45 protein-coding genes are annotated in these 44,801 nt (G+C 59.9%); 23 read left to right on the forward strand and 22 right to left on the reverse strand.

Translation table 11 applies throughout. The annotated features are described in order from the left end of the window. Positions 1-308 precede the first annotated feature (308 nt). Genes HCF10_RS29595 through HCF10_RS29605 form a run of 3 tightly spaced genes read left to right on the forward strand, consistent with a single transcriptional unit; the run spans position 309 to position 2,301 of the window. Positions 309-1,430, forward strand: a complete 1,122-nt coding sequence (locus HCF10_RS29595) for a beta-ketoacyl-ACP synthase III (RefSeq protein ID WP_131698652.1) — start codon at positions 309-311, stop codon at positions 1,428-1,430. Between the two features lie 17 nt (positions 1,431-1,447). Then, positions 1,448-2,062: an RNA polymerase sigma factor gene (locus HCF10_RS29600; protein ID WP_167656961.1), complete on the forward strand. Its 615-nt coding sequence runs from the start codon at positions 1,448-1,450 to the stop codon at positions 2,060-2,062. Further along, positions 2,056-2,301, forward strand: a complete 246-nt coding sequence (locus HCF10_RS29605) for an anti-sigma factor family protein (RefSeq protein ID WP_131698650.1) — start codon at positions 2,056-2,058, stop codon at positions 2,299-2,301. Before HCF10_RS29600 ends, HCF10_RS29605 begins: the two co-directional genes overlap by 7 nt. A 106-nt stretch (positions 2,302-2,407) precedes the next feature. Here HCF10_RS29605 and HCF10_RS29610 read toward each other — a convergent pair whose 3' ends face one another. Continuing rightward, positions 2,408-3,751: a putative porin gene (locus HCF10_RS29610; RefSeq protein ID WP_131698649.1), complete on the reverse strand. Its 1,344-nt coding sequence runs from the start codon at positions 3,749-3,751 to the stop codon at positions 2,408-2,410. A gap of 283 nt (positions 3,752-4,034) precedes the next feature. On the opposite strand from HCF10_RS29610, the gene HCF10_RS29615 reads away from it, so the two are divergent. Beyond that, on the forward strand, positions 4,035-5,159 hold the full coding sequence (locus HCF10_RS29615) for a GNAT family N-acetyltransferase (protein ID WP_167656962.1): 1,125 nt from the start codon (positions 4,035-4,037) through the stop codon (positions 5,157-5,159). Positions 5,160-5,218: 59 nt separating this feature from the next. Here the strand turns inward: HCF10_RS29615 and aqpZ are convergent, their stop codons facing one another. The 5 genes from aqpZ to HCF10_RS29640 form a co-directional block, all read right to left on the reverse strand. Further along, positions 5,219-5,920, reverse strand: a complete 702-nt coding sequence (gene aqpZ, locus HCF10_RS29620) for an aquaporin Z (RefSeq protein ID WP_145337000.1) — start codon at positions 5,918-5,920, stop codon at positions 5,219-5,221. Positions 5,921-6,145: 225 nt separating this feature from the next. Next, complete coding sequence (locus HCF10_RS29625) at positions 6,146-7,978, reverse strand: ABC transporter ATP-binding protein (RefSeq protein ID WP_167656963.1); 1,833 nt, start codon at positions 7,976-7,978, stop codon at positions 6,146-6,148. 82 nt (positions 7,979-8,060) lie between these two features. Next, on the reverse strand, positions 8,061-8,624 hold the full coding sequence (locus HCF10_RS29630; protein ID WP_032879982.1) for a peptidylprolyl isomerase: 564 nt from the start codon (positions 8,622-8,624) through the stop codon (positions 8,061-8,063). A gap of 3 nt (positions 8,625-8,627) precedes the next feature. Then, on the reverse strand, positions 8,628-9,431 hold the full coding sequence (locus HCF10_RS29635) for an alpha/beta fold hydrolase (RefSeq protein WP_167656964.1): 804 nt from the start codon (positions 9,429-9,431) through the stop codon (positions 8,628-8,630). Positions 9,432-9,445: 14 nt separating this feature from the next. Continuing rightward, complete coding sequence (locus HCF10_RS29640; RefSeq protein ID WP_065946860.1) at positions 9,446-10,369, reverse strand: LysR family transcriptional regulator; 924 nt, start codon at positions 10,367-10,369, stop codon at positions 9,446-9,448. A gap of 49 nt (positions 10,370-10,418) precedes the next feature. Here HCF10_RS29640 and HCF10_RS29645 point away from each other — a divergent pair, with 49 nt between their 5' ends. From HCF10_RS29645 to HCF10_RS29660, 4 genes are all read left to right on the forward strand, one after another. Beyond that, a complete protein-coding gene (locus tag HCF10_RS29645) occupies positions 10,419-10,733 on the forward strand; it encodes a 3-phosphoglycerate kinase (protein WP_131698643.1) in 315 nt (104 codons plus the stop codon). A gap of 151 nt (positions 10,734-10,884) precedes the next feature. Continuing rightward, on the forward strand, positions 10,885-11,484 hold the full coding sequence (locus HCF10_RS29650) for an FMN-dependent NADH-azoreductase (protein WP_167656965.1): 600 nt from the start codon (positions 10,885-10,887) through the stop codon (positions 11,482-11,484). Positions 11,485-11,687: 203 nt separating this feature from the next. Beyond that, entirely contained in the window at positions 11,688-12,563 is an 876-nt protein-coding gene (locus tag HCF10_RS29655) for a carboxylate/amino acid/amine transporter (RefSeq protein ID WP_131698641.1), read from the forward strand. Between the two features lie 68 nt (positions 12,564-12,631). Beyond that, positions 12,632-13,048 carry an Lrp/AsnC family transcriptional regulator gene (locus tag HCF10_RS29660; protein ID WP_027603763.1) on the forward strand — a complete coding sequence of 139 codons (417 nt, stop codon included), beginning with the start codon at positions 12,632-12,634 and terminating at the stop codon, positions 13,046-13,048. Between the two features lie 38 nt (positions 13,049-13,086). On the opposite strand, the gene HCF10_RS29665 is transcribed toward HCF10_RS29660, so the two are convergent. From HCF10_RS29665 to HCF10_RS29690, 6 genes are all read right to left on the reverse strand, one after another. Further along, the gene (locus HCF10_RS29665) at positions 13,087-13,764 is read right to left on the reverse strand and encodes a phenylalanine--tRNA ligase beta subunit-related protein (protein WP_167656966.1); all 678 of its coding nucleotides are present in this window, start codon (positions 13,762-13,764) and stop codon (positions 13,087-13,089) included. Between the two features lie 4 nt (positions 13,765-13,768). Beyond that, complete coding sequence (locus tag HCF10_RS29670) at positions 13,769-14,995, reverse strand: ATP-grasp domain-containing protein (RefSeq protein WP_205885925.1); 1,227 nt, start codon at positions 14,993-14,995, stop codon at positions 13,769-13,771. Between the two features lie 3 nt (positions 14,996-14,998). Next, on the reverse strand, positions 14,999-16,180 hold the full coding sequence (locus HCF10_RS29675; RefSeq protein WP_167656967.1) for an MFS transporter: 1,182 nt from the start codon (positions 16,178-16,180) through the stop codon (positions 14,999-15,001). A gap of 8 nt (positions 16,181-16,188) precedes the next feature. Next, entirely contained in the window at positions 16,189-16,503 is a 315-nt protein-coding gene (locus tag HCF10_RS29680) for a Rieske 2Fe-2S domain-containing protein (protein WP_131698638.1), read from the reverse strand. A 12-nt stretch (positions 16,504-16,515) separates the two neighbouring features. Further along, the gene (locus HCF10_RS29685; protein WP_237683204.1) at positions 16,516-17,664 is read right to left on the reverse strand and encodes an iron-containing redox enzyme family protein; all 1,149 of its coding nucleotides are present in this window, start codon (positions 17,662-17,664) and stop codon (positions 16,516-16,518) included. 551 nt (positions 17,665-18,215) lie between these two features. Beyond that, a complete protein-coding gene (locus HCF10_RS29690; RefSeq protein ID WP_131698637.1) occupies positions 18,216-19,505 on the reverse strand; it encodes a mechanosensitive ion channel family protein in 1,290 nt (429 codons plus the stop codon). A 193-nt stretch (positions 19,506-19,698) separates the two neighbouring features. Here HCF10_RS29690 and HCF10_RS29695 point away from each other — a divergent pair, with 193 nt between their 5' ends. After that, on the forward strand, positions 19,699-21,045 hold the full coding sequence (locus HCF10_RS29695) for a DEAD/DEAH box helicase (protein ID WP_090400172.1): 1,347 nt from the start codon (positions 19,699-19,701) through the stop codon (positions 21,043-21,045). Positions 21,046-21,094: 49 nt separating this feature from the next. Here the strand turns inward: HCF10_RS29695 and HCF10_RS29700 are convergent, their stop codons facing one another. Further along, entirely contained in the window at positions 21,095-21,370 is a 276-nt protein-coding gene (locus HCF10_RS29700; RefSeq protein ID WP_131698636.1) for a hypothetical protein, read from the reverse strand. A gap of 154 nt (positions 21,371-21,524) precedes the next feature. Here HCF10_RS29700 and HCF10_RS29705 point away from each other — a divergent pair, with 154 nt between their 5' ends. Beyond that, complete coding sequence (locus HCF10_RS29705) at positions 21,525-21,914, forward strand: transcriptional regulator (protein WP_167656968.1); 390 nt, start codon at positions 21,525-21,527, stop codon at positions 21,912-21,914. 16 nt (positions 21,915-21,930) lie between these two features. Here HCF10_RS29705 and HCF10_RS29710 read toward each other — a convergent pair whose 3' ends face one another. From HCF10_RS29710 to HCF10_RS29720, 3 genes are all read right to left on the reverse strand, one after another. After that, positions 21,931-22,797, reverse strand: a complete 867-nt coding sequence (locus HCF10_RS29710; RefSeq protein ID WP_167656969.1) for a DUF6279 family lipoprotein — start codon at positions 22,795-22,797, stop codon at positions 21,931-21,933. Positions 22,798-22,863: 66 nt separating this feature from the next. Further along, positions 22,864-23,586 carry a TorF family putative porin gene (locus HCF10_RS29715; RefSeq protein WP_131698633.1) on the reverse strand — a complete coding sequence of 241 codons (723 nt, stop codon included), beginning with the start codon at positions 23,584-23,586 and terminating at the stop codon, positions 22,864-22,866. A 206-nt stretch (positions 23,587-23,792) separates the two neighbouring features. Next, positions 23,793-23,972: a hypothetical protein gene (locus HCF10_RS29720; RefSeq protein ID WP_003193095.1), complete on the reverse strand. Its 180-nt coding sequence runs from the start codon at positions 23,970-23,972 to the stop codon at positions 23,793-23,795. 322 nt (positions 23,973-24,294) lie between these two features. Here HCF10_RS29720 and HCF10_RS29725 point away from each other — a divergent pair, with 322 nt between their 5' ends. From HCF10_RS29725 to HCF10_RS29735, 3 genes are all read left to right on the forward strand, one after another. Then, complete coding sequence (locus HCF10_RS29725; RefSeq protein ID WP_053133042.1) at positions 24,295-25,131, forward strand: CvfB family protein; 837 nt, start codon at positions 24,295-24,297, stop codon at positions 25,129-25,131. 112 nt (positions 25,132-25,243) lie between these two features. Beyond that, positions 25,244-25,642, forward strand: coding sequence for a DUF2177 family protein (locus HCF10_RS29730; protein WP_167656970.1), 399 nt, complete (start codon positions 25,244-25,246; stop codon positions 25,640-25,642). Between the two features lie 198 nt (positions 25,643-25,840). Beyond that, the gene (locus HCF10_RS29735; protein WP_131698630.1) at positions 25,841-27,283 is read left to right on the forward strand and encodes an NCS1 family nucleobase:cation symporter-1; all 1,443 of its coding nucleotides are present in this window, start codon (positions 25,841-25,843) and stop codon (positions 27,281-27,283) included. On the opposite strand, the gene HCF10_RS29740 is transcribed toward HCF10_RS29735, so the two are convergent. Beyond that, on the reverse strand, positions 27,195-28,403 hold the full coding sequence (locus tag HCF10_RS29740; RefSeq protein ID WP_167656971.1) for an MFS transporter: 1,209 nt from the start codon (positions 28,401-28,403) through the stop codon (positions 27,195-27,197). The genes HCF10_RS29735 and HCF10_RS29740 overlap by 89 nt on opposite strands. A 103-nt stretch (positions 28,404-28,506) precedes the next feature. Here HCF10_RS29740 and ptrR point away from each other — a divergent pair, with 103 nt between their 5' ends. The 3 genes from ptrR to HCF10_RS29750 all read left to right on the forward strand — a co-directional run bounded on the left by ptrR (position 28,507) and on the right by HCF10_RS29750 (position 31,746). Next, positions 28,507-29,400: a putrescine utilization regulator PtrR gene (ptrR, locus tag HCF10_RS29745; protein WP_131698628.1), complete on the forward strand. Its 894-nt coding sequence runs from the start codon at positions 28,507-28,509 to the stop codon at positions 29,398-29,400. 143 nt (positions 29,401-29,543) lie between these two features. Then, positions 29,544-29,666 (forward strand): PA1414 family protein, encoded by a 123-nt coding sequence (locus HCF10_RS31740; RefSeq protein ID WP_003193089.1) that lies wholly within the window; start codon positions 29,544-29,546, stop codon positions 29,664-29,666. Between the two features lie 475 nt (positions 29,667-30,141). After that, entirely contained in the window at positions 30,142-31,746 is a 1,605-nt protein-coding gene (locus tag HCF10_RS29750) for an NAD(P)-dependent oxidoreductase (protein ID WP_167656972.1), read from the forward strand. Positions 31,747-31,811: 65 nt separating this feature from the next. Here the strand turns inward: HCF10_RS29750 and HCF10_RS29755 are convergent, their stop codons facing one another. Genes HCF10_RS29755 through speB form a run of 4 tightly spaced genes read right to left on the reverse strand, consistent with a single transcriptional unit; the run spans position 31,812 to position 36,127 of the window. Then, a complete protein-coding gene (locus HCF10_RS29755) occupies positions 31,812-33,194 on the reverse strand; it encodes a sodium:solute symporter (RefSeq protein WP_167656973.1) in 1,383 nt (460 codons plus the stop codon). Positions 33,195-33,218: 24 nt separating this feature from the next. Next, on the reverse strand, positions 33,219-34,733 hold the full coding sequence (locus HCF10_RS29760) for a purine-cytosine permease family protein (RefSeq protein WP_131698625.1): 1,515 nt from the start codon (positions 34,731-34,733) through the stop codon (positions 33,219-33,221). A gap of 21 nt (positions 34,734-34,754) precedes the next feature. Then, on the reverse strand, positions 34,755-35,177 hold the full coding sequence (locus tag HCF10_RS29765) for a YybH family protein (RefSeq protein ID WP_145336990.1): 423 nt from the start codon (positions 35,175-35,177) through the stop codon (positions 34,755-34,757). After that, positions 35,177-36,127, reverse strand: a complete 951-nt coding sequence (speB, locus tag HCF10_RS29770) for an agmatinase (RefSeq protein ID WP_027603787.1) — start codon at positions 36,125-36,127, stop codon at positions 35,177-35,179. Before speB ends, HCF10_RS29765 begins: the two co-directional genes overlap by 1 nt. 149 nt (positions 36,128-36,276) lie before the next feature. Here speB and HCF10_RS29775 point away from each other — a divergent pair, with 149 nt between their 5' ends. The 7 genes from HCF10_RS29775 (at position 36,277) to HCF10_RS29805 (ending at position 44,172) form a co-directional block, all read left to right on the forward strand. After that, the gene (locus HCF10_RS29775) at positions 36,277-37,170 is read left to right on the forward strand and encodes a LysR family transcriptional regulator (protein ID WP_131698623.1); all 894 of its coding nucleotides are present in this window, start codon (positions 36,277-36,279) and stop codon (positions 37,168-37,170) included. 6 nt (positions 37,171-37,176) lie between these two features. Beyond that, entirely contained in the window at positions 37,177-37,782 is a 606-nt protein-coding gene (locus tag HCF10_RS29780) for a tRNA-uridine aminocarboxypropyltransferase (RefSeq protein ID WP_145336989.1), read from the forward strand. 231 nt (positions 37,783-38,013) lie between these two features. Beyond that, positions 38,014-38,916 carry a cysteine synthase CysM gene (gene cysM / locus HCF10_RS29785; RefSeq protein ID WP_015885254.1) on the forward strand — a complete coding sequence of 301 codons (903 nt, stop codon included), beginning with the start codon at positions 38,014-38,016 and terminating at the stop codon, positions 38,914-38,916. Further along, on the forward strand, positions 38,916-40,268 hold the full coding sequence (gene rlmD / locus HCF10_RS29790; RefSeq protein ID WP_131698621.1) for a 23S rRNA (uracil(1939)-C(5))-methyltransferase RlmD: 1,353 nt from the start codon (positions 38,916-38,918) through the stop codon (positions 40,266-40,268). The genes cysM and rlmD overlap by 1 nt, the downstream gene beginning before the upstream one ends. 123 nt (positions 40,269-40,391) lie before the next feature. Beyond that, positions 40,392-42,635 carry a GTP diphosphokinase gene (relA, locus tag HCF10_RS29795; RefSeq protein ID WP_027603791.1) on the forward strand — a complete coding sequence of 748 codons (2,244 nt, stop codon included), beginning with the start codon at positions 40,392-40,394 and terminating at the stop codon, positions 42,633-42,635. Between the two features lie 132 nt (positions 42,636-42,767). Then, positions 42,768-43,601 (forward strand): nucleoside triphosphate pyrophosphohydrolase, encoded by an 834-nt coding sequence (gene mazG, locus HCF10_RS29800; RefSeq protein WP_167656974.1) that lies wholly within the window; start codon positions 42,768-42,770, stop codon positions 43,599-43,601. Between the two features lie 25 nt (positions 43,602-43,626). Next, a complete protein-coding gene (locus HCF10_RS29805; RefSeq protein ID WP_167656975.1) occupies positions 43,627-44,172 on the forward strand; it encodes a DUF2058 domain-containing protein in 546 nt (181 codons plus the stop codon). A 152-nt stretch (positions 44,173-44,324) separates the two neighbouring features. Here the strand turns inward: HCF10_RS29805 and HCF10_RS29810 are convergent, their stop codons facing one another. Beyond that, complete coding sequence (locus HCF10_RS29810) at positions 44,325-44,513, reverse strand: hypothetical protein (protein ID WP_131698619.1); 189 nt, start codon at positions 44,511-44,513, stop codon at positions 44,325-44,327. Positions 44,514-44,801 lie beyond the last annotated feature (288 nt).

Consider the following 44,801-nt stretch of genomic DNA (forward strand, 5'->3'; position numbering starts at 1 on the left):
CCCGATAGCGGTGTGTCAGACAAAGATTCTGTGTCTGACACACCGCTATCGGGGGCAAGCCCCCTCCCACATTGAAACTTGATGGCGTTTTGATCAGGGTGTTTGTCCGGCATATGGCGCCAAACCCCAGGGTTTGTGGCAAACTTCGCGGTTATAAATGCCGGGATCGTCGTGATGGGCTGGTGTGTAGCCACGGCGCGATGGAATAAAGCGATGCCAGTTTGATGTCCGCTGGGCGGAATAGAACTACTTACGGTTTGGTACGTCGGTACCAATATCATCTGCCTGACAGATTTAGAGGAACGATCGTGCATAACGTCGTCATCAGCGGCACTGGCCTTTACACCCCTGCCAACAGCATCAGCAACGAAGAACTGGTGCAGTCTTTCAATGCTTACGTGCATCAGTTCAATTCGGACAACGCCGCCGCCATCGAGCGCGGTGAAGTCCAGGCGCTGACGGAGTCGAGCGCTGCATTCATCGAAAAAGCCTCGGGCATCAAGAGCCGCTTTGTGATGGACAAGGACGGCATCCTCGACCCGCAGCGCATGGCGCCGCGCCTGCCTGAGCGCAGCAATGACGAGTGGTCGGTGCTTTGCCAGATGGCCATCGGTGCCGCCGAACAGGCCCTGCAGCGCGCCGGCAAGACCGCTGCCGACATCGACGGCGTGATCGTCGCCTGTTCCAACCTGCAACGTGCTTACCCGGCCATCGCCATCGAAGTCCAGGAAGCCCTGGGCATCGCAGGCTTCGGTTTCGACATGAACGTGGCGTGTTCCTCGGCGACCTTCGGCATCCAGAACGCCGCCAACAGCATCCAGCTGGGCCAGGCCCGGGCGATCCTGATGGTCAACCCGGAAGTCTGCACCGGCCACTTGAACTTCCGCGACCGTGACAGTCACTTTATCTTCGGCGACGCCGCCACGGCCGTGGTCCTCGAGCGCGCCGACCTGGCGACCTCCGAGCATCAGTTCGACGTGGTGAGCACCAAGCTGCTGACCAAGTTCTCCAATAACATCCGCAACAACTTCGGCTTTCTCAACCGCGCGGCGGAAGAGGGCATCGGTGCGCCCGACAAACTGTTCGTGCAGGAAGGCCGCAAAGTCTTCCGCGACGTGTGCCCGATGGTCGCCGAGCTGATCGGCGTGCACCTGGAAGAGAACCAGTTGAACGTGGCCGATGTGAAGCGCTTCTGGCTGCACCAGGCCAACCTGAGCATGAACCACCTGATTGTGAAGAAACTGCTGGGCCGCGAAGCCACGGTGGAAGAAGCCCCGGTGATCCTCGATACTTACGCCAATACCAGCTCGGCGGGTTCGGTGATTGCGTTTCACACCTACCAGGACGATCTGCCCAAGGGCGCCGTCGCGGTACTCAGTTCGTTTGGCGCAGGCTATTCGATCGGTAGCGTGATCCTGCGTAAGCGTTAAGACAATCGAGGTCTTGAATGGCAGCAGCGGACGACGCGCACCTGCTTGAACGACTGCTCAAGGGCGAGCAACGGGCCTACAAGGAATTGGTCACCACGTACCAAAGCGCAATGCGGGCGGTGGCGTATGCCATCGCCGGCCAGCGCCATGCCGACGAAGTGGTGCAGGACGCCTGGCTGTCGGTGGTGCGCAACCTGGCCAAGTTCGAAGGGCGTTCCAGTCTCAAGACCTGGCTGCTGACCATCACCGCCAACACTGCCAAGGGGCGCTATAAGCAGAATCGCCGGGAAGTGTTGCTCGACGATTTGCCTTCGCCCCACGGTACCATCGGCGATGACCGATTCTCCCCCGATGATGGCCACTGGGCCGTCGCCCCGTATGCCTGGCACCAGGACACCCCGGAAGCCTTACTGACCGAGGATGAGCTGCGCGAGTGCCTGGAGCACACGTTGCTGAGTTTGTCCGAACTGCAAAGCAGCGTGCTGGTGCTGCGTGAACGGCAGGGGCTGGAGCTGGAGGAGATCTGTAATCTTCTGACGCTCTCACTCTCCAATGTCCGCGTGCTGTTGCATCGAGCACGGCTTAAAGTCTTCGCCACGGTGGAGCATTTTGAGGAAACGGGCGAATGTTGACCTGTAAAGAACAAGTGGCACGTTCCAGTGACTATCTCGATGGGCAATTGACCTTTCGTGAACGTCTGCTGGTGCGTCATCACTTGATGTTCTGCCCGAACTGCCGACGGTTTATCCGCCAGATGCGCCTGATGCAGGCGACGTTGCGGATTTTGCCGGACGACCCGGTAAAGGATGTGGATGCCTTGGCGCAGCGGCTGGCTGCCGAGCGGCTCAAGGATCAGAAAGGCGGGGAATAAGCAGGCTCGCGTGGATGGATCGGACGGATGATGGGGATCGATCCACCCATGCGAGACTGTTGCAGCCACCTCGGGCGTCCTTGCCCGGGGTTTTGAACACTTCTCTTTAGAACTTGGCTTCTGCATCCAGCTGGAAGGTGTTGGCTTTGGCGCTACCGTTCACGAGCGTACGGCTGTAGGTGTCGGTCTTGGTCAGGAAGTAGGTCGCGCCGACGGCGAAGTTCTTGTCGATGTCATAGCCGACTTTGAACTTGTGACCACGGGAACCGGTGAAGCCGCCGCCGAAGTCCGAATCGGTGAAGGCACCCACCACGGCGTTTTTCTGCACGTCGCGGTAGTTGTAGTCCAGGTTGAAACCGAACACCTGGGACTTGGCACCCAGCAACCAGGCAGTGTCCGCATCGTCGACAGCGTCGTTGTTTTTCACATACTGACCGTACAACGACAGGGGGACCGCCAGGCCGCCGATATCGACTTGACCGAAGCCTTCATACAGGCGGAACTCGCCGTTGGGGGTGTTACCGTTGGTTGCCAGCACGTTCGGGGTACTGCTGCCGGAGGCACGGCTGTCTTCATCGTTCTGGTAGGCGTAGACGCTGCCGCCCAGGGTCATTCTCAGGTTGTCGGTCACCGAAAAACGAGTCCCCAACTGGCCGGTGGTCAGGCGCAGGTCATGGCGGTACTGCACGCCGTCACCGTCCACGTTGTCCTTGAGGTTGTAGTTGCCCAGGCTACCGAACAGCTCGGCGTTGCCGCCCAGCGGATACTTGTAGGTGACTGCCAGGCCTTCCGGGTTGATGTCGCTATCCCAGATCACATCGCCCATGTTGACCCAGGGCTGCAGCATTTTGCCGCCAATGATGTGCAGGTTTTTGATCTGGTCGGGGTGGTAGTCGATGTAGCCGAGGTCCAGCCAGATCGATTTTTTATCGAAGTAGCCGTCCAGGTCCTGGTTGGTGGAGCGCGCATCGCTACCGCCGCCGGTGGCGATACGAATACCGGTGTCCACCTGTCGGTTGATTTCGGTGTAGGCGCCGAGGCGCGCGCGGATCCGTTCGCGGTCCTTGTCACGGCCGGTGACGCCAGCGCGGGTGACGCCATTTTCGCCTTCGACCTTGATGGTCTCGTGACGCATGCGCACATCACCCTTGAACTGAGTCTTGGCGGCCCAGGCCAGCTTCTGGTCGAAGCTGCTCAGCTCGTTGGTTTTCTTCGCGGTGGCCGCGATCTGTTCGTTGGTCTCTTGTTGAGCTTGCCGTGCGATCTGCTGTTCTTTCTGGTCTTTGGCCAACTCGTTTTGCAGTTCGGTGTACTGCGAAGCGGTGATCTGGCCGTTGGCCTTGAGCATGTCGAGCAATTTAGCGTCGACTGCAGCGCTGGCCGGAACGCTCAGGGCCAGTAACAGGCCACCGCACAGGACCGCCGCAGTTTTAGTGGAAGCAAGACGCATATCAATCTCCGAAAGTGAGGAGGGATGGCAAACCATCCAGGACACGACCGACCGATGACGGACGGAAAAATAACCACCTGCTAGAACCAGGCGCTCTAAAAACAGGCGTCAGTATCACGATCGTTTATGACGGCGCAGTGGCGAAGTGATGTCATGTAGATGACAAATTATTTAAGAATGGAACTATTGATTTAGAGCCTTGTCGGGCGATTTGGGGGTGTGCCCGGACCGGCGATAAGCGATACTCGCGAGGCTTTCACGCCCTGAAGTAGTGAGGATGCCGATGCCGCTGCAACGCCTGCTGAGCCTGTCCGAAATAGCCCCGGATACCTGGGATGCCCTGGTGCCGCAGGCCCAACCGTTCGTGAGGCATGCCTTCCTGAGCTCGCTGGAAGACAGCGGGAGCGTCGGACCGCATTCGGGCTGGCAACCTGAGCATTTGTTGCACTGGGAGGGTGATCGACTGGTGGCGGCATTGCCCTGTTATCGCAAGTGGCATTCCTATGGTGAGTATGTGTTCGACCATGGTTGGGCGGATGCCTGTGAGCGCGCCGGCATCGACTATTACCCCAAGCTGTTGACGGCCGTGCCGTTCAGCCCGGTCAGCGGTCCTCGCCTGTTGGCTGCCAGCGCCGACGATGGTTTCGAACTGCTGAAGAGCCTGCCGGGCTACCTGGAAATCGAAGGGCTCTCCAGCGCCCATATCAACTTCACCGACGGCTTGGCCGATGACGCGTTAGCCCAGCAGCCGGGCTGGTTGCAGCGCCTGGGTTGCCAGTTTCATTGGCAGAACCGCGGTTACCGTGACTTCCAGGATTTCCTCGACGCCCTCAGTTCCCGCAAGCGCAAACAGATGCGCAAGGAACGCGAACAGGTGGCGGGGCAGGGCATCGACTTCGAATGGTTGCAGGGCCACGAGCTGAGCGAGGTGCAGTGGGATTTTGTCTACGCCTGCTACGCCAATACCTATGCGGTACGCCGCCAGTCACCGTACCTGACCCGTGAATTTTTCAGCCTGCTGGCCGAGCGCATGCCCGAGGCGATCCGTGTGGTGCTGGCCAAGCAAGGCACACGCCCGGTGGCCATGGCCTTCAGCCTGATCGGTGGCGACAGCTTCTACGGCCGTTACTGGGGCTGCCTGGCGGAGTTCGACCGGCTGCATTTCGAAACCTGCTTCTACCAGGGCATGGATTACGCCATCGCCCATGGCTTGCAACGCTTCGACGCCGGTGCCCAGGGTGAGCACAAATTGATTCGCGGGTTTGAACCGGTGATCACCCGGTCCTGGCACTACCTGCGTCATCCCGGGTTGAAGAATGCCGTGGAGGATTTCCTCGAGCGCGAGCGGGTGGGGATTGCGGCGTATGCCGAAGAGGCGAGGGCGGCACTGCCTTATCGACACGTATAAGCCGCCCTCCGTAGATACCGTCTTATCCAACACCGCACAAATCCGTAGGGGGTTGCGTTTCAGGCCGGCTCCTCCTTGCCCAGCCATCGATAGACAACACCGCCCACCACCGCACCGAGGATCGGCGCGAGCCAGAACATCCACAACTGCTGGATCGCCCACCCGCCCACGATCAATGCCGGGCCGGTACTGCGGGCCGGGTTGACCGAGGTGTTGGTCACGGGGATGGAGATCAGGTGGATCAAGGTGAGGGCCAGGCCAATGGCGATGGGCGCGAGGCCCTTCGGGGCACGGTGGTCGGTGGCGCCCAGGATGATCAGCACGAACATGGCTGTCATCACCAGCTCACAGACCAACCCCGCTGCCATTGAATAGCCGCCCGGCGAATGCTCGCCATAGCCATTGGAGGCCAGCCCACCGGCCAGTTCAAAGCCCGGCCTGCCGCTGGCGATGAAGTACAACAATGCGGCGGCGACTACCCCGCCGATCACTTGGGCCACGATGTACGCCGGTAACTCCCTGGCCGGAAACCTCCCGCCCACCACCAGCCCCACCGATACCGCCGGGTTGAGGTGACAACCGCTGATGTGCCCGATAGCCACCGCCATGGTCAGCACCGTGAGCCCGAACGCCAGGGCCACGCCCAACAATCCGATCCCGACGGCGGGAAACGCGGCGGCCAACACCGCACTCCCGCAACCGCCCAACACCAGCCAAAACGTACCTAACCCCTCTGTGACTGAACGCTTGAACAAAGACATGCAACACGTCCTTGATAGATCGCTCTACCCAATCAGTAAATCAGTGATGCTCCCTGCAGATTTACTTCAGCGCCCGTCTGGGCACTGCACTGAGTACAGCACGGTTTTTACACAAATCCAGGCCACCAATGTGGGAGGGGGCTTGCCCCCGATGGCGGAGTGTCAGTCGCAAAATTGGGTGACTGACCCACCGATATCGGGAGCAAGCCCCCTCCCACATTTGCTTCAGTCGATGCCGACAAACCCCCCGGTCTGGTGCTGCCACAACCGCGCATACAACCCGCCATGGGCCAGCAGTTCGGCATGGCTGCCCGTCTCGGCAATCTGGCCTTTCTCCAGCACCACCAGGCGGTCCATCCGCGCGATGGTCGACAACCGGTGCGCAATCGCAATCACCGTCTTGCCTTGCATCAGGGTTTCCAGGCTTTCCTGGATCGCCGCTTCCACTTCCGAGTCCAGCGCCGAAGTGGCTTCGTCCATGATCAGGATCGGCGCGTCCTTGAGCAGTACACGGGCGATAGCGATACGTTGACGCTGCCCACCGGAGAGTTTCACCCCGCGTTCGCCCACGTGGGCGTCCAGCCCGGTGCGGCCTTCCGAGTCCGACAGCAGCGGGATGAACTCGTCGGCACGCGCCTTGTGCACGGCCGCCCAGAGTTGTTCGTCGGTGGCGTCCGGCTTGCCGTACAGCAGGTTGTCGCGGATCGAGCGGTGCAGCAGCGAGGTGTCCTGGGTGATCATGCCGATCTGTTCACGCAGGGTTTCCTGGGCCACCTCGGCGATGTTCTGGCCGTCGATCAGGATACGTCCGCCTTGCAGGTCGTAGAGGCGCAGCAGCAGGTTGACCAGGGTCGACTTGCCCGCGCCGGACGGGCCGATCAGGCCGATCTTTTCACCGGCCTGGATGTTCAGGTTCAGGCCGCCAATGATCCCGCTCTTCTTGCCGTAGTGGAAATCCACCTGCTCGAAGCGTACTTCGCCATGGGGCACTGTCAGGCGCGGGGCATTGTCGCGGTCGACCACGGCCAGGGGTTGGGCGATGGTCTTGAGGCCGTCCTGCACGATGCCGATATTTTCGAAAATACCGTTGACCACCCACATGATCCAGCCGGACATGTTGACGATGCGAATCACCAGGCCGGTCGCCAAGGCGATGGCGCCTATGGAAATCAGCGACTGCGTCCACAGCCACAAGGCGAGGCCGGTGGTGGTGACGATCAGCAGGCCGTTGAGGACGGTGATGACCGCATCCATGCTGGTCAGTACACGGGCCGCCAGCTGGGTTTTTTCGGTTTGCTCAATGATCGCTTCCTTGGCGTATTCCTGCTCATTCTGCGTATGGGCGAACAGCTTCAAGGTGGTGATGTTGGTGTAGCCGTCGACGATGCGCCCCATGAGTTTGGAACGTGCTTCGGAAGAAATGACCGAACGCTCCTTGACCCGCGGCACGAAGTAACGCAATGCCAGGCAGTAACAGATGATCCAGGTGATCAACGGAATCATCAGTCGCCAATCGGCCTCGGCAAACAGCACCAGGGAGGTGATGGCGTAGATCGATACATGCCAGATCGCCTCCGCCGTTGCCACCGCAGAGTCACGCAAGGAGTTGCCGGTTTGCATGATGCGCTGGGCAATGCGCCCGGCGAAATCGTTCTGGAAGAAATTCAGGCTCTGCTTGAGCACGTAGCTGTGGTTCTGCCAGCGAATCAGGCTGGTCATGCCGGGGTTGATGGTCTGGTGCACCAGCAGGTCATGCAGGCCATTGAAAATCGGGCGCAGCAGCAAGGCGACCACGGCCATCCAGATCAGCTCGGTGCTGTGGATCTGGAAGAAGTCAGCGGGCGGTGTGCCCTGGGCCAGGTCGATGATACGGCTCAGGTAGCTGAACAGCGCGACTTCGATCAGCGCACCGACCAGGCCCACCACCAGCAGTGCGGCAAAACAGGGCCACACCTGGCGCAGGTAGTAGAGGTAGAAGGGCAGGACTTTGTCGGGAGGGGCGGCGCTGGGTGCGTCGCGGAAAATATCGATCAGTTGTTCAAAACGACGATAGAGCATTAGGGTTGACGCCCGCCTGGCGGGCTCTCCTTTCAAATGCGCGCGCAGCCTTGTGGGCCGCGCGCGGAGCTACCTGCAGACCTCAGTCGATGCGCTTGGCCGACTTGATCAGGACAGGATCGATTGGCACGTTCTGCATGCCTTGTTTGGTGGTGGTCTGGGAGTTGACGATGATGTCGACCACATCCATGCCCTTGACCACTTTGGCGAACACGGCATAACCGGCATCGCGACCTGGGTCGAGGAAGGCGTTGTCAGCCACGTTGATGAAGAACTGGCTGGTGGCCGAGTTCGGGTCATTGGTGCGTGCCATGGACAGGGTGCCACGTACGTTATGCAGGCCGTTGCTGGCTTCGTTCTTGATCGGCGCTTCGGTCGGCTTTTGCGACATCTGCTGGGTGAACCCGCCACCCTGGACCATGAAGCCCGGGATCACGCGGTGGAAAATCGTGTTGGTGTAGAAGCCTTTGTCGACATAGGCCAGGAAGTTCTTGGTACTGATCGGCGCCTTGACCGGGTCCAGTTCGATTTCAATGTCGCCGTTGGTGGTGGAGATCAATACGTGTGGCGCCTTGGCAGGCTCGGCGGCCATCAGGTTGGCAGCGAACAGAACGGAACCGGCAAAGAAGGCGATTTTTTTCAGCATGGGTCAGTGATCCTGGGTAGTGGTTTCGACTGTCTTTAGAAAATCGAGCAGGGTGGTATTAAAGACTTCGGGTTGGTCCAAGGGCGTGGCATGGCGGGAATCTTCAATCACCACCAGTCGCGCATCGGGCAGCAGTTTTACATAGTTTTCTTTCTGGGCCACGGGGGTGTAGTCGTGGTCGGCGCTGATGACCAGGGTTGGACAGGTAATCCTTGAAAGTCGTTCCTGTACGCCCCAGCCCACAATCGCATCGAAGCTGGCGAGATAAGCACGTTTGTCGTTTTTTGCCCAGCGTTCGGCCATCTTGCGGCGCAGGTCGGCCTGATCCGGCTTGGGGAAGAGGCGGTCACCGAGTGCCTTGCCGATGGTGTTCAGGCTGAGCACACGGGCGAGCGTCCAGCGCTTGGCCCACCACCCGTATTCCTGGGCTGTGCGCACCTTCACCTGCGGCGCGCTGTTGACGATGCACAGGCTCTTGACCCGGCCAGGTTCGTCAACCGCCAGTTGGAACGCGATCATGCCGCCCATGGACAAGCCCACCACATGGGCAGGCGGCAGGTCCAGGTGTTCGATCAGCGCAATCAGGTCGTAGGTGAACCCTTCGATGCTGTAGCGCTCCCTTGGTTTGTCGGAGCGCCCATGGCCGCGCACATCCACCACGATCAGGCGGTAGTGCAGAGCCAGTACCGGCACCTGCAGCTCCCAATCCTGGCTGCTGGAGCCCAGGCCGTGGATCAGGATCAGCGGCGTGCCGTGGCCATATTCCTCGTAGTGCAGGCTGCAGCCTTCATGGTCGAACCAGGCCATGCATGAACTCCGTTTCAGGCTTGCTGGGGGGCGGCGAAAGGCGCGTCCAGGGGGGCGGTGTCAAAGGTGCGCAGCAGCTCCACGAGGATCTGCGTTGCCGGCCCCAAGGGTTTGTCCTTGTTTGAATACAGGTAGAACGTAGGGTGGCGGCTGCCGCCCTGTTCCAAGGGTAGCTGCTTGAGCACACCTTCGGCGAGTTCGCGCTCGATCATGTGTCGTGGCAGCCAGGCAAAGCCCAGGCCGCTGCCGACAAAGGCGGCGGCGGTGGCGAGACTGCCGACGGTCCAGCGTTGTTCGGCGCCGAGCCAGCCCACATCCCGGGGTTGCTGGCGGCCGGAGTCGCGGATCACCACCTGCATCTGGCTTTCCAGGTCCTGGAAGCTCAGCTCGCGGTTCATGCGGTGCAAGGCGTGCTCGGGGTGGGCCACGGCGACGAACTCCACGTCGCTCATTTCGGTGCCCAGGTAGCCGGGGATGCTGAAGCCGCAAATCGCCAGGTCGGCCACGCCTTCCATCAACAGCTCTTCGACGCCGGACAGCACCTCTTCACGCAAACGCACCCGGCAACCACGGCTCTGCGGCATGAACGCGGTGAGCGCGCGCACCAGGCGCGCGTTGGGGTAGGCCGCATCGACGACCAACCGCACTTCGGCTTCCCAGCCCTGTTCCATGTGGTGGGCGAGGTCTTCCAGCTGGCTGGCGTTTTTCACCAGTTGCCGGGAGCGGCGCAGCAGCACTTCACCGGCGTCGGTGAGTACCGCCTTGCGCCCGTCGATGCGCAGCAGCGGCACGCCGAGTTGGTCTTGCATACGGGCCACGGTGTAGCTCACCGAGGACTGCGAACGGTGCAGCGCTTCCGCTGCCTGGGCGAAGCCGCCGTGGTCGACGACGGCTTGCAGCGTGCGCCATTGATCGAGGGTAACGCGGGGCGCTTTCAAGATGTGTTCCTCTTGTCCTAAGCTGGCGGTCCCTATTGGAGACTGCCGAATGAGAAAATTCTGTTGTGTGTTGCTGACGTTGCTGCCGATGAGCGCGTTTGCCTACCCCATCGACGTGACGAAAAAGATCGACGGCGTGAGCATCGATTACACCGCCTCCGACGTGGACGGCGATATCAGCTCGATCCAGCTGAATAACTACGGCACCCAGGACGCCGTGTGTTCGGTAACGTTCACCAACGGTCCGGAATCTCCACGTCGCCGCACGGTTTCGGTGCCGGCGGGAAAAAGCACCAACACCACGGTCAAGTTCAACCGCGCCATTATCAAGATGCGTATCGCGTTGGCCTGCACGCCAAAATAAAGCGGCAGCGGAGCATGTCCACAGGAATACTCCGCTTATAAACAAATTTATAGATGGGTTATAGCAGTTTTTTGCGCTTTTTTATCGAATTGGCTCTGTCTAATCTCCACTCCATCGACTTACAGCAATTACAGATGGAGCCTACGAAGCCATGTCCAATGTCCTGATCATCGAAAGCAGTGCCCGCCAGCAGGATTCGATCTCCCGTCAACTGACCCAGCAGTTCATCAGCCAATGGCAGGCCGCCCACCCGACGGATCGGATCACTGTGCGTGACGTGGCGCTCAACCCGATTCCGCACCTGGACGCCAACCTGCTCGGCGGCTGGATGAAACCGGCGGATCAGCGCAAAGGTAACGAACAGGCCTCCCTCGACCGCTCCAACGAATTGACCGACGAACTGCTGGTCGCCGACGTGCTGGTGATGGCTGCGCCGATGTACAACTTCGCCATCCCCAGCACCCTCAAGGCCTGGCTGGATCACGTGTTACGGGCGGGTGTGACCTTCAAGTACACCCCCACCGGACCGCAAGGTTTGTTGAACGGCAAGCGTGCCATTGTGTTGACCGCTCGCGGCGGTATTCACACCGGCGCCACTTCCGATCACCAGGAACCCTACCTGCGCCAGGTCATGGCTTTTATCGGCATCCACGACGTCACGTTCATTCACGCCGAAGGGGTGAACCTGAGTGGCGACTTTCAGGAAAAGGGCATCAACCACGCCAAGGCGCTGTTGGCCCAGGTCGCTTGATCCTTTAATCGTCAGATAATCGCACGGTGTTTATCTAGTGCCACGCAAACCCTTCAAGTACGCGTAACGAACCTCCCTTTGCACTTGTTGCTCCTGAGTGCTCCTGCCCGACTGCCGCTTTAGCGAGGTCGGGTTTTTTTTGCCTCGAGTTTCTTCAATCGCCGAAAACCTTTAATGTCCCGCCCATTCGATGCGAGGCGTACATGGGCTATCTACTGGTTGTCACCCTGATTCAGGCATTTTCCTTCAGCTTGATCGGCGAATACCTCGCCGGTCACGTCGACAGCTACTTCGCGGTGCTGGTGCGTGTAGTGCTGGCCGGGCTGGTATTTATCCCGCTGACCCGCTGGCGCTCGGTCGAACCTGCCTTTATGCGCGGCCTGCTGGTGATCGGCGCGCTGCAGTTTGGCGTGACCTATGTGTGCCTGTACCTGAGCTTTCGTGTACTCACGGTGCCGGAGGTGCTGCTGTTCACGATCCTCACGCCGTTGCACGTGACCCTGATCGAAGACGCACTCAACCGGCGCTTCAACCCGTGGGCACTGGTTGCTGCTCTGGTGGCAGTAGCGGGGGCGGCGGTGATTCGCTTCGACCAGATCACCTCGCACTTCCTGATGGGTTTCTTGCTGCTGCAACTGGCTAACTTCACCTACGCCGCGGGGCAAGTGATGTACAAGCACCTGGTGGCACGCTACCCGAGCAACCTGCCGCACTACCGGCGCTTCGGTTACTTCTACCTCGGCGCGTTACTGGTGGTGCTGCCGGCATTCCTGTTGTTCGGCAAGGCTGACTTCTTGCCGCAAGCGCCACTGCAATGGGGTGTCCTGCTGTTCCTCGGGCTGGTCAGCACTGCCCTGGGCATTTACTGGTGGAACAAGGGCGCCTGCCTGGTGCATGGCGGAACCCTGGCGGTGATGAACAACCTGCATGTGCCGGTAGGATTGTTGCTGAACCTGCTGATCTGGAACCAGCATGAGCCGCTGGGCCGCCTGGCCTTGGGTGGTTTGGTGATTCTGGGGGCGGTGTGGATAAGTCGATTGGGCGTAAAGCCCGCGCCTGGCGTACAGTCTGCGACGTAATGGGCCATGGGCATGCGTGAGCGGCAATGAAAGTCTGCTATCGAAAAGAACAGTGTGGGGGCGGCAGAGTGGACAAGATTGATGAACTGATCATTGCAGCCTTGAAGGATGACTCCCGAGTCAGCCTTGCGCAATTGGCGCGGCAAGTTCACAAGTCTCGAACCGCCGTGGAGTCGCGCGTTCAAAAGCTGATTGAAAAAGGCATCATCCTGGGCTTCACCATCAACGTCGCGGAGGGCGATGAGACCCTGCAAGCGGCGTTCTTGATGCTGACGCTCAATGGCAGCAATTGCCATCTGGTGTTTCCGAAGATCCAGCAGTTCAGCCAGGTGGTGCATGCCTATTCACTGTTTGGCGACGTGGACATGATGCTCGACGTTCGGTACAGGAGCTTTGAAGAACTGATGGTCTTCAAGGACAGCCTGCTGAAGATCGAGCATGTGAAAGAAGTCGTGGTCAATCCCGTGCTGAAGGCCTGGCGTTAGGCGCCGGCCACAATAGCCCTATCTGCTGGACCTATGCTTCAGGCGTGATCGCGAACGGTTTCAAGAAAATGATGGCTCAGGTTCGGCATTTTCTGACGCAGGGTGTCCACGAGTTCTTCGATGACCGCCTGGTTGAATTGGAACGATGTGTCGTCATGCCCCAGGATCACCACCAACAACCTCGACGAGTCTTTCGTCAGCCGGAAGTCATGGGCATCGGCATCCACCTTGCCGATGCTCGCCAACGGCACATCACCGCAGGTATAGACGATATCGCCAACGGGAATCGTGATGGCCTTCTTGGCGAACAGTGGGCGTAGCACCCTCGGCTTATCCGAGCGCATCACGTAGATGTCGTCCTTCTGATGATAGGTGTGCACGCCAATGCTGACCCCATGCCGGATCGCGACCGCGTTATAGGCGTCGACGATGTTGTTGATGGGATACACGCCTTTGGCGATGAAGCGTCGCAGCAGCTTTTCGTTGGCACTGACGGTATTTTCATAGCCGAGTTTTTTGAGCTGCCTGGCAAACCCTTCGTACACGACGTTCGAGCCCAGCTCGTTAAGGCGCGAGGCCACGTGGTTCAGGTTACTTTGCAGTACCCCGACGAAGCTCTGGTCATCCGAGACGGTGATGTCTTCGATAACGGCGGCGCACGCATTATTGATGCCCAGCTCACAGGCTGACTTTCTGATGATCAAACGACTTTTCATAACCTTAGCCCCACAGTGTTTTTCGCAGGTTGACGGTACTGACGTCCAGTTGCTGCGCCGAAGGACTTTGCAGCCAGAACAGCCCCGGACAGGTGGCGAAGTCGATCGTGACCGGCGTGGTATCGCCGGCGCTGATGAAATAACGGTGCCCGCAATAGGCCTCGTCTGCCTGGGCGCTTTGTATGGCCTGGGGTGAGGGAAGATCGAAGGTATGGCGTTCATCGGAGCAGAAGAAACCGATCCGGCCATGGCTGATCTGGCTGACCGCATCGGCCTGGGGGCGTGGGTGGCCGAGGTAGCTGTCGATCGACAGTGACAGCAAGTCGGGGTGATACACCTGCTGGAACAGCAGGGGCGCGATGCCCCCGTGCAAGCGACCGCCGGCCTCGATCATCACCGGCCCGGCCTCAGACCAGATGATTTCCATGTGAATCGGCCCCACCCGCACGCCCAGGGCCGCTGCCGCCTGGCGGGCGTAATCGGTCAGCGGTTGCAGTTCTGCAGCCCGAGGGTCGAGGGTGTCGAGGCTTTCGTAGACAAACATGCTGCCGTTCTTCTGGATCTTGGTGTACTTGCAGACGCTGGCAACGATGTAGGTGCCGTCAAAGGCGACCATATCCACCACGTACTCCGGTCCCGCGATGAACGACTGCACGATAAAACCGAGGTTGACTTCGCCCAGGTCGTTTTTCTGCTGCCAGGCCGCGTTTTTCAAGGCGGTCTCCACTTCGCGCTTGCCCCGGGCAAACACCACCCCTTCGGTGGCGGCCGAGTTCAGCGGCTTGACCACATAGGTGGCCGCCTCGTCGAGCTTGGCCAGCACTTCACCGATGCGGCTCGGTGAGCTCAGCAGGTGCGAATCGATGTGAGCCAACTGGTATTTTTTCAGCGCCTGCTGCATGGAGAACTTGTTGCGCCGCAGGTCGCTGGTGATACGGCTGTTGCCTGGGATATCGAGCAGCTCCGTCAGGTAGTCCGTGAGGTAGATCGCGGTTTCGCAACCGGCGATCACGGCGCTCGGTGACAAGGTTTCCAGGGTGATCAACAGGCTCTCTTCCCAGGCATACACCTCATGGAAGTTTTCTGTGATCAGGTCGTTGGTGAAGTGTTCAGGCAAGGCGCGTGTGGAGATCACGGCGATGCACCGTATGCCCTGCGCATTGAGCAAGGGCGCGTAGAGTTTGCCCGTGGAGAACGGGTCAACGATCAGTACGGTTTTCACGTCGTGCATTCCTTATTCCGTGGTGGCGGTGGGCGCGGCGGCCGGGGTCAGGTTCCACGCCAGTACGGCGGTGGCCAACAGGCCGGCGGAGACGACCATCAACAGGCGGGCGCCTTCGAGTCCGAGAAATCCGGAGGTGGTGAAGAACGTCAGGATCATAGGTGCCGAGCCACTGACCAGCAGGTAGTAGAGCGAACTTTTGGCCGCGATCACGTCAGCTACCCGGGCGTTGGGCGCCGACTCGATCAGGGTTTTACGCAACTGGATCCGCAGGCTGTTGATGCAAAAACCCAGCAGGAAGGCCGCGGCCATCATCACGTAGAGGTTCTGGAAGTAGACGATTGCCACGTCCGCCAGTATCACCAGCGCGATGGCCCCGTAGCTGTTGAGCTTGATGCGCGGCAACACGGCGGCGCTGAAGGCGCCCAGGCCTGCCAGGCCACTGGCGACGCCAAACAGGGTGGCATTCCACTCATTGAGCTTTTGAAAAACGATGGGCACCAGGCTGTTGAACGCGCCGATATGGAAACCGATCATGCTCAACACGATGATCAGGATGTAGAGGTTGCGCGGCAGGTCCAGCGGACGCGCAGTGGAGGGCCCTGTGGCCTGTTCGGCGGCGTGCTCGTTGGGGTGGTCCGCCACCAGGAGGATGGCCGCGAGCGAGAGAATCGCCGCCAGGCTGATGATCTGCAGCGTCTGGTTGACCGAAAACACATCCACGATCAACCCGCCCAGGAGCGCACCGCCGAAGGCACCGATCTGTATGGAGGTTTGCATCAACCGCGCGCAGGTATCGCTGTCGGTGAGGCCGGCCAGCACCAGCTTGGTATTTTTCGATTCCAGGGTGCTGATGGTGAAGTAGTCGGTGACGCCCACCACGAACGCGATGGCCAGGAAGCCGATCGGTAGCAGGGCAGCCTCGGTAAACGACAGCCCCAGTACCGCGGCGAAGGCCGCCAGGCGAATGTACAGCAGCCGTTTCAGGCTGAGTTCAATGGTAAAGAACTTGCCGATGTACTGCTCGCATAAATACGGCACTACAGTCGCCACGCACAAGGTGGCGCCGACCAGGAATGTTGAGCCGGTGGTCTCCAGGCCGAACCAGACCATCGCGATGACAATCGCCATGTCGAGGCCGGTGAAGAGGGTCACGATTGAATAGAACGCGGTCAGTGTCGATTTAGTATTCATGGGCTTCATCAGTCGTAACGGGAGATTTTAAGCAGCGGCACACAGCGCTCGGTGTCGCCGACGACGGTGCTTATCTGGTTTCTGACGCGCACAGTGGGCAGCGCCTTCTTTTCCAGGTTGCAGACCTTGTAGGCGTTGTCGTGCCAGGGACAGATCACACTTTGGCCGTCGCCTGTCACTTCGCCCATATGCAGCGGGCCGCCACGATGGGGGCACGCGGTGGGCAGCAATTGCGTCGAATACGCATGACGCTTGAGAAAGTAGGTTCTTTCCTCCACGGCCACATAGTTGGCGTGGTTGAGATTCAGGCTGATGGCTTTCATTGGGTTGCCCACTCAGATGGCGGTGACGGTGTACGTGCAGGACGGGCTGGTGATGCGGGTGCCATGCAGCATTCCCTTGGGAATCACCACGCCTTCGCCGGCCTTGAGGCGCACCGTCAGTTCGGGGCTGGCGACAAACTCCAGCTCGCCTGATTCGACCCAGAACAGTTCGTCATTCGGGTGGGTATGCAGCACCGACAACTCGTGTTCAGGCTCGGTAATCCTCAGGTCCACGGGTTTGTGGCCCTGGAGCGCCGCTGCCTGTGCCCGATGCTCATCGAACGCGTCATGCCATTTGATATGGGCATACAACTCTTCGTCGGCGATGTCCTGAAGCAGCCTGAACTCTTCAAAGCCGCGAATAAGGTCGGGGATGATCTTGGTGCCGAACTGCTTGATCATGGGAATGATCAGGCGCTGGAGGGCCATTCTTCCGTGGTGCACATCGATGTGGGCATGCTCATCGAAATAGTCCGTGGAGACGCTGCCGTTGAAGATGGTCTTGATCGCGCGTGACTGGTGCTTGGTCGTCAGGGCCAATGTGGCTTCGGTGTAGTACATGGCGCCGATATAGCGGAACAGCTCGCCATGGTTGGCCGATACGTAGTGGAAGTAGTTGGTCAGCGACAGCGACGCCGGGGTATAGAACTGCCAGTAATGGTGCACGTGATGGGACATGCCCATGTCCTGGAGCATGTCTTCAAAAATAGTGCTGTGTTTCTTTTTGTCGACGCCGTAGCCGTACTCGTCGATCAGGATCTTGAATAATTCGCTGGTGTAGACGCCGCTGTTACCCAGCACGTTGCGGGCCATGGCCGACGCTTCACTGAGGAAGTCTCCTGCGCATTGCGTCATGAAAAACCTGGCGGCACGTTCGGGGTGGCGGCTGGTGGTCAGCACTTCATGGAGTTTGGATTCGGACTGGGCGACGTCATCCAATACTTTATCGGTGTGGGCGATAAAAGAGTCCAGGCACCAAGGCCCGTTGATATGCACTTCTTCCTTGAGCCAGTTGTACAGGTAGTGTTCCAGCAACGGGCGGATCTTTTTGCCACTGGCCGCATGCTGCGGATCATAGAAGCGCTTGAACGCCTTGAAGTCCAGTTCCAATGGCGGCTTGGGCAAGAAGACCAGGTCTTGCTCGTAGATATTCAATAACAACCGTTGCGCCAATAGATGCTGACTGTTTGAAAGCTGGTCGCTGGTCAAGCAGGTGGTGATGATTGAATCGGTTACGTCCTGCGGCCGCGAAGGTCGCTGGTAGGGGCTTTGGGTATAAAAGTCGCAGGGTTGAGCAAAGGCGCCAGCACCACAATATTGGGTCAATGCTTCGGCATTCGAGCTTAATACAAAGTCTGCTGCATTATCGGAAAGCTGAGTTGTCCATAACATGAGGTTGGCCTTCTGCTGGCGTTGTTTGATGGCCAGATGCTAAGGCGTTGGTTTTTTTTAAAACAGATTAGAAATAGTGCGCGCAAGTAGTGAAATTCACTAAAGGTATAGGAAGAATTTTCTTTATGGGGTAAGTCGGTTGAATAATCGGCAGCAGCGGCTACACATAGTTGCCAGCTTTTATTGTGGGGGGGGCGTCAGCGGTGGCTCAAGTTGCACGTGAACTTGCCGCCTTATCAGTGGTGTATTGGATCAATACCGTTCCAACGCTTCTAGCACCTTCCGGCGAGGCGCTTGCCAGCCCCTCGCCGGTATTGTTGTCAGTACTCCGGGGTTTCCGCGGTTCGGGTATTGTGTGCCAGCGCCAGTATCCCGGTGCGCAGATCGGTGCCGCTGGGTTGCTGGTACAGGTTCAGTCCGAACTCCGGCAATACGGCCAGCAGGTAGTCGAAGATATCCCCCTGGATCCGCTCGTAATCGGCCCATACGGTGGTGCGTGTGAAGCAGTAGATCTCGAGCGGCACGCCCTCGGCGGTGGTTTGCATCTGGCGCACCATGCAGGTCATGTTCGGCTGGATGTCCGGATGGCTTTTGAGGTAGGCCAGGGCATACGCGCGGAAGGTGCCGAGGTTGGTCATGCGCCGGCGGTTGGCCGACAGTTGCGCGCTGTGACCCTGGGCTTCGTTCCAGGCCTTGAGTTCGGCCTGCTTGCGCCCGATGTAGTCGGTGAGCAGGTGCACTTGAGTCATGCGCACTTCTTCATCGTCACGCAGGAAGCGCACGCCGCTGGCATCGATAAACAGGCTGCGCTTGATGCGTCGCCCACCGGAGGCCTGCATGCCGCGCCAGTTCTTGAACGACTCGGACATCAGGCGCCAGGTCGGGATGGAGACGATGGTCTTGTCGAAGTTCTGCACCTTGACCGTGTGCAGGGTGATATCCACCACGTCGCCGTCAGCGCCGACCTGGGGCATTTCGATCCAGTCGCCGACGCGCAGCATGTCGTTGCTGGTGAGCTGCACGCTGGCGACGAACGACAGCAGGGTGTCCTTGTAGACCAACAGGATCACTGCCGACATGGCGCCCAGGCCTGACAGCAGCAACAGTGGTGAACGGTCAATCAATGTGGCGACGATGATGATCGCGCCAAACACGAACAGCACCATTTTCGCCAACTGCACATAACCTTTGATCGAGCGGGTACGCGCGTGTTCGGTGCGGGCGTAGATGTCCAGCAGGGCGTTGAGCAGCGCGCTCAGGGCCAGCACCAGGAACAAGATGGTCAATGCCAGGGCCACGTTGCCGATAAACAGGATCGCGGTCTTGCTCAGGGCGGGCACCAGGTACAGGCCGAACTGGATCACCAGCGAGGGCGTCATCTGCGCCAGGCGATGGAAGACTTTGTTGTGCCGCAGGTCGTTGAGCCAGTGCAGCGCCGGTTGCCGGCCGAGCAATTTGACGGCGTGGAGGATCAGGTAACGGGCCACGCGCCCGAGCAGCAGGGCCACCACCAGCAACACCAGGAAACCGAGGCTGGCATGCAGCAGCGGGTGTTCGTCGAGGGTGCCCCAAAGGTCTTGGACGTTGAGCCAGAGCTGTTTGATATCCATGGATGAAACCGATTCTTCTGTAAGACAAGACGGCGCGATTAGAGCATTTAAGTGCAACAAAGTTGATGCCGTGGACAAATACTCTGACAAAAAAGCAACTGATTAGCGCCGTTCGCGTAAAGACACTCGGTTTGGACGCCCGAAACCGGTACCCTATGCAGCTGATTTTTTGTATTTCTTCGAGGTAGCACCCGTGTTTTCCCAATTCGCCCTGCACGAACGCCTGCTCAAAGCCGTGGCCGAGCTGAAATTTGTCGAGCCTACGCCTGTGCAAGCAGCGGCCATCCCGCTCGCGCTCGAAGGGCGTGACCTGCGGGTGACGGCTCAAACCGGGAGTGGCAAGACCGCCGCTTTCGTCCTGCCGATTCTCAATCGCCTGATCGGCCCGGCCAAAGTCCGCGTCAGCATCAAGACCCTGATCCTGCTGCCAACCCGCGAGCTGGCCCAGCAGACCTTGAAGGAAGTCGAGCGCTTTTCGCAGTTCACCTTCATCAAGTCCGGCCTGATCACCGGTGGCGAAGACTTCAAGGTCCAGGCCGCCATGCTGCGCAAGGTGCCGGACATCCTGATCGGTACGCCGGGCCGCATGATCGAGCAACTCAACGCTGGCAACCTTGACCTCAAGGAAGTCGAAGTGCTGGTACTCGACGAAGCCGACCGCATGCTCGACATGGGCTTTGCCGACGACGTGCAGCGCCTGGTGGCTGAATGCGTGAATCGCCAGCAGACCATGCTGTTCTCCGCTACCACCGGCGGTTCGACCCTGCGTGACATGGTCGCCAAGGTCCTGAACAATCCTGAGCACCTGCAGGTCAACAACGTCAGCGACCTGAACGCCACCACGCGCCAGCAGATCGTCACCGCTGACCACAACGTGCACAAGGAACAGATCCTCAACTGGCTGCTGGCCAACGAGACCTATCAGAAGGCCATCGTGTTCACCAACACCCGCGCTGCCGCAGACCGCATATACGGTCGTCTGGTGGCCCAGGACTACAAGGCGTTCGTGCTGCACGGCGAGAAAGACCAGAAGGACCGTAAACTGGCCATCGACCGCCTCAAGGCTGGCGGCGTGAAGATCCTGGTCGCCACCGACGTTGCCGCGCGCGGCCTGGACGTGGACGGCCTGGACATGGTCATCAACTTCGACATGCCACGCAGCGGCGACGAGTACGTGCACCGTATCGGCCGTACCGGGCGTGCCGGCAACGATGGCCTGGCGATTTCGCTGATCTGCCACGGCGACTGGAACCTGATGTCGAGCATCGAGCGCTACCTCAAGCAGTCGTTCGAGCGCCGCACCATCAAGGAGGTCAAAGGCACCTACACCGGGCCGAAAAAGGTCAAGGCGTCGGGCAAGGCGGTTGGCGTGAAGAAGAAAAAGACCGACGCCAAGGGCGACAAGAAAAAGGCCGGTGCCAAGTCGCCGACCAAGCGCAAGATCGCCAACCGGCCGAAGACCGACAACCTCTCGCTCGTCAGCAAGGATGGTATGGCGCCGCTCAAGCGTCGCAAGCCAGAAGCACCCGCTGCCGAGTAAGGCTTGAGGGATGTGAAAAAACCGGACGTTGTCCGGTTTTTTTATAACCTCAGTTTTTCGCTTTGGCGGCAGCTTCTTTCAATTCCTTGAGCCGGGCGTCGATCAACTGGCACTTGTCGGGGAACTCTGCGCTTTCAGTATCCAGGTCCATCTTCTGCAGCTCGTCGTTCATCTCCTTGGCCTTGGTCGGGTTCTGCTCAGTGAGTTTGGCCACTTCCTGGGCCAACTGCTCGCGCTTGGCGGTGGCCTCTTCCGGGGTGCAGGCCCAGGCGGGCAGGGCGGTGAGCAGCGTGGCGGCGATGGCCAGGTTTTTCAGGGTTTTCATGATCGGACCTCCTTGGCGGTGATGCTCAGTTGAGGTGGTGAACGTCTGGAAAGTTCAGAGAAATGACGTCCGTCGGTTGGTCTGAACGGCCACAGGCGCGCAGGGTCACTCCTACAGGCAGGCTACTTTCCTTAGGCCTGCAGGAGGAATCAGGATGACGACTTACAATTGGGATCTGATCGAACGTCTGCTGCACGAAGTGCAGAACGGCGAAGGCAGTTTTGCCCCGCGCAAATACGCCGAGCAGGAAGCGGCCGAGAAGGCCACGGCGGGCGAATCCACGGGCAATCTGGATGCGTTGAAAAAGACGGCTGCCGATTACGAGGCGCTGTTGTTCAAGCGTGGGTTTATCGAGTCGCGCCCTGAGGAAGAAGGCGGCAATGGTGAGAATTTCATTCTGACCGCACTGGGTGCGCAGCTATTGGCGCTGATCGACAGCTCCATCCCGGGCAATGATCACCCGCGTCAGGTGCTGGATGAGCAGGCGGATGCGTTGGTCCCCGCGACTTTTTCCGAAGTGGCTTCGAAGGCGCAGATTGCCTGAGCGGGCACCTCCCACATTAATTCGCAGCGGCCTTGAGGCATTTAAGTGCTTTGAAGTCGCTGCGTACGCCGTCGATTTTCTGCGTTAATTTCAGGCGCTGCTGTACGGTACTTTCGGCCACCAAGTCGACGATCAGACTGCGCGCAGCGGCTTCGGTCTGTGCATAAGCGGCGCGGTACTCCGGTGTCCACAGGCTTTCGCGGTCTACCAGCAATTGCTGCATCTTCTGCGGGAAGTCGGTGTCGTGGCGCTGCTGCACGGCGTCGATGAATTGTGCCTGCCAGTGGGCACGGTTGCCGATCCACTGCTCGTTCTGCTCGCCCAGGCTGATGGACCAGGCCATCACCCGGTTTTTCTGGCTATCGCTCAGCGGCCCCATCCACGCATTCAGGCGCTTGTTCATGCGCTCGGCGCGGTCCTGGATCTGCTTGGCCAGCGGCGGCTTAAGATAGTCGTCCTGGCGTTTGCGCAGGTCCTTGGCCAGGGCATCGTTCATGTCGTTGACCTGTTGATCATCCAGCCCTTGTAACAATTCGATCGCCGACGGTGTGATTTCCCGCGCCACTTCGGCAATTGCCTGCTTGGCCTCAACCGTGCGGGTTTGCAGCGCTGCATCGGTGACCTGGTTGCTCTCGACCATTGCTTGCAGGCGGTCGAGCCAGTCGAGGTAACCCGGCAATTGTGTGGTGCAGTGCCAGGCCAGGTGTTCCTTGAGTGTGTCGTTGAACCAGCTCTTCTGCCCGGCATTCATGTCCAGGTAGTCGTTGAGGGTCCAGGGGATGATCACGTCCAGGTTGCGATAGGCCAGGCCCACGCGGTTGCAGCCCGCGAGCACCAGGCTCAGGGTCAGGAATACCACCAGCAGTTTGAGCCGATGCAGCATGGGCGTGTCCTTGCGCAGAGGGAGTTAATGCATGTGAACCCGCGGCGCACGCGACAGTTCAGCCCATCAATAAAACGACCGCATCGCCTTCAAGGTCAACAGGCCATCGCATTGCGAATTGTGTCCGGAATAGGCCGAGCAATCGCCGCCGCTGAGGCTGGAATCGCTGTAGATCAGGTCCAGGTCGATGCCCTTCCAGGCGCGGGAGAACTGTATCGACCAGTCGCTGAAGCTGCTGATGGACCCCCCCTCCACTGAGGTCGGGGTGCCCAGTTGATGGGTGGTGTATTTCATACTGACGCCGATGCCGAAGGGCTGGGTGCCGCTGAGGTCGGCGAACAGGGTGCTGTCCTGGCGGTCCGGGTCGTTGCTGAAGGAAGCGCCGAAGCGATTGCCCAGCAGGTTGAGGCCGCCGTAGAGCTCCTGGCTGTCGAGGGGGCTGAGCTTGGGGTAGCTGTAGTGGATCAGACCGACTTCGTAGCCCAGGGTCCGGTCGAAAGGGTGCTTGAATCCCATATACGAATCGACTTCGAGAGTGCTGGCCGGCGACAGGCCCATGTTCGGAGAAAACTGGCCAAAGTACAGGCCGCTGTCATGACTCAGGTCCAGCCCGCCATGAAATGAGTCACTGCCCGGCGAGGTCGGCTTGACCAGGCCTTGGGCCATGCTGCGGCTGGGGGTGGTGCCCAATTTCAGGTCGAAGTCGCCCAGTTCACGCTGGAAAATCTGCGCTTCGGCGAGAGGGCTGGCCGCCAGGATACTGGCCACGAAAATGCAGCGTTTAAGCATGCTTCACTCCATGAAAAGCGAGGAGCAGTAACGGAGAAATAGGGCAGATGCCCGTGCTAGACGTGTGCAAGCATACCGGCGAATGCCAGGAGGTGAGGCCCGTTCGTCGATTTGCACGTTCTGAAGGTGATGCGAGAGGGTATTTCGGGCTCTAGTCCTAGCGCCTTGAAGGTAAGACGCTTAGGGACCAGATGTGCTGCGCGGTATTACTTTTTACCCAGGCTGATCTGCTTGGACGGGCCGAAAGTCTGGCCGCTCACGCCCTTGGCAATTTGCTGGATTTCGCCACCGGACTTGAGGAAAGCAGCAATCTGGCTGTTGATCGATTCGCTGGTTTCAACGGCGGGAGCTGGCTTTGCTTTGCTGTTGGATGCTTTTACACGCATGGCGGCCACTAACCTGTAGAAAATTAACTTGGCCAGGCATCGTACAGGAAATACTTGACAATTGCTTGGTAAATATCCCCCGGGAATAAAAGCAGCAGCTGAAAACAGCCAAAGTTTATCTTTGAAATTAGCCCCTAACTTCCTGTTTTAACTCGAAACCACGGGCTGAGCCGGCACGGGTGGCGTGGCAAAATTCAGCCGAATGATCGGACGAGCGGGGCGGTGCCACTGGAACGCCAGGTAAACCCGCGATTTTTCAGGCGCGCGCGCGTGGCAGGCGCAACTCGGGTAGAATGCCGCCCACGCAATGAGGGTATTGGAAATGGCTTTAGTCGGGCGCTACAACAGCTTGCAAGTGGTTAAACACACTAACTTTGGTTTGTACCTCGATGGTGCGCAAGATGGCGAAATCCTCTTGCCTAATCGGTATATCCCCAAGGATATTCCCAGTGAAGATGAAGATTGGCTTAACGTTTTCATTTATCTGGACAGCGATGACAAACTTATCGCCACTACCGAAAAACCGAAAGTTCAAGTTGGCGAATTTGCCAGTTTGAAAGTCGTGGAAGTCAACAGCATTGGCGTGTTCCTCGACTGGGGTTTGCCAAAGGATCTGTTGCTCCCGTACTCGGAAGAAAAACGTCAGATGACCGCCGGTGAATACTGCGTGGTGCATGTCTATCTCGACAAACACACCAAGCGTATTACCGCCACCGCGCGCCTTGACCGCTACCTGGACAAGACGCCGGCCAACTACGTCGTGGGCCAGGAAGTCGACCTGCTGGTCGCCGAAGCCACCGACATGGGCTTCAAGGCGATCATCAACAACAAGCACTGGGGCCTGATCCACAAGAACGAAGTGTTCAAGTTCCTGCGCCCGGGCAAGGAAGAGAAAGGCTTTATCAAAGAGATCCGCGCCGATGGCAACATCAGCCTGAGCCTGCAACCGGTTGGCCAGGAAGCGGCTTCCAGCCTCAACTCGAAGATCCTCGCCAAGTTGCGTGAAAACAACGGCAGTTTGCCGGTCAGCGACAAGAGTGACCCGGCGGTGATCAGCAACTTGTTTGGCGTGAGCAAAGGCAACTTCAAGAAGGCCATTGGTGCGCTCTACAAGCAGGGCCAGATCGTGATTCACGCGGATCGCATTGAACTAAGCTGAGTGCGCTTTGCTCTCTGTAGGAGCGAGCTTGCTCGCGAAAAAGGTACATCCGACACCGTGATGCGCCTGGAATGTTTTCGCGAGCAAGCTCGCTCCTGCAGAGGCTGCATCAATGCCCAAGAAGTCTGTCTTCGCCTACCTCGGCACCTTGCTTGCCTTCCTGATCCTCGACGGCCTCTGGCTCGGTGTCCTCATGGGCCCGACCTACAAATCCCTGCTGGGCCCGCTGATGCTTGATCAGCCTCGCCTGTTGCCTGCCGTGCTGTTTTATCTCTTGTATGTCCTCGGTTGCGTGGTGTTCGTGGTCTTGCCCAGCGCCAGCTGGCAACGCGCGGCCCGACTGGGTGCGTTGCTGGGCCTGGTGGCCTACGGCACCTACGACCTGAGCAACTGGGCCACGCTGCAAGGCTGGTCTGGCGGATTGGCGATGATGGACATGGCCTGGGGCACCTTCCTCACAGCGGCGTGCTGCACGGTCGGGTACTTGTGTGCACATCGGGTGCACCGATGATTGTGTACAGGATTGATCTGCACCGTTGCTGAGCGCAATCCTCGTTACTAAACCTCCGTATACCCCTTTGGAGCGCCGTTGCAGAGGGATTGTGCTCTATTGGCACGTATTCTGCTGACTATCTCGTATACAAACCAGGCCGCCTCCCGTATGCACCCCGTGACGGAAGCGCAGGCCGGTATTACGAGGAGCCCAGCGATGATCGAACAATTGCCCAAAGGCTATAGCCCACGCCTTTACAACCAGGACCTGGGCCCACTGCCGCAAAAGTGGACCTGGTACAACATCTTTGCCTTCTGGATGAGTGACGTGCACAGCGTGGGTGGCTATGTGTTCGCCGCCAGTCTGTTCGCCCTGGGGCTGGCCAGTTGGCAGGTGTTGATTGCCTTGCTGGCAGGCATTTGCATCGTGCAATTGATTGCCAACCTGGTGGCCAAGCCCAGCCAGCAGGCCGCCGTGCCCTATCCAGTGATCTGCCGGTTGGCGTTTGGTGTGTTCGGCGCGAATATTCCCGCGGTGATTCGCGGCCTGATTGCGGTGGCTTGGTACGGAATTCAGACCTACCTGGCGTCGAGTGCCTTGATCATTGTGGTACTGCGCTTTTTCCCACAGATGGCGGTGTATGCAGAGCCGCATTTTGCTGGCCTGTCTTACCTGGGTTGGTTTGGTTTCCTCAGTTTATGGGTGTTGCAGGCGGCCGTGTTCTGGGCCGGCATGGAGTCCATTCGCCGCTTTATCGATTGGGCGGGGCCGGTGGTCTACGCGGTGATGTTTGCCCTGGCCGGCTGGATCGTGTGGAAGGCAGGGTGGGCGAATATCAGTTTTACCCTGTCGGAAAAATCCCTGTCGGGTTGGCAGGCGGTCGGTCAGGTGATCGTGGCGACGGCGCTGGTGGTGTCGTACTTTTCCGGGCCGACCCTGAATTTCGGTGATTTCAGCCGTTACTGCCGCAGTATGCAGGATGTGCGGCGCGGCAACTTCTGGGGCCTGCCGGTGAACTTCCTGGCGTTTTCCCTGGTGACCGTGGTCATCGTCTCGGGCACTTTGCCGGTGTTTGGTGAAATGCTCCATGACCCGATCGCGACCGTCTCGCGTATTGATAACAGCATGGCGGTGCTGCTCGGCGCTTTTGCCTTTGTCACGGCCACCATTGGCATCAACATTGTCGCCAACTTCGTTTCCCCGGCGTTCGACTTCGCCAACGTCGCACCGAGCAAAATCAGCTGGCGCGCCGGCGGCATGATCGCCGCCGTGGCTTCGATCTTCATCACCCCGTGGAACCTGTTCAATAACCCGCTGATGATCCACTACACCCTGGATATTCTCGCGGCCTTTATCGGCCCGTTGTTCGGGATTTTGCTGGTGGACTTCTACCTGATCAAAAAGCAGAAGATCGACGTGGACGCGCTGTTCGATGACAGCCCGAGCGGGCGCTACTACTTCGATGGCGGTGTGAACTGGACGGCGGTCAAGGCGTTGGTGCCTGCGACACTGGTGGGTGTCGCGATCACCTTCACGCCGGCGTTGCAGGGCATGGCTAACTTTGCCTGGTTTACCGGTTGCTTCCTGGGTGGGCTGTTTTTTCTGGTGTTGGCGCGGCGAGAGCAGGTTCGCGCGCCGGCACCGTTGGTCGCGGGCTGACCAACACCCCTCCCGCCGCTAACAGGCCTGCACCGGCGATCACCAGCGCGGGTTGCAGGCCACCGCTCAGGTGGCTGCTCACCGACGCCAGCAACGGTCCACTCAATTGGCCGATGGCAAAGCTGGCGGTCAACAGCCCGGTGTTGCGCTGATAGCCGTGGGGCGCAATCTCCCGCAGGCGCGCCATCACCAACTGCATGCAGGCCAGGAATGGCGCGCCGCACAGCAACACCCCCAGCGCCAGCCCCCAACCGTTACCCAGCAGGCAGGCGAATACGCCGGCCGCTTGCAGCCACAACGTAGTCATCAGCCAGCGACGGGTGGTGTCCGGGTCCTTGGGACGCAGGCTTGCGACCACCACGCCAATCGCCGCCGCCAAACCAAAGCAGGGCCAGAACAGATCGGCCTGCCAGGCGCCCTTGAATTGCGCGCTGGCCATTTGTGACAGGAACGTCGCGGGAATGATGTAGCCCAGGCCGAACAACACATAGATCCAGCACAGGTGGGTAGTGCTGCCGTTGCTGGCCGTGTCGGCGTGGCTTGCAACAGGCGCAGTAACGGCGGACGGCTGGGGCAGGAAGGGCAAGATTGCCAGTAGCATCACCAGCGCCACCCCACCATAGATCAGCCACAACGTTGCAGAGCTCTGGTCCAACAGGTTGGAGCCCAGCGCGAGTAACCCGGTCAGCACAATCCCCAGCCCCGGCCCGGCAAACACCAGGGCACCCAGGCGTGCACGCCCGGCGGCAATCGCCAGCGGCTGGCTCAGGCTGGTGATCATCACCAGTGCCCAGGCACTCGCAACGCCGGTTCCGAAACGCAGCAGCAAGTGCGGCCAGAACCCATGGGCCCAGTACGACGCCAGGGTCAGCAACACGCACAACCATAGCCCGCCATACAGGCGACCCCGCACATGGTGATGGCTGCGCGCAAAAATCGAATCCACCGCGCCCACGAAGTAGCCCAGGTAATTGGCCGCCGCGATCAGTCCGGCGCCGGTCAGGTCGATCTGTCCTTCACTGAGCAAGTGGGGCATTTGCGGGGTGAGTGCGAAGCGGCCGATGCCCATGGCCATCATCAGGGCGATAAAGCTGGCGAGTAAGCGGATCGGGGGTGACATGGTCAGGTGCCCTGCTGGTAAGCGAATACCGTCAGGCTAAAGCGGATTGACTTTCTGTAAAAATGAATAATAGTGAGCAACTTGTTCAGTTTTGGAGAAAGGTGTGGAATTCAGTCAATTGCGGATTTTCCAGGCCGTCGCGGAAGAGGGCTCCATCACCCGCGCTGCCGAGCGCCTGCATCGAGTACCATCGAACTTGTCGACCCGGCTCAAGCAGATGGAAGAACAGCTGGGCGTGGAGTTGTTTGTGCGCGAACGCCAGCGCTTGCAGCTTTCTCCGGCAGGCAAGGTATTGCTGGACTACAGCACCCGTCTGCTGGCGCTGCACGATGAAGCCCATGGCGCCGTGCAAGGCGGGCAACCGGCCGGCGATTTTGTACTGGGCAGCATGTACAGCACGGCGGCGGTGCATTTGCCGAAGTTGTTGGCGCGTTATCACAAGGCGTACCCGATGGTTAACTTGCAGGTGCAATCGGCGCCCAGCGGTGAATTGCTCGAAGGGTTAATTACCGGGCGCCTGGATGCTGCTTTTGTGGACGGGCCCATCACTATCGCCTCGTTGGACGGTGTAGCCCTGTGCGAAGAGCGCCTGGTGCTCATATGCGAAGCCGACCATCCGCCGGTGCGCGGGCCACAAGACGTTGCGGGCCGTTCGGTGTTCACTTTCCGCCGCAGCTGTGCCTATCGCACGCGCCTGGAAACCTGGTTTTCCCACGAGCACGTCGCCATGGGGCGAGCGATTGAGATCGAGTCTTATCAAGGCATGCTTGCCTGTGTCATCGCCGGTTCTGGCGTGGCGCTGATGGCCGAATCCATGCTCGACAGCTTGCCGGGCAAGGACAGCGTGTCCGTTCATCCGCTGACAGGGCATTTTGCCACTGCGACCACCTGGCTGATGTGGCGAAAGGGTATGCTCGGCGCTAACCTCAATGCATGGATCGACCTGCAGCAAGAGGGCAGGGCCGAGGTCCTGCAAGACGCACGTGCGATTGCTTGAACGATCCGTCAGGATTTGGACCAATTCAGTAATAGTTCGTTGTGGTTTCGTTCAAGCAATACGTAGGACTTAGGGCTACTATCAGTGTAGGAAAAGGCGACAGAACTTGCGCCTACCAGCATTACCCTCAAAGGGGGCAAACCATGAAAGAGAAAATTCAAAACTGGCTCCACGACCTCGGCGTTGCGCTGGGCCTGATCGAGCCACCGCTGCAACCGGTGCCCATTCGTACCGATGACGAGCAGCGTCGTCCTCGCCGCAGATAATCTCCGGTCGAAGCAGGATTAAAGGTGGGAGCGGGCTTGCTCGCGAATGCGGTGTGTCAGTTAACGGAATGATTGACTGATCCAGCGCTTTCGCGGGCGAGCCCGCTCTCACAGTTTGTTTTGCACCAGTCCTATCTCCCGCCGCCCGAGTCACCCCTCGCGATAACCCCCTCACTCCACAACACTCACTCGCCTCAGGTGATCTGAACAATCGTTCCGATGGAAGCGTCTGCTTCCAGGAGATGTCTGTTGTTCCTCTGTGACACGGGGAGTAGTCCGAATCTATGCAGGTCAGTCAGGCTTTTGACTTTCAAGTGTCGGAATCAGGCTACTTGTTCATCAGAAACGGCTGGCTTATTCAATTCAAACGATGAGCGTAGGTTGAGTTCCTCAAGGGCATTTTAATAACGCCCCACCCTTCATTGAATGGCTCTCTGCGAGGCATTAGTCAGTCAGAATTGCTGGAGACACAGCTATGAGGCTCTCTTCCATTCCGCCAGTCGCCGCGTCCCTTATCGCCATAACCGGAAATATCCTGCATCTCGCACCGGTGTCGAGAGCCTGGAAGGCTCACGCACCCAGCAATGTAGTGTTCTTTCCCCCGACATTGACCAAACACGATCTGCTCATACAGATCGGTCTCCTGAGTCCATCGGCGATCATTGTCGGGGACCAGGCGATCGATGCCGACGTCATCGCCCAATGGCGCATATCCCACCCGTTTGGCGAGCTCCATTTGATCCGCAGAGGTACGAGCCTGGATAAGGTGCGAATGGACCTTTGCGGTTCCAACGACATCCGCGTGGTCAATACGCCGGGGGTCAACGCGCCGCATGTTGCCGCCTATATGGCACGCTGGCTGACACTCGCCGATGGCTCCCTGCCCCGTGACATCTGTGTACTGGGATACGGCAACGTGGGCAGAGAGCTGGTCAAGGTGTTGCTTGATCGGGATCCTGAGGTTCGGATCAAGGTATTGGATCGACAGGGTCCGAGGCCGGACACTCTCGGCAAAGCCTGTTCCGACAGTCGAGTGTCCTTTGGTCTGGACTGGCACGAGGTGCTGGAGGGGGCTCGTACTGTCGCTATCTGTTTATCCCTGAATGATGAGTCCACCCATCGCATTGATCAGGCCCTCATTCAGTGCCTGCACACGCAAGCTCGCCTGGTCTGCGTCGCCAAGCCGGATGTCTTCAGCGACGACGCGTTGCGGGCCCTGGCAACGGCTGAAGGTATCCAGCTTGTATTGGACTACGGGCCTGGGACACTCGATGCATTTCGGGGGCGCGCGCAGGCACTCGGCTGCAGTGTCTCCAAGTGGCGTAAACCTGCGACCCTTACAACCCAGGCGGCAATGACTGAAGCCTGCCATGGCGACCTTGACTATGCCGTCTCAATTCAACTGAGCCTGACCGCCTTGCGCTGCCTGGTCAGGCGCAAACTTGCCCACTCATTGACGATCCCCGCGCAACAGGCAGATGCTGGCGCGCCGCGCGTGTCGATAATTGGCAGAGGTATCAACGGCCTGCTTCAAGCCGTGATGTTGCGCCTGGCCAACTATCAGGTCTCGGTCTACGGAGGACATCAGCAGAGCGATGGAGCCAGTCATAAGCAGGTGAACATGCGCCATCTGTCAGCCACGGAGACGACTGCAAAGCCGCTGAGTAACGATTATCTAACGCCTGGAAATCAGTACTTGGCCGTAGAGTGCAATCGCGCAGGCATTGAGCTGTTTGAAAAGTTTCTGGCTGACAATCCATCGATTGACGCATCGGGCGACGACCTGGGGTTTGCGCACTTGATGGATGAGATAGTCACGCTTTTGCAGCGTTCTGGGGTTCAGTTCATGCCCCAGTATCTGAGCCCAACCCAAATTGCTGATATGAGCAGAGAGCACTTCGTCGTCACGCCCATGGGAGCAGAGGAAACGGATGGACTGTCGATAGTCTATTGCTCCGCCTACAACCGCATTGCCGCCGGAGGCACATATGCCGGGGGGACGACGCAGGGATTGGTGTGGGCTTCATTGGTCCAGGAGATCATCCAGGCAAAGGCGTCTGCAGGTTCGGCACGGTATTAATGAAAAAACGGGTGCGACATCCGACGTCGCACCCGCTGAAAAAACCGCTCTAAACCCCCTATTTCTTACACCGTCCGAGCCACCTGCGCCTGTGGCCGGCGTGACAACACACTCACCAGCACAAAACTCACCAGCGCCACCGCCAGGCTGTAGTAGATCGGCGTGTTCGCATCCAACCCATCCTTGAACATGAACACCAGCGCCGTCACGAAGCCCAGGGTCATGGACGTGATTGCGCCCGGCGTGGTCGCCCGCTTCCAGAAGATCGCGCCGATCAGCGGGATCAGCATGCCACCCACCAGCAGGTTGTAGGCCAGGGTCAGGGCGCTGATCACGTCATTGACCACCAATGCGATGCCCAGCACGACGATACCGGTCAGCAGGGTGAACAGGCGGTTGATTGCCAGGCTCGATTGTTTACCGCCGCGCAAACGTGGCAGCAGGTCTTCGGTCAATACGGTGGAGGCGGCGAGCAAGCCGGCGCTGGCGGTGGACATCATCGCCGCCAGTGCCGCAGCGATCACCAGGCCACGAATCCCGTCTGGCAGCGAGACTTTGACGATGGCCGCAAACGCGTTGTTGACGTTATCCAGGTCCGGAATCAGTACATGGGCCGCCATGCCGATCAGTGCACAGGCCAGGCCGTAGAGGATGCAGTAGAAACCGGCGAAAGTGCCTGCGTACTTGGCAACCTTTTCGTCACGGGCGGTGAACACTCGCTGCCAGATGTCCTGGCCGATCAGGATGCCGAAGAAGTAGATCATGAAGTAGGTAATGATCGTTTCCCAGCCGATCGCGGTGAAGCTGAAGCTCGATGCCGGCAGCTTGGCCACCAGCTCATCCCAGCCGCCGACGCGGTACAGGCAGATCGGCAGCAGGATAAACATCAGGCCGACGGTCTTGATCACGAACTGCACGATGTCAGTGAGGGTCAACGACCACATGCCGCCGATGGTCGAGTAGACCACCACCACACCACCGCCCAGCAACACCGAAATCCAGAACGGCAGGCCGAACAACACTTGCAGCACCGTGCCGATGGCCAGGATCGAGGTCACGCCGATCATCAGCGCGTAGGCCAGCATGATCACCGCACTCGCTTGGCGGGCCATGGGGTTGTAGCGCTTTTCCAGCACCTGGGTGACGGTGAAGATTTTCAGCTTCAACAGCGGCTTGGCCAGGAACAGGTTCAGCGCGATGATCCCCATGCCCAGCGCGGCACACAGCCAGAAGCCGGAGATGCCATGCACGTAACCCAGGCGCACAGTACCGACGGTGGATGCCCCCCCCAGTACCGTGGCGGCCATAGTGCCCATGTACAGCGACGGGCCCAGGTTCCGACCGGCCACCAGGTAGTCTTCGTGGGTCTTGGCGCGGCGCATGCCGTAATAGCCGAGCACGAGCATGCCGGCGGCGTAGATGAGTACGACGAATAAATCCAAAGCCATGACGGCGGGTCTCCGATTATTGTTTTAGGTAACAGGCGAACTTGTTGTGGGAGCGGAGCTTGCTCCCGCAGGGCTGCGAAGCGGACTATTGGGGCCATACACCGAAGCCGGCTCTGGAAACACACGCAGTAACGTCAGGTAAACCACTGACGCCAACCCCAGCGTCACCGGCAGGCTGATATCGATGCCGTTCGCCAGGTTGCCCAGCGGCCCGACAAACTGACCCGGCAAGTTGACAAAGCACAGGCCCACCAGCGCGCTCGGAATCCAGGCCCCCAGCCCGCGCCAGTTCCAGCCATGGCTGAACCAGTAGCGGCCGCCGGTTTCACCACGGGTGAAGACCTGCAGGTCATCCGGGCAGTAGAAGCCGCGACGTACGATCAGGCCGATGATCATCATCACCATCCACGGCGTGGTGCAGGTGATGATCAGCACGGCGAAGGTCGATACGCTCTGCACCAGGTTGGCGGCGAAACGTCCGATAAAGATGAAGGCAATCGACATCACCCCGATCAGCAGCGTGGCCTTGACCCGCGACAGCAGGCGCGGGAACACGCTGGACATATCCAAGCCGGTGCCATACAGCGAGGTGGTGCCGGTGGACATGCCGCCAATCACTGCGATCAGGCACACCGGCAGGAAGAACCAGGCGGGTGCCACCGCCAGCAGGCCGCCGACGTAGTTGTTGGCCGCGATGTAGTCCGGCGCCTTGATCGCCACGATGGTCGCGGTGGCCAGGCCGAACAGGAACGGGATCAAGGTGGCGATTTGTGCCAGGACCACCGCCAGCATGATGCGCATTTTCGGCGTCTCACGCGGGATATAACGTGACCAGTCACCCAGGAACGCCCCGAAGGAAATCGGGTTGCTCATGGCCACCAGCGCCGCGCCGATAAAGGCCGCCCAGAAGCCGGTCTGGCCCAGGGCTACGGTGCCGGCGAAGTGGCTGTCGAAGGTCGGCGCGAACGCGAAGATGCCCAACAGAAACAGCAGGCTTGCCGCCCAGACCGCAATGCGGTTGACCCACAACATAAAGCGAAAGCCGTAGATGCACACCGTCAGTACAAGCATGGCAAATACGCCGTAGGCCAGGCCCAGGGTCAGGTCGGTTTCCGGCAGGCCGATCAGCCGTTTCGCACCGCCGACCAGCGCATCGCCTGAACTCCACACCGACAGTGAGAAGAAGGCAATCGCCGTCAGCAGTGACAGAAACGAACCGACAATCCGCCCGTGCACGCCGAAGTGCGCACCGGAAGACACCGCGTTGTTGGTGCCATTGATTGGCCCGAACAGGCCCATGGGGGCGAGGATCAACGCACCCACCAGCACACCCAGCACAATCGCCCAGACGCCAGCCTGGAACGACAGGCCGAACAACACCGGAAAGGAACCTAGCACAGCGGTGGCAAAGGTATTGGCGCCGCCGAAGATCAGGCGGAACAGATCCTTGGGGGTGGCCGTACGCTCGTTGTCCGGGATCTGTTCGACCCCGTTGGTTTCTATTTTGCGAATACTTTTATCGTTGTTTTTATTATTCATGATCAGCTCCGATCACAGTGGCTAAGGGGGCGGCAGCCCTTCCGGCATAGCGGACAAATGTTCGTGACAGGCCAGCCACAGGCCTTCTTGTTGTTCTGTGCGAGATCCTTGGCGTTTGAAGACAATGGTCTCGCGTTCCTGGCTGAAAAATTGCTCCCCGTTCATGCGCAGCTCGGTGGCCACGTCATGAATAAATATCGCCACGTCACCCTGCAGGCTGACCACGGCGTTGCTCGAGGTGCAGGACAGCACCTCGAACCCTTCATCCCGACGCCAGCTGTCCCACAACGCCTGGTAGGCATCGCGACTGAGCAGCGGCTGGGGGAGGGTGTAAAACACAAAGCTGGCATCGGCCGTGAACGCGCCGAAGTAGGCGGCGCGGTCGTTGCGCGCAAACGCCGACACCAGGTCGGCGGCGGCTTTCAATACCTGCGGCACGCTCATCAACGGTGCGCCACGCCAGGCAGTACGCAGAGCATCTCGTACAGCAGGTTGGCGCCCAGCAGCGAGGTGTTGCCGGTGGTGTCGTAGGGCGGCGAAACTTCTACCAGATCGCAACCAACCAGGTCGAGGCCCTGGCAGCCACGGATGATTTCGATCGCCTGGATGGTGGTCAGCCCGCCAATTTCCGGGGTGCCGGTGCCGGGCGCCCAGGCCGGGTCGATGCCGTCGATATCGAAGCTCAGGTACACCGGGCCGCCGCCGACTTTTTCCCGCACCTCGGCCATCAGTGGCGCGAGGGAGTGGTGCCAGCATTCTTCGGCCTGCACCACACGGAAGCCCTGTTTGCGGCTCCAGTTAAAGTCCTCGGCGGTGTAGCCCTGGGCGCGCAGGCCGATCTGCACCACGCGGTCGCAATCAAGCAGGCCTTCTTCCACGGCGCGGCGGAAGGTGGTGCCGTGGGCGATTTTCTCGCCGAACATATGGTCGTTGACGTCGGCGTGGGCATCGATGTGCACCAGCCCGACCTTGCCGTGTTTTTTGTGGATCGCCCGCAGGATCGGCAAGGTAATCGTGTGGTCGCCGCCCAAAGTCATCGGGATCACGTTGTGCTCGAGAATCTCATCGTAGGCCTCTTCGATGATGCGCACGGCGTCCAGCAGGTTGAAGGTGTTGATCGCAACGTCGCCAATATCCGCTACTGACAGCGAGTCGAATGGCGCGGCGCCGGTGGCCATGTTGTAGGGGCGGATCATCACCGACTCGGCGCGGATTTCACGCGGCCCGAAGCGGGTGCCGGCACGCAGCGAGGTGCCGATGTCCAGGGGCACGCCGATAAAGGCCGCATCCAGGCCCTTGGCCGATTGCAAGTGGGGAAGACGCATCATGGTGGCGATGCCGGCGAAGCGCGGCATTTCGTTGCCGCCCAGTGGTTGGTGGAAAATCTTGTCCACGGGATTGCCTCATCGTTGTTGTGTTTATCAGGGGCCGATTCTGCGAAATGCGCAGGAAGGGAAGAATCGGCAGGGGCAAATACTTAGTTCAGATTTTTCTAAACTAAAGCGCGCAGGTAGACTGCTGAGATCTATACCCGGAGCCAACCATGGCCAACGCCTTGCCCGACCTGAAACTCCTGCGCATCTTCGTCAGCGTCGTGCGCCACCAGGGCTTTGCCAACGCCCAGCACGAACTCAACCTGTCCACGTCGGCCATCAGCACCTATATGAGCCAGTTGGAAAGCGCGTTGGGCCTGGTGCTGTGCCATCGCGGGCGGGGTGGGTTCAGCCTGACCAGCAAGGGCGAGCTGTTTCACCAGGAAACCCTGCGCCTGCTGGGTGAGCTGGAAGGCTTCGAGCAATACGCCGCCGCGCTCAAGGGCGAGCTACGCGGCACGCTCAAGCTCGGCGTGCTCGACTCCACCGTAAGCGACAACGCCTTGCCGTTCGCCGAGGTTATCGGCGCCTATAGCCTGGAGCACCCGGCGGTGCACCTGAATTTATCGGTGATGAGCCCTTACGAACTGCAACTCGGTGTGCAGGATAACCGCCTGGACCTGGCCATCGGCGCCTTTTCCAATCGCATGAGCGGGCTGATCTACATGCCGCTGTACCGCGAGCAACACTGGTTGTATTGCAGCACCCGCCATCCGTTGTTCAACGAGCGTCGCATCCCTGAACAAGTGATCACCCAGCAACGCATGGTCGGCCGCGGTTACTGGAGCCAGGCCGAACTGGCGCGCCACGGCTTCAAGCACAGCGCCGCTACCGTGGAAAGTATGGAGGCGCAGCTGATCCTGGTGCTCTCCGGTGCCTACATCGGCTACCTGCCCGAACACTACGCCCAGGCCTGGGCCGACAAGGGCGACCTGCGCGTATTGCTGCCCGCCACCTTCGGCTACCAGGCGCCGTTCTCGATGATCATGCGCCGGGGCCGCAGTCGCGAGCCGTTGATCCAGACCTTCCGCGATTTACTCAAAGCCCAGCTCAATCAGGCCTGAACAACCATGTCCCGACCCCAATGCTCCCGCTGCCTCAGGCCTGTTGTCCATTGCCTGTGCGCGCTGATCCCCAATCTCGACAGCCGTACCCGCGTGTTGCTGTTGCAGCACCCGAGCGAGGTCAACCATGCGCTCAACACCGCGCGGCTGGCGGCGCTGGGGTTGAACAATGCGCAGTTGGTAGTGGGCGAGGTCTTTGATGACCTGCCAACCTTGTTGAGCCCGCCCGGCTATCAGGCGCGGCTGTTGTTTCCGGCTGACGATGCACAGCCGTTGCAAGCCTATGCCCCCGGCGATCAGCCGCTGTTGCTGGTGGTGCCCGACGGCACCTGGCGCAAGGCGCGCAAACTGCTGCACCTCAATCCGTTGTTGGCGGCGCTGCCTCGAGTGACGCTGGTCGAGGGCGCCGTGTCTCGCTACCGATTACGCAAGGCGCCCGGGCCAGGGGCGTTGTCGACGGTGGAGGCGATTGTGCAGGCATTGCAGGTGCTGGAGGCGCCGGTGTCGTTTGAACCGTTGCTCAAGCCGTTTGACGCCTTGATCGAAGGGCAGATTGCGGCGATGGGGGAGGAGGTCTTTCAGAAAAATCATGGCGATGGGCATTTGGGCTAGGCGGGGTATCGACGCGCGGCCATCGGGAGTAAGCCCCCTCCCACATTCGACCGAGTTCCAGCATGAGAATGCGGTCCAGTGTGGGAGGGGGCTCGCTCCCGGCGGGGCCCTCAAGCTCACCCTCTTTTCCGCTTATTCCTTTAAGCCATAAGCACCGCACTTTGCGTGATATGGCCCGCCGACCTTTCCCGGTATGATGTTCGCCCCCGCAGTCTGGATTGCGAATACGCCATGACCTTGCAGTACCCTACAATCGCCGATTGCGTCGGCAACACGCCCCTGGTCCGCTTGCAACGCATGGCGGGTGAAACCAGCAATACCCTGTTGCTCAAGCTCGAAGGGAACAACCCGGCCGGCTCGGTAAAAGACCGCCCGGCGCTGTCGATGATCACCCGCGCCGAGCTGCGTGGGCAGATCAAGCCCGGTGACACCCTGATCGAAGCAACCTCCGGTAACACCGGGATCGCCCTGGCCATGGCCGCCGCGATCAAGGGTTACAAGATGGTGCTGATCATGCCCGACAACGGCAGCGCCGAGCGCAAGGCGGCGATGACCGCTTATGGCGCCGAGTTGGTGCTGGTCACCCAGGAAGAAGGCATGGAAGGCGCCCGCGACCTCGCTGAGCGCATGGCCGCCGAAGGCCGTGGCCAGGTGCTGGACCAGTTCGCCAATGGGGACAACCCCGAAGCGCACTACACCACCACCGGTCCGGAAATCTGGCGCCAGACCCAGGGCACCATCACCCATTTCGTCAGCTCCATGGGCACCACCGGCACCATCATGGGCAACTCGCGCTACCTCAAGGAGCAGAACCCGGCGATCCAGATCGTCGGCCTGCAACCGATGGAAGGTGCGGCCATCCCAGGCATTCGTCGCTGGCCCGAAGAGTATTTGCCGAAGATCTACAACGCGACGCGCGTGGACCGCATCATCGACATGGCCCAGCGTGAAGCCGAAGACACCACCCGCCGCCTGGCGCGTGAAGAAGGCATCTTCTGCGGCGTGTCGTCCGGCGGTGCCGTGGCGGGTATGTTGCGCTTGTCCAAGGAAGTGGAAAACGCGGTGATCGTCGCGATCATCTGTGACCGAGGCGACCGTTACTTGTCGACCGGCATTTTCGACGAACCCAACTGATGGCCAAGCACGAGAGAGGCCTGCGCTTCCAACCGACGGGCGGCAGCCGGGCCCCACAGATTCCCGTGGGCAAGAAGCAACGCCTGACCATCGAGCGTCTGGCCAACGACGGCCGCGGCATCGTGTTCTTTGAAGGCCGCACCTGGTTTGTGAACGGTGCGCTGGCCGGCGAAGAGGTTGAAGCGCGAGTGTTGGGCACCCACGGCAAAGTGGTCGAGGCCCGCACCGAACGCGTGTTCAAGGCCAGCGAGCTGCGTCGTCCGGCACCGTGCGCGCACTTCGGCCGCTGTGGTGGTTGCAGCGTGCAGCACTTGCCCCATGACGAACAACTTGCCCTGAAACAGCGCATGCTCGCCGAGCAACTGTCCCGCGTGGCCGGTGTCGAACCGCAGGAGTGGGCTGCACCGCTGAGCGGGCCGGAATTCGCTTACCGACGCCGCGCCCGCGTGGCCGTGCGCTGGGATGCCAAGGCGAAAAAACTCGAGGTGGGTTTCCGCGCCGTGGCCAGCCAGGACATCGTCGCCATCGATGATTGCCCGGTGCTGGTACAGGCCTTGCAACCGATCATGCAGCGCCTGCCGAACATGCTGCGTCGCTTGAGCAAACCTCAGGCCCTGGGGCATGTGGAGTTGTTCAGTGGCTCGTCCGTCGCCGTGCTGCTGCGGCATATGGCGCCGTTGTCGGACGCGGACCTGCTGATCCTGAAAGAATTTTGCAGCTTCCATGAAGCCCAGCTGTGGCTGCATGGGGAAGGTCAGCCGGAACCGATTGAGCCCGATCAATCACTAGGTTTCCGATTGGACGCGTGGAATTTGGAGTTGGCGTACCGACCAGGGGATTTTGTCCAGGTCAACGCCGGAGTCAACGAGGCGATGGTTGCCCAGGCCCTGGACTGGCTGGCGCCGCAGCCTGATGAGCGGGTGCTGGACCTGTTCTGCGGCCTGGGCAACTTTGCCCTGCCACTGGCGAAACAGGTGCGCGAAGTGGTGGCGGTGGAAGGTGTGCAGACCATGGTGGGCCGGGCTGCGCAGAACGCCATCAACAATAATTTGCATAATGCGCAGTTTTTTCAGGCCGATTTGTCCCAGCCTTTGACTGACGCGGAATGGGCCAAACAGGGCTTTTCTGCGGTACTCTTGGACCCACCCCGCGATGGTGCCCAAGAGGTTGTGCGCAAGCTCGCCACCCTGGGGGCCAAGCGCCTGGTGTATGTGTCCTGCAACCCGGCGACGCTGGCGCGGGACACGGTTGAGCTGGTCAAGCAAGGCTACCGGCTAAAACGTGCCGGGATCCTCGACATGTTTCCGCAGACAGCGCATGTCGAGGCCATGGCGTTATTTGAAGCGGGCTAGGATGCCCGTTTAATCCGACTGGCCTGCGTTCTCCAAGGCCTATGATCTGCCACGGAGTTCGCAGTAAAAAGGTCGGCGATGATTTTGGCGCATCCAAGGTGCGTCGTAGGGAAGGTAAGCAAGATGGTACAGGTGAGAGCACACCAGCCGATCAACACCGACGGCAGTATCAATCTCGAGGCATGGCTGGATCATGCCATCAGTGTCGACCCGGCACTGGACCGTGAAGCCTTGAAAGCAGCCTGCGAGTTCGCTCGCGAGTCTGAGCAACAAGACAATGCAGCCAAGAACCTTTGGGCCGAAGGCACTTCCAGCTTTCGCACCGGGTTGGAAATCGCCGAGATCCTCGCCGATCTCAAGCTGGACCAGGATTCACTGATCGCCGCCGTGCTCTATCGCGGCGTGCGTGAAGGGCACATTCAGTTGCCGACCGTCAGCCAGCGTTTTGGCGCGGTTGTGGCCAAGCTGATCGACGGCGTGCTGCGCATGGCCGCCATCAGCGCCAGCCTCAGCCCGCGCCAGTCCATGGTGCTGGGCACCCAGGGCCAGGTGGAAAACCTGCGCAAGATGCTGGTGGCGATGGTCGACGACGTGCGTGTCGCCCTGATCAAGCTGGCCGAGCGCACCTGCGCGATCCGTGCGGTGAAGACCGCCGACGACGAAAAGCGCAACCGCGTTGCCCGCGAAGTCTTCGACATCTACGCGCCGCTGGCCCACCGCCTGGGTATCGGCCATATCAAGTGGGAGCTGGAGGACTTGTCCTTCCGCTACCTCGAACCGGATCAATACAAACAGATCGCCACGTTGCTGCATGAGCGGCGGCTCGACCGCGAGCGTTTTATCAGCGACGTGATGGGCCAGTTGCGCGCCGAGTTGCAGGCCACCGGGGTCGATGCCGACATCAGCGGTCGTGCCAAACACATTTATTCGATCTGGCGCAAAATGCAGCGCAAGGGCCTGGCCTTCAGCCAGATCTACGATGTGCGCGCCGTGCGCGTTCTGGTACCGGAAATGCGCGACTGCTACACCGCGCTGGGTATCGTCCATACACTGTGGCGGCACATTCCCAAGGAGTTCGACGACTACATCGCCAACCCCAAGGAAAACGGCTACCGCTCGCTGCACACCGCCGTGATCGGCCCCGAGGGCAAGGTGCTGGAAGTGCAGATCCGCACCCACGCCATGCACGAAGAGGCAGAGCTGGGCGTGTGCGCGCACTGGCGCTACAAGGGCACCGACGTCAAGGCCGGGTCCAACCAGTACGAAGAGAAAATCTCCTGGCTGCGCCAAGTGCTGGAATGGCACGAAGAACTCGGCGACATCGGCGGCCTGGCCGAACAGCTGCGGGTGGATATCGAGCCGGACCGGGTCTACATTTTCACCCCCGACGGCCATGCCATCGACCTGCCCAAGGGCGCCACGCCGCTGGACTTCGCCTACCGTGTGCACACCGAGATCGGCCATAACTGCCGGGGCGCCAAGATCAACGGGCGCATCGTACCGCTCAACTACAGCCTGCAAACCGGCGAGCAGGTCGAGATCATCACCAGCAAGCACGGCACGCCGAGCCGCGACTGGCTGAACCCGAACCTGGGCTACATCACCACATCGCGGGCGCGGGCGAAGATCGTGCATTGGTTCAAGTTGCAGGCACGCGACCAGAACGTCGCCGCCGGCAAGACCCTGCTCGAACGCGAGCTGGGCCGCTTGGGCCTGCCGCAGGTGGACTTCGACAAGCTGGCCGAAAAAGCCAACATGAAGATTGCCGAAGACATGTTCGCCGCCCTCGGTGCCGGCGACCTGCGCCTGGCGCAACTGGTTAACCTGGCCCAGCAACTGGTCGAGCCGGAGCGCGGCAACGAACAACTGGAGCTGATCCCGCGCAAAGCCACCGGCTACAAGCCCGGCAAGCGCGGCGATATCCAGATCCAGGGCGTCGGTAACCTGTTGACGCAAATCGCCGGCTGCTGCCAGCCGTTGCCGGGGGATGCCATCGTCGGCTACATCACCCAGGGCCGTGGCGTGAGCATTCACCGCCAGGACTGCGCCTCGGTGCTGCAACTGGGCGGGCGCGAGCCGGAGCGGATTATCCAGGTCAGCTGGGGCCCGGTGCCGGTGCTCACCTACCCGGTGGACATCATCATCCGTGCCTACGACCGTTCCGGCCTGCTGCGTGACGTCTCGCAAGTGCTGCTCAATGAGCGCATCAACGTGCTGGCGGTCAACACCCGCTCGAATAAAGAGGACAACACTGCGCTGATGTCCCTGACCATCGAGATTCCGGGGCTGGACGCACTGGGGCGGTTGCTGGGACGGATTTCCCAGTTGCCGAACATCATTGAGACGCGGCGCAACCGTACCCCATGATTCGCGAAATGAATGCAGGCTAAAGGTGGGAGGGGGCTTGCTCCCGATAGCAGGCTGTCAGTTGATACATCTGGTGGCTGACGCACCGCTATCGGGAGCAAGCCCCCTCCCACACTGATCGGACACAGAAAGATGTATTCACTTGAAGACCTGCTGCACCTGATGAGCCGCCTGCGAGACCCGAAATACGGGTGCCCGTGGGACATCAAGCAAACCTACGCCACCATTGTCCCGCACACCCTGGAAGAGGCCTACGAAGTGGCCGACGCCATCGAGCGCGGCGACTTCGATCATCTGCAGGGTGAGTTGGGCGACCTGTTGTTCCAAGTGGTGTATTACAGCCAGCTGGCGCGGGAAGAAGGGCGTTTCGAATTTGCCGGGGTGATCGGCAGCATCACCCGCAAGCTGATTCGCCGTCATCCCCATGTGTTCCCGACCGGCGATCTGTATGCGCCGCTGGATATACCTCAGCTCAGCGAAGAACAGGTCAAGGAGCGCTGGGAGCAGATCAAGGCCGAGGAGCGTGCGGAAAAATCCGACGCGCCGGAGCAACTGTCCCTGCTGGACGATGTGCCGACTGCGTTGCCGTCCTTGTCCCGGGCCGCCAAGTTGCAGAAGCGCGCCAGCCAGGTCGGCTTCGACTGGCCATCGGCGTTGCCGGTGGTGGATAACGTGCGCGAAGAGCTGGATGAAGTGCTCGAAGCCATGGCTGACAACGACCCGGAGGCCATCGCCGATGAAGTCGGTGACCTGCTGTTCGCGGCGGTCAACTTGGCCCGTCACCTCAAGGTCGATCCGGAAACAGCACTGCGTGGCGCCAATGCAAAGTTCGAACGACGTTTCCGATTTATCGAACAGGCATTGCGCGACACCCACCAACCCATAGAAGATTGCACCCTCGAAGAGTTGGACGCCCTGTGGGGCGAAGCCAAACGTCAGGAAAAGAACGTGTCCAGCTGCGGTTGAGCAGTTGCCTAAGTGAGTAAGCACCATGAGCCTTTCCCTTCGCGACCAGTTGCTCAAAGCAGGTCTGGTCAACCAAAAGCAGGCCAAGCAGGTCGGCAAAGAAAAACAGAAGCAGCAGCGGCTGGTCCACAAGGGCCAGATCGAGGCCGATGACACCCAGGCTCGCCTGGCCGCCGAGGCGCTCGCCGAGAAGGTCAAGCGTGACCAGGAACTCAACCGCCAGCAGCAGGAAAAAGCCGAGGCCAAGGCCCGTACGGCCCAGGTCAAGCAACTGATCGAGACCTCGCGCCTGCCTAAGCTGACCACCGAGGACTACTACAACTTCGTGGATGACAAGAAGGTCAAGCGCCTGTCGGTCAACACGTTGATGCGCAACAAGCTGAGCAACGGCTCCCTGGCCATCGTGCATCACGGCGGTGGCTACGAGGTGATCCCGCGTGAAGCGGCGCTGAAGATCCAGGAGCGTGCACCGGAGCGTATCGTGCAGCTCAACATCCTCACCGAAAGCCAGGTGCCGGATGAGGACGATCCGTACGCCGCTTACCAGATCCCGGATGATCTGATGTGGTAAGGCTGTAGCAACGAATGGTGGCGAGCAGGCTTGCCCTGCGTTGGGCTGCGGAGCAGCCCCAGAACACACAAACCCCGCTCAAAAGGCGGGGTTTGTGTTTGATAGGCCCCCCCAGCTGCGTGGGGCTGGGGGGCCTACAGGATTTCGAAGTTTCAGGAGCTTTGTGCCTGGCGCTTCAACTCAAGCGATTCAAGCTCGTTTTTATAATTATGAGCATCGCTCTCGTTGTGAAACATGCCGACCAGCAGGTCTTGTTGGTGGACATCCCAGATATGAATCCCATGGCCCAGCGCTTCGTGGGACATATGTTCGTCGTCGCGTTCAGTTACTTTTACAGTCATCTGCTTGCTCCAATTTCTGGTGGGTATGCGGCAAGTCGTCGCAGGTCTTTTTATACGGTTTGTTAGCTTGCTAAGTAAACCGCTTTAGAGGTTTATGACAGAAGTTTCATGTTGGGCGGCAGCTTGATACGGCTGTGTTGGTCATGCCGGCGCCATCGGGATGTAGAACCGTAGACATCGTTTACATCTGAAACCGGGGACATCGTTTACACATTTGAGGCCTGGACGCGGGTCATACCTCGTCCAAGCCTCCCCAAGGGATAATCACACAGGTACAAATCCCAAGCA

Source organism: Pseudomonas sp. B14(2022) (assembly GCF_012030485.1).
GTDB lineage: Bacteria > Pseudomonadota > Gammaproteobacteria > Pseudomonadales > Pseudomonadaceae > Aquipseudomonas.

Coding starts and splice junctions, on each gene's coding strand:
- HCF10_RS29715 (WP_131698633.1), bottom strand. CDS start 23,586: ATGCTTAAACGCTGCATTTTCGTGGCCAGTATCCTGGCGGCCAGCCCT.
- HCF10_RS29810 (WP_131698619.1), bottom strand. CDS start 44,513: ATGACTGTAAAAGTAACTGAACGCGACGACGAACATATGTCCCACGAA.
- HCF10_RS29805 (WP_167656975.1), top strand. CDS start 43,627: ATGAGCCTTTCCCTTCGCGACCAGTTGCTCAAAGCAGGTCTGGTCAAC.
- HCF10_RS29760 (WP_131698625.1), bottom strand. CDS start 34,733: ATGAATAATAAAAACAACGATAAAAGTATTCGCAAAATAGAAACCAAC.
- HCF10_RS29655 (WP_131698641.1), top strand. CDS start 11,688: ATGGGCTATCTACTGGTTGTCACCCTGATTCAGGCATTTTCCTTCAGC.
- cysM (WP_015885254.1), top strand. CDS start 38,014: ATGACCTTGCAGTACCCTACAATCGCCGATTGCGTCGGCAACACGCCC.
- HCF10_RS29625 (WP_167656963.1), bottom strand. CDS start 7,978: ATGCTCTATCGTCGTTTTGAACAACTGATCGATATTTTCCGCGACGCA.
- HCF10_RS29645 (WP_131698643.1), top strand. CDS start 10,419: ATGAGAAAATTCTGTTGTGTGTTGCTGACGTTGCTGCCGATGAGCGCG.
- relA (WP_027603791.1), top strand. CDS start 40,392: ATGGTACAGGTGAGAGCACACCAGCCGATCAACACCGACGGCAGTATC.
- HCF10_RS29725 (WP_053133042.1), top strand. CDS start 24,295: ATGGCTTTAGTCGGGCGCTACAACAGCTTGCAAGTGGTTAAACACACT.
- HCF10_RS29705 (WP_167656968.1), top strand. CDS start 21,525: ATGACGACTTACAATTGGGATCTGATCGAACGTCTGCTGCACGAAGTG.
- HCF10_RS31740 (WP_003193089.1), top strand. CDS start 29,544: ATGAAAGAGAAAATTCAAAACTGGCTCCACGACCTCGGCGTTGCGCTG.
- HCF10_RS29720 (WP_003193095.1), bottom strand. CDS start 23,972: ATGCGTGTAAAAGCATCCAACAGCAAAGCAAAGCCAGCTCCCGCCGTT.
- HCF10_RS29765 (WP_145336990.1), bottom strand. CDS start 35,177: ATGAGCGTGCCGCAGGTATTGAAAGCCGCCGCCGACCTGGTGTCGGCG.
- HCF10_RS29615 (WP_167656962.1), top strand. CDS start 4,035: ATGCCGCTGCAACGCCTGCTGAGCCTGTCCGAAATAGCCCCGGATACC.
- HCF10_RS29605 (WP_131698650.1), top strand. CDS start 2,056: ATGTTGACCTGTAAAGAACAAGTGGCACGTTCCAGTGACTATCTCGAT.
- HCF10_RS29610 (WP_131698649.1), bottom strand. CDS start 3,751: ATGCGTCTTGCTTCCACTAAAACTGCGGCGGTCCTGTGCGGTGGCCTG.
- HCF10_RS29750 (WP_167656972.1), top strand. CDS start 30,142: ATGAGGCTCTCTTCCATTCCGCCAGTCGCCGCGTCCCTTATCGCCATA.
- rlmD (WP_131698621.1), top strand. CDS start 38,916: ATGGCCAAGCACGAGAGAGGCCTGCGCTTCCAACCGACGGGCGGCAGC.
- mazG (WP_167656974.1), top strand. CDS start 42,768: ATGTATTCACTTGAAGACCTGCTGCACCTGATGAGCCGCCTGCGAGAC.
- HCF10_RS29780 (WP_145336989.1), top strand. CDS start 37,177: ATGTCCCGACCCCAATGCTCCCGCTGCCTCAGGCCTGTTGTCCATTGC.
- HCF10_RS29650 (WP_167656965.1), top strand. CDS start 10,885: ATGTCCAATGTCCTGATCATCGAAAGCAGTGCCCGCCAGCAGGATTCG.
- HCF10_RS29735 (WP_131698630.1), top strand. CDS start 25,841: ATGATCGAACAATTGCCCAAAGGCTATAGCCCACGCCTTTACAACCAG.
- HCF10_RS29675 (WP_167656967.1), bottom strand. CDS start 16,180: ATGAATACTAAATCGACACTGACCGCGTTCTATTCAATCGTGACCCTC.
- HCF10_RS29700 (WP_131698636.1), bottom strand. CDS start 21,370: ATGAAAACCCTGAAAAACCTGGCCATCGCCGCCACGCTGCTCACCGCC.
- HCF10_RS29710 (WP_167656969.1), bottom strand. CDS start 22,797: ATGCTGCATCGGCTCAAACTGCTGGTGGTATTCCTGACCCTGAGCCTG.
- HCF10_RS29665 (WP_167656966.1), bottom strand. CDS start 13,764: ATGAAAAGTCGTTTGATCATCAGAAAGTCAGCCTGTGAGCTGGGCATC.
- HCF10_RS29755 (WP_167656973.1), bottom strand. CDS start 33,194: ATGGCTTTGGATTTATTCGTCGTACTCATCTACGCCGCCGGCATGCTC.
- HCF10_RS29680 (WP_131698638.1), bottom strand. CDS start 16,503: ATGAAAGCCATCAGCCTGAATCTCAACCACGCCAACTATGTGGCCGTG.
- HCF10_RS29775 (WP_131698623.1), top strand. CDS start 36,277: ATGGCCAACGCCTTGCCCGACCTGAAACTCCTGCGCATCTTCGTCAGC.
- HCF10_RS29740 (WP_167656971.1), bottom strand. CDS start 28,403: ATGTCACCCCCGATCCGCTTACTCGCCAGCTTTATCGCCCTGATGATG.
- aqpZ (WP_145337000.1), bottom strand. CDS start 5,920: ATGTCTTTGTTCAAGCGTTCAGTCACAGAGGGGTTAGGTACGTTTTGG.
- HCF10_RS29600 (WP_167656961.1), top strand. CDS start 1,448: ATGGCAGCAGCGGACGACGCGCACCTGCTTGAACGACTGCTCAAGGGC.
- HCF10_RS29690 (WP_131698637.1), bottom strand. CDS start 19,505: ATGGATATCAAACAGCTCTGGCTCAACGTCCAAGACCTTTGGGGCACC.
- HCF10_RS29635 (WP_167656964.1), bottom strand. CDS start 9,431: ATGGCCTGGTTCGACCATGAAGGCTGCAGCCTGCACTACGAGGAATAT.
- HCF10_RS29630 (WP_032879982.1), bottom strand. CDS start 8,624: ATGCTGAAAAAAATCGCCTTCTTTGCCGGTTCCGTTCTGTTCGCTGCC.
- HCF10_RS29670 (WP_205885925.1), bottom strand. CDS start 14,995: ATGCACGACGTGAAAACCGTACTGATCGTTGACCCGTTCTCCACGGGC.
- HCF10_RS29730 (WP_167656970.1), top strand. CDS start 25,244: ATGCCCAAGAAGTCTGTCTTCGCCTACCTCGGCACCTTGCTTGCCTTC.